General features: G+C 65.6%; 53 protein-coding genes. 34 read left to right on the top strand and 19 right to left on the bottom strand.

All coding sequences use genetic code 11. The features are described 5' to 3' along the window. Positions 1 to 139 precede the first annotated feature (139 nt). The gene (locus tag CO675_RS37640; RefSeq protein WP_198964890.1) at positions 140 to 1,207 is read right to left on the bottom strand and encodes an MBL fold metallo-hydrolase; all 1,068 of its coding nucleotides are present in this window, start codon (positions 1,205 to 1,207) and stop codon (positions 140 to 142) included. Positions 1,208 to 1,584: 377 nt separating this feature from the next. Here CO675_RS37640 and ffh point away from each other — a divergent pair, with 377 nt between their 5' ends. The 3 genes from ffh to rimM all read left to right on the top strand — a co-directional run bounded on the left by ffh (position 1,585) and on the right by rimM (position 4,089). Further along, a complete protein-coding gene (gene ffh, locus CO675_RS37645; RefSeq protein ID WP_097676929.1) occupies positions 1,585 to 3,132 on the top strand; it encodes a signal recognition particle protein in 1,548 nt (515 codons plus the stop codon). An 85-nt stretch (positions 3,133 to 3,217) separates the two neighbouring features. Next, positions 3,218 to 3,550 (top strand): 30S ribosomal protein S16, encoded by a 333-nt coding sequence (rpsP, locus tag CO675_RS37650; protein ID WP_097676930.1) that lies wholly within the window; start codon positions 3,218 to 3,220, stop codon positions 3,548 to 3,550. 17 nt (positions 3,551 to 3,567) lie between these two features. Beyond that, the gene (gene rimM / locus CO675_RS37655; protein WP_097676931.1) at positions 3,568 to 4,089 is read left to right on the top strand and encodes a ribosome maturation factor RimM; all 522 of its coding nucleotides are present in this window, start codon (positions 3,568 to 3,570) and stop codon (positions 4,087 to 4,089) included. Between the two features lie 15 nt (positions 4,090 to 4,104). Here the strand turns inward: rimM and gcvA are convergent, their stop codons facing one another. After that, positions 4,105 to 5,016, bottom strand: coding sequence for a transcriptional regulator GcvA (gcvA, locus tag CO675_RS37660; RefSeq protein ID WP_097676932.1), 912 nt, complete (start codon positions 5,014 to 5,016; stop codon positions 4,105 to 4,107). A 171-nt stretch (positions 5,017 to 5,187) separates the two neighbouring features. On the opposite strand from gcvA, the gene CO675_RS37665 reads away from it, so the two are divergent. The 4 genes from CO675_RS37665 to rplS all read left to right on the top strand — a co-directional run bounded on the left by CO675_RS37665 (position 5,188) and on the right by rplS (position 8,888). Then, positions 5,188 to 6,387, top strand: a complete 1,200-nt coding sequence (locus tag CO675_RS37665; RefSeq protein ID WP_097676971.1) for an MFS transporter — start codon at positions 5,188 to 5,190, stop codon at positions 6,385 to 6,387. A 170-nt stretch (positions 6,388 to 6,557) separates the two neighbouring features. Next, positions 6,558 to 7,640: a quinone oxidoreductase family protein gene (locus tag CO675_RS37670; protein ID WP_097676933.1), complete on the top strand. Its 1,083-nt coding sequence runs from the start codon at positions 6,558 to 6,560 to the stop codon at positions 7,638 to 7,640. 9 nt (positions 7,641 to 7,649) lie between these two features. After that, a complete protein-coding gene (gene trmD / locus CO675_RS37675; RefSeq protein ID WP_097676934.1) occupies positions 7,650 to 8,399 on the top strand; it encodes a tRNA (guanosine(37)-N1)-methyltransferase TrmD in 750 nt (249 codons plus the stop codon). A gap of 108 nt (positions 8,400 to 8,507) precedes the next feature. Then, positions 8,508 to 8,888 carry a 50S ribosomal protein L19 gene (gene rplS / locus CO675_RS37680; RefSeq protein ID WP_092126446.1) on the top strand — a complete coding sequence of 127 codons (381 nt, stop codon included), beginning with the start codon at positions 8,508 to 8,510 and terminating at the stop codon, positions 8,886 to 8,888. Positions 8,889 to 9,033: 145 nt separating this feature from the next. Here rplS and CO675_RS41235 read toward each other — a convergent pair whose 3' ends face one another. Further along, entirely contained in the window at positions 9,034 to 9,207 is a 174-nt protein-coding gene (locus CO675_RS41235; protein WP_198964891.1) for a hypothetical protein, read from the bottom strand. A gap of 25 nt (positions 9,208 to 9,232) precedes the next feature. Here CO675_RS41235 and leuC point away from each other — a divergent pair, with 25 nt between their 5' ends. After that, positions 9,233 to 10,639 (top strand): 3-isopropylmalate dehydratase large subunit, encoded by a 1,407-nt coding sequence (gene leuC / locus CO675_RS37685; protein WP_097676935.1) that lies wholly within the window; start codon positions 9,233 to 9,235, stop codon positions 10,637 to 10,639. A 203-nt stretch (positions 10,640 to 10,842) separates the two neighbouring features. Next, positions 10,843 to 11,052, top strand: coding sequence for a hypothetical protein (locus tag CO675_RS37690; RefSeq protein WP_097676936.1), 210 nt, complete (start codon positions 10,843 to 10,845; stop codon positions 11,050 to 11,052). A 141-nt stretch (positions 11,053 to 11,193) separates the two neighbouring features. Here CO675_RS37690 and CO675_RS37695 read toward each other — a convergent pair whose 3' ends face one another. Both CO675_RS37695 and CO675_RS37700 read right to left on the bottom strand, forming a co-directional pair. Beyond that, positions 11,194 to 11,532 carry a hypothetical protein gene (locus CO675_RS37695; protein ID WP_097676972.1) on the bottom strand — a complete coding sequence of 113 codons (339 nt, stop codon included), beginning with the start codon at positions 11,530 to 11,532 and terminating at the stop codon, positions 11,194 to 11,196. Between the two features lie 127 nt (positions 11,533 to 11,659). Then, the gene (locus tag CO675_RS37700) at positions 11,660 to 11,914 is read right to left on the bottom strand and encodes a hypothetical protein (RefSeq protein WP_097676937.1); all 255 of its coding nucleotides are present in this window, start codon (positions 11,912 to 11,914) and stop codon (positions 11,660 to 11,662) included. 319 nt (positions 11,915 to 12,233) lie between these two features. Between CO675_RS37700 and CO675_RS37705 the strand changes: the two genes are divergently transcribed. After that, positions 12,234 to 12,455, top strand: a complete 222-nt coding sequence (locus CO675_RS37705) for a hypothetical protein (RefSeq protein WP_097676938.1) — start codon at positions 12,234 to 12,236, stop codon at positions 12,453 to 12,455. Positions 12,456 to 12,478: 23 nt separating this feature from the next. Here CO675_RS37705 and CO675_RS37710 read toward each other — a convergent pair whose 3' ends face one another. Next, complete coding sequence (locus CO675_RS37710) at positions 12,479 to 12,805, bottom strand: hypothetical protein (RefSeq protein ID WP_097676939.1); 327 nt, start codon at positions 12,803 to 12,805, stop codon at positions 12,479 to 12,481. Positions 12,806 to 12,919: 114 nt separating this feature from the next. Here CO675_RS37710 and CO675_RS37715 point away from each other — a divergent pair, with 114 nt between their 5' ends. The 5 genes from CO675_RS37715 to CO675_RS37735 all read left to right on the top strand — a co-directional run bounded on the left by CO675_RS37715 (position 12,920) and on the right by CO675_RS37735 (position 15,764). Beyond that, the gene (locus tag CO675_RS37715) at positions 12,920 to 13,318 is read left to right on the top strand and encodes a metallopeptidase family protein (RefSeq protein ID WP_097676940.1); all 399 of its coding nucleotides are present in this window, start codon (positions 12,920 to 12,922) and stop codon (positions 13,316 to 13,318) included. Between the two features lie 86 nt (positions 13,319 to 13,404). Then, positions 13,405 to 14,007 (top strand): 3-isopropylmalate dehydratase small subunit, encoded by a 603-nt coding sequence (gene leuD, locus CO675_RS37720; protein WP_097676941.1) that lies wholly within the window; start codon positions 13,405 to 13,407, stop codon positions 14,005 to 14,007. Positions 14,008 to 14,100: 93 nt separating this feature from the next. Then, positions 14,101 to 14,892, top strand: a complete 792-nt coding sequence (locus tag CO675_RS37725; protein WP_097676942.1) for a hypothetical protein — start codon at positions 14,101 to 14,103, stop codon at positions 14,890 to 14,892. A gap of 76 nt (positions 14,893 to 14,968) precedes the next feature. Next, complete coding sequence (locus CO675_RS37730) at positions 14,969 to 15,394, top strand: hypothetical protein (RefSeq protein ID WP_097676943.1); 426 nt, start codon at positions 14,969 to 14,971, stop codon at positions 15,392 to 15,394. Positions 15,395 to 15,404: 10 nt separating this feature from the next. After that, positions 15,405 to 15,764: a c-type cytochrome gene (locus tag CO675_RS37735; RefSeq protein WP_097676944.1), complete on the top strand. Its 360-nt coding sequence runs from the start codon at positions 15,405 to 15,407 to the stop codon at positions 15,762 to 15,764. A gap of 21 nt (positions 15,765 to 15,785) precedes the next feature. Here the strand turns inward: CO675_RS37735 and CO675_RS37740 are convergent, their stop codons facing one another. Further along, positions 15,786 to 16,664, bottom strand: coding sequence for an HpcH/HpaI aldolase/citrate lyase family protein (locus CO675_RS37740; RefSeq protein WP_097676973.1), 879 nt, complete (start codon positions 16,662 to 16,664; stop codon positions 15,786 to 15,788). Between the two features lie 141 nt (positions 16,665 to 16,805). Between CO675_RS37740 and CO675_RS37745 the strand changes: the two genes are divergently transcribed. After that, positions 16,806 to 17,462, top strand: coding sequence for a carbonic anhydrase (locus CO675_RS37745; RefSeq protein ID WP_097676945.1), 657 nt, complete (start codon positions 16,806 to 16,808; stop codon positions 17,460 to 17,462). Between the two features lie 9 nt (positions 17,463 to 17,471). On the opposite strand, the gene CO675_RS37750 is transcribed toward CO675_RS37745, so the two are convergent. Beyond that, a complete protein-coding gene (locus CO675_RS37750) occupies positions 17,472 to 18,023 on the bottom strand; it encodes a TIGR00645 family protein (protein WP_097676946.1) in 552 nt (183 codons plus the stop codon). Positions 18,024 to 18,051: 28 nt separating this feature from the next. Further along, a complete protein-coding gene (locus tag CO675_RS37755) occupies positions 18,052 to 19,086 on the bottom strand; it encodes an aspartate-semialdehyde dehydrogenase (protein WP_097676947.1) in 1,035 nt (344 codons plus the stop codon). Between the two features lie 117 nt (positions 19,087 to 19,203). Here CO675_RS37755 and CO675_RS37760 point away from each other — a divergent pair, with 117 nt between their 5' ends. Next, positions 19,204 to 19,998 (top strand): hypothetical protein, encoded by a 795-nt coding sequence (locus CO675_RS37760; protein WP_097676948.1) that lies wholly within the window; start codon positions 19,204 to 19,206, stop codon positions 19,996 to 19,998. A gap of 177 nt (positions 19,999 to 20,175) precedes the next feature. Beyond that, on the top strand, positions 20,176 to 20,583 hold the full coding sequence (locus tag CO675_RS37765) for a hypothetical protein (RefSeq protein ID WP_097676949.1): 408 nt from the start codon (positions 20,176 to 20,178) through the stop codon (positions 20,581 to 20,583). 117 nt (positions 20,584 to 20,700) lie between these two features. On the opposite strand, the gene leuB is transcribed toward CO675_RS37765, so the two are convergent. After that, positions 20,701 to 21,813: a 3-isopropylmalate dehydrogenase gene (gene leuB, locus CO675_RS37770; RefSeq protein WP_097676950.1), complete on the bottom strand. Its 1,113-nt coding sequence runs from the start codon at positions 21,811 to 21,813 to the stop codon at positions 20,701 to 20,703. Positions 21,814 to 21,963: 150 nt separating this feature from the next. Between leuB and CO675_RS37775 the strand changes: the two genes are divergently transcribed. Beyond that, positions 21,964 to 22,827 carry an EamA family transporter gene (locus CO675_RS37775; protein WP_097676951.1) on the top strand — a complete coding sequence of 288 codons (864 nt, stop codon included), beginning with the start codon at positions 21,964 to 21,966 and terminating at the stop codon, positions 22,825 to 22,827. A gap of 89 nt (positions 22,828 to 22,916) precedes the next feature. Beyond that, on the top strand, positions 22,917 to 24,095 hold the full coding sequence (locus CO675_RS37780; RefSeq protein WP_097676952.1) for a YbfB/YjiJ family MFS transporter: 1,179 nt from the start codon (positions 22,917 to 22,919) through the stop codon (positions 24,093 to 24,095). A 125-nt stretch (positions 24,096 to 24,220) separates the two neighbouring features. Here CO675_RS37780 and CO675_RS37785 read toward each other — a convergent pair whose 3' ends face one another. From CO675_RS37785 to CO675_RS37795, 3 genes are all read right to left on the bottom strand, one after another. Next, positions 24,221 to 25,006, bottom strand: a complete 786-nt coding sequence (locus tag CO675_RS37785; RefSeq protein WP_097676953.1) for a molybdopterin-binding protein — start codon at positions 25,004 to 25,006, stop codon at positions 24,221 to 24,223. A gap of 11 nt (positions 25,007 to 25,017) precedes the next feature. Beyond that, positions 25,018 to 25,650: a cytochrome b/b6 domain-containing protein gene (locus tag CO675_RS37790; protein WP_097676954.1), complete on the bottom strand. Its 633-nt coding sequence runs from the start codon at positions 25,648 to 25,650 to the stop codon at positions 25,018 to 25,020. 180 nt (positions 25,651 to 25,830) lie between these two features. After that, positions 25,831 to 26,385 carry a fasciclin domain-containing protein gene (locus tag CO675_RS37795; protein WP_097676955.1) on the bottom strand — a complete coding sequence of 185 codons (555 nt, stop codon included), beginning with the start codon at positions 26,383 to 26,385 and terminating at the stop codon, positions 25,831 to 25,833. A 322-nt stretch (positions 26,386 to 26,707) separates the two neighbouring features. Here CO675_RS37795 and CO675_RS37800 point away from each other — a divergent pair, with 322 nt between their 5' ends. Further along, positions 26,708 to 28,108 (top strand): MFS transporter, encoded by a 1,401-nt coding sequence (locus CO675_RS37800; protein ID WP_097676974.1) that lies wholly within the window; start codon positions 26,708 to 26,710, stop codon positions 28,106 to 28,108. Positions 28,109 to 28,271: 163 nt separating this feature from the next. On the opposite strand, the gene CO675_RS37805 is transcribed toward CO675_RS37800, so the two are convergent. Next, positions 28,272 to 29,033, bottom strand: a complete 762-nt coding sequence (locus tag CO675_RS37805) for an SDR family oxidoreductase (protein ID WP_097676956.1) — start codon at positions 29,031 to 29,033, stop codon at positions 28,272 to 28,274. An 87-nt stretch (positions 29,034 to 29,120) separates the two neighbouring features. Here CO675_RS37805 and CO675_RS37810 point away from each other — a divergent pair, with 87 nt between their 5' ends. Continuing rightward, positions 29,121 to 30,647 (top strand): malonate--CoA ligase, encoded by a 1,527-nt coding sequence (locus tag CO675_RS37810; protein ID WP_097676957.1) that lies wholly within the window; start codon positions 29,121 to 29,123, stop codon positions 30,645 to 30,647. Positions 30,648 to 30,667: 20 nt separating this feature from the next. Here the strand turns inward: CO675_RS37810 and CO675_RS37815 are convergent, their stop codons facing one another. Continuing rightward, a complete protein-coding gene (locus tag CO675_RS37815) occupies positions 30,668 to 31,528 on the bottom strand; it encodes a sulfite exporter TauE/SafE family protein (RefSeq protein ID WP_097676958.1) in 861 nt (286 codons plus the stop codon). 138 nt (positions 31,529 to 31,666) lie between these two features. On the opposite strand from CO675_RS37815, the gene CO675_RS37820 reads away from it, so the two are divergent. The 5 genes from CO675_RS37820 to CO675_RS37840 all read left to right on the top strand — a co-directional run bounded on the left by CO675_RS37820 (position 31,667) and on the right by CO675_RS37840 (position 36,252). Next, on the top strand, positions 31,667 to 32,587 hold the full coding sequence (locus CO675_RS37820) for a LysR family transcriptional regulator (protein ID WP_097676959.1): 921 nt from the start codon (positions 31,667 to 31,669) through the stop codon (positions 32,585 to 32,587). 228 nt (positions 32,588 to 32,815) lie between these two features. Further along, a complete protein-coding gene (sdhC, locus tag CO675_RS37825; RefSeq protein ID WP_097676960.1) occupies positions 32,816 to 33,214 on the top strand; it encodes a succinate dehydrogenase, cytochrome b556 subunit in 399 nt (132 codons plus the stop codon). Positions 33,215 to 33,228: 14 nt separating this feature from the next. Then, entirely contained in the window at positions 33,229 to 33,603 is a 375-nt protein-coding gene (sdhD, locus tag CO675_RS37830) for a succinate dehydrogenase, hydrophobic membrane anchor protein (RefSeq protein ID WP_094194339.1), read from the top strand. 3 nt (positions 33,604 to 33,606) lie between these two features. Next, complete coding sequence (gene sdhA / locus CO675_RS37835; protein ID WP_097676961.1) at positions 33,607 to 35,448, top strand: succinate dehydrogenase flavoprotein subunit; 1,842 nt, start codon at positions 33,607 to 33,609, stop codon at positions 35,446 to 35,448. A gap of 18 nt (positions 35,449 to 35,466) precedes the next feature. Then, a complete protein-coding gene (locus CO675_RS37840; protein WP_050402509.1) occupies positions 35,467 to 36,252 on the top strand; it encodes a succinate dehydrogenase iron-sulfur subunit in 786 nt (261 codons plus the stop codon). 28 nt (positions 36,253 to 36,280) lie between these two features. On the opposite strand, the gene CO675_RS37845 is transcribed toward CO675_RS37840, so the two are convergent. From CO675_RS37845 to CO675_RS37855, 3 genes are all read right to left on the bottom strand, one after another. After that, the gene (locus CO675_RS37845) at positions 36,281 to 39,031 is read right to left on the bottom strand and encodes a bifunctional acetate--CoA ligase family protein/GNAT family N-acetyltransferase (protein ID WP_097676962.1); all 2,751 of its coding nucleotides are present in this window, start codon (positions 39,029 to 39,031) and stop codon (positions 36,281 to 36,283) included. Between the two features lie 112 nt (positions 39,032 to 39,143). After that, positions 39,144 to 41,018, bottom strand: a complete 1,875-nt coding sequence (feoB, locus tag CO675_RS37850; RefSeq protein ID WP_097676963.1) for a ferrous iron transporter B — start codon at positions 41,016 to 41,018, stop codon at positions 39,144 to 39,146. After that, positions 41,015 to 41,302, bottom strand: coding sequence for a FeoA family protein (locus tag CO675_RS37855; protein ID WP_097676964.1), 288 nt, complete (start codon positions 41,300 to 41,302; stop codon positions 41,015 to 41,017). The genes feoB and CO675_RS37855 overlap by 4 nt, the downstream gene beginning before the upstream one ends. A 374-nt stretch (positions 41,303 to 41,676) precedes the next feature. On the opposite strand from CO675_RS37855, the gene CO675_RS37860 reads away from it, so the two are divergent. The 6 genes from CO675_RS37860 (at position 41,677) to CO675_RS37885 (ending at position 49,875) form a co-directional block, all read left to right on the top strand. Continuing rightward, a complete protein-coding gene (locus CO675_RS37860; protein WP_097676975.1) occupies positions 41,677 to 43,779 on the top strand; it encodes a hybrid sensor histidine kinase/response regulator family protein in 2,103 nt (700 codons plus the stop codon). 123 nt (positions 43,780 to 43,902) lie between these two features. Further along, positions 43,903 to 44,172: a hypothetical protein gene (locus CO675_RS37865; RefSeq protein ID WP_097676965.1), complete on the top strand. Its 270-nt coding sequence runs from the start codon at positions 43,903 to 43,905 to the stop codon at positions 44,170 to 44,172. Positions 44,173 to 44,248: 76 nt separating this feature from the next. Then, positions 44,249 to 46,300, top strand: a complete 2,052-nt coding sequence (locus CO675_RS37870) for an ABC transporter ATP-binding protein/permease (RefSeq protein ID WP_198964892.1) — start codon at positions 44,249 to 44,251, stop codon at positions 46,298 to 46,300. Between the two features lie 315 nt (positions 46,301 to 46,615). After that, the gene (locus tag CO675_RS37875; RefSeq protein WP_097676966.1) at positions 46,616 to 47,002 is read left to right on the top strand and encodes a VOC family protein; all 387 of its coding nucleotides are present in this window, start codon (positions 46,616 to 46,618) and stop codon (positions 47,000 to 47,002) included. Between the two features lie 121 nt (positions 47,003 to 47,123). Further along, positions 47,124 to 47,357 carry a hypothetical protein gene (locus CO675_RS37880; RefSeq protein WP_097676967.1) on the top strand — a complete coding sequence of 78 codons (234 nt, stop codon included), beginning with the start codon at positions 47,124 to 47,126 and terminating at the stop codon, positions 47,355 to 47,357. Positions 47,358 to 47,592: 235 nt separating this feature from the next. Continuing rightward, positions 47,593 to 49,875: an OmpA family protein gene (locus tag CO675_RS37885; RefSeq protein WP_097676968.1), complete on the top strand. Its 2,283-nt coding sequence runs from the start codon at positions 47,593 to 47,595 to the stop codon at positions 49,873 to 49,875. A gap of 199 nt (positions 49,876 to 50,074) precedes the next feature. Here CO675_RS37885 and CO675_RS37890 read toward each other — a convergent pair whose 3' ends face one another. Further along, on the bottom strand, positions 50,075 to 50,440 hold the full coding sequence (locus tag CO675_RS37890) for a polyketide cyclase (RefSeq protein WP_097676969.1): 366 nt from the start codon (positions 50,438 to 50,440) through the stop codon (positions 50,075 to 50,077). Positions 50,441 to 50,536: 96 nt separating this feature from the next. On the opposite strand from CO675_RS37890, the gene CO675_RS37895 reads away from it, so the two are divergent. Continuing rightward, entirely contained in the window at positions 50,537 to 51,124 is a 588-nt protein-coding gene (locus CO675_RS37895) for a TetR/AcrR family transcriptional regulator (protein WP_097676977.1), read from the top strand. Positions 51,125 to 51,280 lie beyond the last annotated feature (156 nt).

A 51,280-nucleotide genomic window follows, 5' to 3' on the forward strand; every position in this document is an offset into this window, starting at 1 on the left:
CTCATTCTGGCACACTGATGCCGTAGGGGGCCGTCCACCCCATCAACCACCGAGTTTGGTGGCGAACGGGATCGTGGCTCCAGCATCGCGCATTAATCAATATTTGGAGTAATGGGTCCCGGCCTTCGCCGGGACGACGCTAAATCTCGAACACCTGTCCCGGCTTTAGCGTCAAAAACTTCTCGCGCGGCACCTTTGCCGCGTCGAGCGCTTCAGTGAGCGCGATCGCCGGTGCATCGATCGCTTCGTCGGTCAACTGGAACGTGCCGTGGTGATGCGCCAGGGCCTGGGCGGCGCCGCAATCGGCCAGTGCGTTCACGGCATCCTCCGGGTTCATGTGCTGGTCTTGCATGAACCAGCGCGGCTCGTAGGCGCCGATCGGCAGGATCGCGAGCCGGAGCGCGCCATGCGCCTCGGCCACCCGGCGGAAGTGGCGGCCGTCGCCATAGCCGGAATCGCAGACGATGTAGAGCTTGCCCGCCGGCGTCTCCAGCACGAAGCTCGCCCACAGCGCCTTGTTGCGATCGAACAGGCCGCGCGCCGACCAGTGCCGCGTCGGCACCAGCGTCACCGCAACGCCGCCGCCGAGTTCGACGCGGTGATGCCAGTCGAACGCCTCGGCCTTGATCGCGGCATCGGAGGCGCGCATCGTGACATCGTTGCCGAGCGGCGTGATCACGCGCGGCGCAAACGCTGTAGTCAGCTTCGACAGCGTCGCGACATCGAGATGATCGTAATGGCCGTGCGACACCAGCACGACGTCGATCGTGGGGAGCTTCTCGAAAGCGATGCCGGGATCGTTGTGCCGTTTCGGACCTGCGAAGCCGAACGGCGAGGCCCGCATCGACCACACCGGATCGACCAGGATGTTGAGGCCGCCGGTCTGGATCAGCCAACTGGCGTGGCCGACAAAGCAGAGCCGCACTCTGTCGCCGTCGACGCGGGGCGGCGGCGTATCGGCATAGGGGCTCGGCGCCCATTCCGGCCAGACCGCGCGCTGCCGTCTGCCCCCGAACTGCCAGCGCAACACCTCGCCGAGCGATTTCGGCGGCGCGCCATCCGGATCGAAGAAGTGCAGGCCGTCGAAATGATCGGAGACGGGGCCGTCATAGGTTTTCATCAGGGACATCCAGATCGAGGGCACGCCGAGCGCGGCGACGGCTCCGGTCAGGCCAGCAAGAAGGCGGCGGCGGGTGACGATGGGCACGCGGGTTCCCAACAGGAGGCAGGCTCCGCTTATATGGGTGACGATGCTGAATTCGGAACCAGCATGGCAAATTGCCGTAATTTCAATGCCTTAGGATCCAGGCCATACCTATTGCGGCGAAACTTTCCTTGACTTTGCCGCCCCGGCGGCGTTTAACGCCGCGACTTTCTCGGAAAGATCCGTCTTTTCGACCCGCCGACTGGTCCTGGAGGCCGGAGGCCAACGCCCGACAGCGCGATGCGCCCTCGGGCGCGAAAGTGTTTGGACCATCTTCTTGGCAGGGTGCCAAGGCGGACTATGTGGTCATCACGCGCGAGAGCGGGTCCTGACCAGAAGCGAGTGAAGCGCGCTCACGGGCGCAACGAAGGACAACGGCATTGTTCGACAATCTGTCGGAACGGCTTGGTGGCATTCTCGATCGTCTAACGGGGCGCGGCGCGCTGACCGAAAAGGACGTCGATGCCGCGATGCGCGAGGTGCGCCGCGCGCTGCTCGAGGCCGACGTCGCGCTCGAGGTCGTCCGCAGCTTCATCGACCGGGTCCGCGAGCAGGCGATCGGCGCCACCGTCGTCAAGTCGGTCACGCCGGGCCAGATGGTGGTGAAGATCGTCCATGACGAGCTGGTCGCCACGCTCGGCTCCGACGGCCAGACCATCGACATCAATTCCGTGCCGCCGGTGCCGATCATGATGGTCGGCCTGCAAGGCTCCGGCAAGACCACCACCACCGCAAAGCTCGCGCGCCGCATGGTTCAGCGCGACAAGCGCAAGGTGCTGATGGCCTCGCTCGACGTCTATCGTCCGGCGGCGATGGAGCAGCTCGCGGTGCTCGGCCGCGACCTCGACATTCCGACGTTGCCGATCGTCGCCGGCCAGATGCCGCCGCAGATCGCACGGCGCGCGTTGGAGGCCGGCAAGCTCGGTGGCTACGACGTCGTGCTGCTCGACACGGCCGGCCGCACCACGCTCGACGAAGACATGATGAAGGAGGCGGCCGAGATCAAAGCCGCCGCCAACCCGCACGAAGTGCTGCTGGTCGCCGACTCCCTCACCGGCCAGGACGCGGTCAACCTTGCGCGCTCATTCGATGAACGCGTCGGCCTCACCGGCATCGTGCTGACGCGCGTCGACGGCGACGGCCGCGGCGGCGCCGCGCTGTCGATGCGCGCGGTCACCGGCAAGCCGATCAAGCTGCTCGGCACCGGCGAAAAGACCGACGCGCTGGAAGACTTCCATCCGAACCGCATCGCCGGCCGCATCCTCGGCATGGGCGACGTCGTCTCGCTGGTCGAGAAGGCCGCGGCGAACATCGACGCCGAGAAGGCCGCGCGCACCGCCGAGCGCATGCGCAAGGGTCAGTTCGATCTCAACGACATGCGCGAACAGCTGCAGCAGATGGCGAATATGGGCGGCATCGGCGGCCTGATGGGCATGATGCCCGGCATCGCCAAGATGAAGAACCAGATCGCGGCGGCCGGCATCGACGACAAGATCATCAAGCGCCAGGTCGCGGTGATCGATTCGATGACGCGGCAGGAGCGCAAGAATCCGGACATCCTGAAGGCGAGCCGCAAGAAGCGCATCGCGGCCGGCGCCGGCCAGAGCGTCGAGCAAGTCAACAAGCTGCTGAAAATGCACCGGAACATGGCCGACATGATGAAGGCCATGGGAAGCGGCAAGCGCGGCCCGCTCGCTGGCATCGCGCAGGCGATGGGCTTTGGCGGCGGCATGAAGCCGCCCTCGGCCGAGGAGATGAAGGCGCTCGCCGAGAAGATGCAGGGCGGCGCCGGCGGCGGTCTGCCCAGCCTGCCGAAGGATTTGCCTGCCGGGCTGCGCGGCGGCCTGCCGAACGTGCCGGGCCTGACCGGCCTTTCCGGCAAGCCGATGCTGCCGGGCCTCGGCGGTTTCCCGGGCAAGAAAAAATGAGGAATTCGTCGCGATGGCTCACATGCAGCCGGCGCGACGCGGAATGCCAATCAATCGAACACATCGACTTTTGAAGGAGAACTAAATGTCCGTTGTTATCCGCCTCGCGCGCGCAGGCACCAAGAAGCGTCCGGTCTATCACGTCGTCGTCGCCGACTCGCGCTTCCCGCGCGATGGCCGCTTCATCGAGCGTCTCGGCCACTTCAACCCGCTGCTGCCGAAGGACAACGAGGCCCGCCTGAAGCTCGACATGGACAAGGTGAAGGCCTGGCTCGCCAAGGGCGCGCAGCCGTCGGATCGCGTCAGCCGCTTCCTCGACGCCGCTGGCGTCGTGAAGCGCGCCGCGCGCAACAACCCGGAAAAGGCCGTGCCGCGCAAGGAGCGCAAGGCGCAGGCCGAAGCCGCCGCCAAGGCATAGACTGAACGGCGACCACGGTGACTGCACCGGTCTGTGTCGCCCGCATCGGCGCTGCGCATGGCGTGCGCGGCGCCGTCCGGCTATGGACCTTCACCGAAGATCCGCTGGCCGTGAAGGACTACGGCCCGCTGATGACCAAGGACGGCGCGCGCCAGTTCGAGGTCACGCATGCGCGCGAGGCCAAGGACCATCTGGTGGTGACGCTGAAGGGCGTCGCCAGCCGCGATGACGCCGAACGGCTCAATGGGCTCGAGCTCTACGTTCCGCGCGACCGGCTGCCGGAAACCGACGACGGCGAGTATTACCACACCGACCTGATCGGGCTCGCCGCGGTGACGACGACAGATCAGCCGCTCGGCAAGGTGATCGCGATCCATAATTTCGGCGCCGGCGACATCATCGAGATCGCCCCGCCGCTGGGCGCGACGATGTTGCTGCCCTTCACCAACGCCGTGGTGCCGACTGTCGATATCGCTGGCGGCCGCGTCGTGATCGACCTGCCGCAGGAAGTCGACGGCGATGATCCGTCGGCAGCTTGATCAAAACATTTTTCGTCAGCCAGTCATCCGACCCTGCTGCTCGAGCCAGTCGCAGAATACCGCGCTGTGCGGATCGTTGCTGCGGCCTGCGGGGAAATACGCAAAGTAGCTTCGTGCCGGCAGGCTAACGTTCGGAAACGGCGTCACCAGTCGTCCCGCCGCGAGATCGTCCGAGATCAGCGCGGTCGGACCCATCGCAACGCCGAGACCATCGAGCGCGGCCTGGATGGTCAGATAGAAATGGTCGAAGGTAAGCGAAGCTGCCGGCTCCAGCGCGGATTGCCCGGTCTCGGTCAACCAGTCGCGCCACAGCCGCGGCATCGACGTGACATGCAGCAGCGTATGCCGGGAGAGATCCGCGATCTCACGCAGCGGCAACCGTTCGAGCAGCGACGGACTGCACACCGGCAATCGCCGCTCCGACACCAGGAAGCGCGACGAGAAGCCATGAAACGTATCCGGACCGCCGCGGATCACGACGTCGAATGATTCCGGCAGCGCATCCACCGGATCGTTCGACGTGCTCAAGCGCACCTCGATGTCCGGATGCTCGGCGCGAAACCGGCTCATCCGCGGCAAGAGCCAGCGCAGGCTGAAGGTCGCGAGCGCGTTGACGCGCAACACCGCCACCGCGGCGTCGCCGCGCCGCTCGCGATGCTGCTGCACGGCGGCGGAAATCCGGTCGAGCGCCGGAGCGAACTCGGCCAACAGCGCCGCGCCCGCCGGCGTCAGCACCACGCGCCGCACCGATCGCCGGAACAGCGCCGGCGCACCCAGCCACTCCTCGAGCAGCCGGATCTGCTGGCTGACCGCGCCATGGGTCACGCTGAGTTCGGCGGCGGCCTCCTTGAAACTGCCGAGCCGCGCGGCGGCCTCGAAGGCGCGAACGGCATTGAGCGGCGGCAGGCTGCGGCGTGGAACGAACATGATCCCTCAATATCAGATTTTCTAACGCATGACCCGATTATTACTGATTTGTGACAGCAATCATTCGGGCGCATATTGCGCAGCAAACCACTAACGCACCTATCTTTTTCGAAGGCCTTCTCCGATGCGCCGCCGTTCCGTCTTTAGTTTTTCTTGCTTTGGATGGCGACGATGAGCGCATCCACGGAAGCCGGCGCATCCCGACTCGGCCAGACCCAGGCGACGCGCACACTCACGGTGACCGGGCTCAACCACGCCCTCCATGACGGCTACACCGACCTGATCTACGTGCTGCTGCCGGTCTGGCAGGCGGAGTTCGCGCTGAGCTACGGGCTGCTGGCGCTGCTGCGCGGGCTCTATGCCGGCGCCATGGCCGGCTTGCAGATACCGGTCGGACGCATCGCAGAGCGGATCGACGGCAAGATCATCCTGATCGCGGGCACGGCGCTGTCGGCGCTCGGCTATGTGTTCGCCGGATTATCCGGCGGCGTCATCGGGCTTGGCCTGGCGCTCGCGCTCTCCGGTGCGGGTTCGAGCACGCAGCATCCGATCGCATCATCAGCGGTGTCGCGCGCCTATGGCGCGGCGGCGCGCGGCCCGCTCGGCATCTACAATTTCTCGGGCGATCTCGGCAAGGCGGCGATCCCGGCGGCGACCTCGATCCTGCTCGTGATCATGTCGTGGCGGCACACGCTGCTCGTGGTCGCGCTCGCAGGCCTGCTCGTCGCGATCAGCATCGCACTCTGGATGCCCTCGGTCGGCAAGGGTGCCGAGCACAAGGCAGCCTCAGCGTCGCGCCGCTCAAGCGCCGGCGGCGGCTTTCACTGCCTGCTCGCGATCGGAATTCTCGACACCGCGGTCAGGATGGGTTTTCTCACCTTCCTGCCGTTCCTGTTGCGCGACAAGGGCGCCTCGCTGCCGACCAACGGCCTCGCGCTGGCGCTGGTCTTCATCGGCGGTGCCGCGGGGAAATTCACCTGCGGCTGGCTCGGCGAGCGCGTCGGCACGTTGCGCACCGTGCTGATCACCGAAGGCGGCACGACGGCGTTGATCCTTGCGGTGCTGGTATTGCCGCTGGCGCCGGCCATCGTGCTGCTGCCGCTGCTCGGCGTGATGCTCAACGGCACGTCCTCGGTGCTCTATGGCACGGTGCCCGAGCTGACGCCGGCGCATCAGACCGAGCGCGCCTTCGCGCTGTTCTACACGGGGACGATCGGATCGGGCGCGATCGCGCCGGTTATCTATGGCGTGCTTGGCGACGCGCTCGGTCCGACGCTCGCCACCACGGCGACCGCACTTACGGCACTGGCGATCTGTCCGCTTGCAGTCGCCCTCGCGAGGCACCTTGGCGATCGTCCAACGGCAGCGTGACGCTTGATTAGCTTAGGTCTGTAGCCCGGATGAAGCCGACGGGTCGCGCGCATGCGCGCTCGACGACAGGCTCCGCGAAATCCGGGGCCGCTCCTCATTGCTGGCGCGATTCCCGGATTGCGCTTCGCCCCATCCGGGCTACTTAAGCAGTGGTCTCACGGAGCATCCCAATGACAAGCACGCACAAGGCCTGGCGGCTGCACGCCCACAATGATCTTCGCTTCGAGGATGTCGCAACGCCGAGGCCCGCGCCCGATGGCGTCGTGGTCCGGATCGAAGCCGGCATGGTGCTGTCCTATACCAACAAGCTCTTGTCGGGCGCGCTGCCCTACAGCCTGCCACCGATGCCGTTCGTGCCGGGCACCAACGCGATCGCGCGAATCGTCGCCACCGGCGAGAACGTCACGCATGTTCGGAGCGGCGACCGCGTATTCCTCAGCCCGCATCTGCGTGGCGACGTGCCGGATCGCGATCCGCCGCAGATCCTGATCGGCCTCACCGCCACGGTGATGACCCCAGAGGCGCTCGCATTGCAGGCGCGCTGGCGCGACGGCGTGTTTGCGGAGATCGCGCATTGGCCTGCCGCCTGCGTCACGCCCCTTGCCAATCTCGACGACAAGCCGGCGACCGAGCTGATCGGGCTGGCAAAACTGATCGTGCCGTTCGGCGGCTTGCAGCGCACCGGCCTGCGCGGCGGACAAACCATCATCGTCAACGGCGCGACCGGCTATTTCGGTTCGGGCGGCGTGATGCTCGCAGTCGCGATGGGCGCGGGCCGCGTCGTCGCCGTCGGACGCAAAGAGGCCGCGCTCGATCAATTGCGCGATGCATTCGGCCCGCGCGTCATTCCCGCGGTCGTCACCGGCGATGCCGCCGCCGACCTTCAGACTATCCGCCGCGCCGCCGGCGGCAGCGCCGATGTCGCGCTCGATTTGCTCGGCGCCGCCAAGAGCACCTCGACCACGCTGTCCGCGCTGCGCGCGCTCAGGCGTGGCGGCCGGATGGTGCTGATGGGCAGCTCCGAGGTGCCGCTCGAACTCTCGTTCCGCGAGATGCTGGCCAACGACTGGGAAGTGGTCGGGCAGTTCATGTACGATCGCACGGCGCCTGGCCAACTCGCCGGCCTCGCCGCCGAAGGCCTGCTCGACCTGCGCAAGATCAACGTAGCGACGTTCAAGCTCGCCGACTTCCGCCGTGCGGTCGATGCGGCTGCGATGATGCAGAGCCTCGACCTTACGGCCGTGGTGCCGTAACCAGAGACCATGACGACACCACAAGCGACACCCTGGCGCGCCACCGTGCTGACCCTGTTCCCGGACATGTTTCCGGGACCGCTCGGCGTGAGCCTGGCCGGCAAGGCGCTGGCCACAGGTCTCTGGGCGCTGGAGGCGCGCGACATCCGGGCGTCGGCGAGCGACAAGCACCGCAGCGTCGACGACACGCCGGCCGGCGGCGGCCCGGGCATGGTGCTGCGGGCCGACGTGCTGGCAGCGGCGATCGATGCCGCTGGCGCCGCACCTGACCGGCCGCGGCTCCTGATGAGCCCGCGGGGTCGGCCATTGACCCAGACCCACGTCGCCGAGCTGGCGGCGGGGCCCGGCCCCTTGATCGTCTGCGGCCGCTTTGAGGGCATCGACCAACGGGTGATCGAGGCTAGGGGCCTCGAGGAGGTCTCGATCGGCGATTATGTGCTGTCGGGCGGCGAAATCGCCGCGATGGCGCTGATCGACGCCTGCGTCCGCCTGTTGCCGGGCGTGATGGGGAAGCTGGCCTCGGGAACCGAGGAGAGTTTTTCCGAAGGACTACTGGAATACCCCCAATACACCCGTCCGCAGGAGTTCGAGGGCCGCCAGATCCCGGAAATCCTGATTTCCGGCGACCACGCCAAGGTCGCCGCCTGGCGGCTGGCCCAGTCCGAGGCCCTGACGGAGGCCCGGCGGCCCGATCTCTGGGCCCGGAAGGCCGGCCAAAAAGCCGCCCGACGAGGGACAAAAAACACGACAGACGGGTGACAAACCCTGCGCTTTGCCTTATAGGCACGGCCTAATCCGCACACGCGCAGGATAGATGGACGTTTGCGCAGCCCGCACAGGCTGGGCGCGCCGCCGATGGAGATTTCGATGAACCTGATTCAGCAGCTCGAAAAAGAGCAGTTCGACAAGCTCGCCGCCACCAAGACCATCCCGGAATTCGGCCCCGGCGATACCGTCATCGTCAACGTGAAGGTGGTCGAAGGCGAACGCACCCGCGTGCAGGCCTATGAAGGCGTCTGCATCGGCCGTTCCGGCCACGGCCTCAACGAGAGCTTCACCGTGCGCAAGATTTCGTACGGCGAGGGCGTCGAGCGCGTTTTCCCGGTGATGTCGCCGATGATCGACTCGATCAAGGTCGTGCGTCGCGGCAAGGTGCGTCGCGCCAAGCTCTATTACCTGCGCAGCCTGCGCGGCAAGTCGGCCCGCATCGTCGAGAAGCAGGACCGCCAGACCGCCGTCGGCGAATAACTCTTCCCTTCAGGGATCGTGGTCGAAAGCGCGGGGCTTGCCCCGCGCTTTTTCGTTGCGGCATACCTATCTGACGAGCAGGCCCGCGCATCGATCGATTGTCGCGGGCGCAAGCCCTGTGTTAGAAATTTAGAATGGTTCCGGATCAAGCAAGCCAGCCCTGCCAGCGCGTCGTGATCGACGATCGCTCGCGGCTGCCCGGCCGCTTCTTCGGACGTTTTGCGACGTCGGCAACATCAGAGCTTACGCGCGCAGCGTAACGCTGCCTGGACGCTGTCGCCTGCTCGCGCGCCGAGATGCGCTTAACGCCATTCACCACTGAATTTCTTCTGGAGCTGAAGCTCATGTCCAAACCGACCACGCTGTACGACAAGATCTGGAACGACCATCTGGTTCACGAGGCCGAGGACGGCACCTGCCTGCTCTATATCGATCGCCATCTGGTGCACGAGGTGACCTCGCCGCAGGCGTTCGAAGGCCTGCGTGCCGCCGGCCGCAAGGTGCACGCGCCCGAGAAGACGCTCGCCGTCGTCGACCACAACATCCCGACCACCGATCGCTCGAAGCCGAACCCCGATCCTGAAAGCATCGAACAGATGCGGGTGATGGCGGAGAACGCCAAGGAATTCGGCATCGAATATTACAACGAGTTCGACAAGCGTCAGGGCATCGTCCACGTCATCGGCCCGGAGCAGGGTTTCACGCTGCCCGGCACCACCATCGTTTGCGGTGACAGCCACACCTCGACGCATGGCGCGTTCGGCGCGCTCGCGCACGGCATCGGCACCTCTGAGGTCGAGCACGTGCTGGCGACGCAGACGCTGATCCAGAAGAAGGCCAAGAACATGCGCGCGATCGTCGACGGCAAATTGCCCGACGGCGTGACCGGCAAGGACATCATCCTGGCGATCATCGGCGAGATCGGCACCGCCGGCGGCACCGGCTATGTGCTGGAATATGCCGGCGAGGCGATCCGTGCGCTTTCGATGGAAGGCCGCATGACGGTCTGCAACATGTCGATCGAAGGCGGCGCGCGCGCCGGCCTGGTTGCGCCCGACCAGAAGGCGTTCGACTTCCTGCGCGACCGCCCGAAGGCGCCGAAGGGCGCCGCCTGGGACGCCGCGATGCGCTACTGGGAGACGCTGCGCTCCGACGAGGGCGCGCATTTCGATCACGAACTGCGGCTGGACGCAGCAAAACTGCCGCCGATCGTCACCTGGGGCACCAGCCCTGAAGACGTCATCTCGGTGACCGGCTTCGTGCCCGATCCCGACAAGATCGCGGATGAAGCGAAGCGGCTCTCCAAGCACCGCGCGCTGAAATATATGGGCTTGAGCGCCGGCACCAAGATCACCGACATCAAGCTCGACCGCGTCTTCATCGGCTCCTGCACCAACGGCCGCATCGAGGACCTGCGCGCCGCGGCGAAGGTCGCCGAGGGCAAGACCGTCAACGCCAACGTCAACGCGATGATCGTGCCGGGCTCGGGCATCGTGAAGGAACAGGCGGAAGCCGAAGGCCTCGACAAGATCTTCATTGCGGCCGGCTTCGAATGGCGCGAGCCGGGTTGCTCGATGTGCCTGGCGATGAACCCGGACAAGCTGAAGCCGGAAGAGCGCTGTGCCTCGACCTCGAACCGCAACTTCGAGGGCCGTCAGGGCTTCAAGGGCCGCACCCATCTGGTGTCGCCCGCGATGGCCGCGGCCGCCGCGATCGCCGGCCACTTCGTCGACGTCCGCGACTGGCGGTAAGGTAAGCGCGGGAGCTTCGGTTCTGACCAGATCAGAACCGAGGCCCGATTCTCTTCTTTGACGCGTTTTCTTCACGCGAACCGGATTCCACTTCGCTCGAAAACGCTATGGCTTGTCTCAAGCTCGAGCCGTTGTGGAAACGGCTCGTTAACGTGACGTACGCACACTGGCCCCCGCGAAGACAGGTTTCGTGGGAGCCGGACGTGGCCGACAAGAGCGAATTCGTCGACATGATCAGTGAGGCGACACGGCAGAAGCGCCGTCGCGCCACACCACGCATCATCGATCCGCTACCTGAGGTGAAGGAAACCTCGCGCCTCAGCCACTGGCCGCCGGAGCGCTGGACGCAATGGCGGATGGAAAACCTGACGCCGTGGAAGATAAAGTCCTGGAAGCTGAAGAATTGGGACTAGCGCTCTCCAGCGAGAGCGACCTGACAAACGGGCGCCGTGAGGCGCCCGCTGTCATTTCAGCTTGCCTGCAAAGGGCGGCCCGGCGACCGGAGCCGCTCCTACGCTTGCCCAGCAGAGCCGCGCACAGCGCGGCTGCGCGGCTCACCAGAACGGGCCGAACCCGAAGCCAAAGGTGAACGGCGCCGGCACAGCATATGGATACGGCCGATAGTAATAAGGCCGCCCGTAATAATAGGAGCCGTACGGCCGGTAATAGGAATAGGGCTGGTAGTACGGCCGGTAATAAGGCCGGTAGCCGCGGTGATAATGGTGACGATGGTAATGGCGATGATGGCGCTGCGCGCTGAAGTCGGTCGCCTGGCCTGCCTGCCGCTGTTGTGCCGCGGCGTGCGGCTTGGCTGATGCCGCGGCACCTGCCGATGCCGGCGCCGTCAATGCGAATGCGCAAGCGACCGCGGCAACACCGATCCATTTCATCATGATCAACTCCTGCAGATTGCGATTGATCGCATCTCGGGCGTGCGAATCTGCCGGATTGATGGCTGCGAATGACAACAGGCCCGCTACTCACGGGCCTGTGTCTCAACTGCGCTGATACGCCGCGCGATCAGCGGCGCCAGTGGCCGCGATGGCCCCAGCCGCGGTGGTGTCCGCGACCCCAACCACGGTGATGTCCGCGACCCCAGCCACCGTGATGTCCATGGCCCCAGCGTACCTGGGTGGTCGTCTGGTTCGCGTTGTCCTGAACCACTGCGGCAGTGCCCGGAGTCGCGAGCGACATCGCGCTCGCGCGCTCGGCCGGCGCCGCCAAAACCAGCACGGCACCGACGGCCGCGAGCCCCAGAACTTTCATCACCTTCATGAGTTTTCTCCTTGATCCCTTGATGTCACGCCTTGCAACGACGACTCGAGCTTCTTGCCTTGACGCGTTTTCTTCGTGCGAACCGGGATCCGCCTCGCTCGAAAACGCCCTGGCATTCGAATCGACCCCCGTTGCCGCGACGCAGATCGCAAGCAGAATGCGGGCGACGTGAATGGGATATGAATGACTGCGCCACGAGGGTGAATGCCGCTGGCGCGCGCAGGTTCCGGCACAGCCGCTGGAATTTTCATGTCTGTGCATAAAACCGGCTTAGACGATGGTCGTATGTTTGTGAGGAGCCTCTCGCAGGAGATCACCGATGACCCAACATGGCTCGCACAAATGGTTCACGCTCGGCGCGGCAGCGCTCGCTGGTTCCGTGATTTCAATTGATGTCGCGCTCGCTTCGCAAGGACCGGGCGGCGGCATGGGAACGGCAAGCCATTTCACGCAAATGCTGATGGCGCTCGCGGTCTATGGAACGGCAGGAGCGGTTGTCGCAGCTGGACTGATCGGCGCTTTGCGCCAGCGTCTACTCTAGCTGCCGCGTTGCTCGAAGACGAGCTAGCCCGGGCGCCAGAAGCAGTTCATGCGCGGCGTGATCACGGTGCCGCTCGGCCGGTGCTCCTGCACATAGGTTGCAGTGCAATCGCGCACGGCGTTCGGACCGGGATTGTAGCGCGGGATGACATCCGGCTCCCAATGATCGGGCCGCGACCGGTAGATCGGCACCCGCCTGAGCCGGCGGTGCTCGACGACCCGCTCGCGCACGACCGGCGCCGGCTCACCGATGCGCGCTTCGGCCGCCGCGCTCTGTGCCCGCGCCTCTCCCGCCGGCAGCGAAAGCCCGACTGCCACCGCCAACAGTGTTGCCGCCACGATCCGTTTCATCACGCCACCCAAGCCCCGTTCTTGAGCCTCAATCTTGGGCCGCACGGTCTCCCATTGCACCGCCAAGGTCAACTGCGCTGGCGCCGGCTGAGGCACTCGCGCTAAAGGAGTGTCATGTGGACCACAGAAAAAGCTCCCTCGCTCGCCGAGATGGAGGCCGTGGCGCACGAAATCTTCGAGCGCCTGCCTCCGACGTTCCGGGCCCTCTGCGAGGGCCTGATCATCCGTGTCGACGACTTCCCGGCCGACGAGGTGCTCGACGAGATGCAGGCCGAGAGCGAGTTCGACCTGCTCGGCCTGTTTCACGGCATCGGCCTGCCGCAGCAGAGCCATGGCGACGTGGCCCGGCTGCCCAATTTGGTCTGGCTCTACCGGCGGCCGATCCTGGACTACTGGGCGGAGCACGACGAAACCCTCGGCCACATCGTCCGCCACGTGCTGATCCATGAAATTGGGCACCATTTCGGCCTCTCCGACGCCGATATGGAGGCGATTGAGGCAGAAGCGGGCTAGCCCTGCGGAAATGGCCCTTTTACCGCTGTCACATTCGCGATAAACACCCGGACCCTATCCCCTATTTTTGCCCGGGAAGAGCACCGATGGACAAGTTCACCACGCTGGAAGGCGTCGCGGCACCGCTGAAGATCATCAATGTCGACACCGACATGATCATTCCGAAGCAGTACCTCAAGACCATCAAGCGCACCGGCCTTGGCAAGGGGCTTTTCTCCGAGCAGCGCTACAAGGATGACGGCAGCGAGAACCCCGATTTCGTCCTCAACCAGTCCGCCTATCGCAACGCGAAGGTGCTGGTCGCCGGCGACAATTTCGGCTGCGGCTCGAGCCGCGAGCACGCGCCCTGGGCGCTGCTCGACTTCGGCATCCGCTGCGTGATCTCGACCTCGTTCGGCGACATCTTTTACAACAACTGCTTCAAGAACGGCATCCTGCCGATCCGCGTGTCGCAGGAGGACCTCGACAAGCTGTTCGACGATGCCGAGCGCGGCGCCAATGCGACGCTGACCATCGATCTGCCCAACCAGGAGATCCGCGGTCCCGACGGCGGCACGGTGAAGTTCGAGATCGATCCGTTCCGCAAGCACTGCCTGATCAACGGCCTCGACGACATCGGCCTGACGATGGAGAAGAAATCGTCGATCGACACCTTCGAGGCCAAGCTCAAGGAACGCGCCTGGGCCTGAGGTGCAACCGATCATCGCGCCCCGGTGCCTTCAGGTGCCGGGGCTTTTCTTTGCGAAATTGTCTTCTCACGAACCTGCTGATGGCTGACGCGCATGCTGCCTGACATCGTCACCTTCTGGCACGGCTCGATGGACGCGCTGCGCCGGACCTGTTTGCGCTCACAGCTGGCCGCCGGGCACAAGGTCACCGTCTACAGTTTCGATCCAATCCCCGGGCTGCCCGACGGCATCGGCAACGCCGAGGCCGAGGCGGTGCTGCCGCATTCATTCTCGGAGCGGCTGCGTCCGGCCGAGCGCGACGGATCGTGGCGTGACTGGACCATCCTGCAGTTCAGCGACTTCTTCCGCATGCGGCTGATGAAGCAACGCGCCGGGCTCTGGCTCGACGCCGATGTGCTGCTCTTGAAGGGCGTCGAGATCGATCCGGCAAAACCCTATTTCGCCTGGGAGCGGCCGCGGCAGCTTGGCAACTCGGTGCTGTACCTGCCATACAACGATCCGATCGTACGCGCATTCGAAGCGCTGATGCAGCAGGACGAGCTGACGCCGGACTGGCTGGCGTTGCGCCACCGCCTGACCTTCGCGATGCGCAAGCTGCGCGGCAAATCCAATCGCCTGTCCGACATCCGCGTCGCGATCTTTGGCCCGGCTGCGCTCACCGCGCTCGCGCGCCGTGAAGGCGAGTTGCAGCACGCGCTGCCGAAGCGCTCGTTCTACGCGGTGCACGCCGAACCAAGACTATTCTTCGAGCCGTCGGATGTTTCGCGCTACCTTGATGATCCCGGGATCATCGGCCTGCACATCTCCCCGAAGGGACGCGGCAAGGATGCGCCGATCCCCGGCAGTCTCTATGCCTGGGCGTCGGAGCGCTTTGGCCAGGCCTGAGCCGATTTGATCTGCCGCAAGGCTGGATTGCGCAGAAGGCGTCATATGGGGCAGCCGCTCTATATCGGAGGCGCCCATGACCACCGAAGCCCAGTACCCCGTCGTTGAGTATCTGATCGATCTGTTTAGCAACTGGCTGAAGCATCAGCGCGAGCTTGGCGAACTGCGCGAACTGGACGACGCAAGCTTCAGCCAGATTGCGAGCGACTTGCGGATCAGCCCCGAGGACCTCATGGCGTTGGCGCGCCAGGGGCCACACAGTGCGGACGAGCTGCCCATGCTGCTCGAGGCGCTCGGGATCGATCGGGAGAAGCTGGCCCGCGCCGAGACACTGGTGCTGCGCGACATGGAGCGAGTCTGCAGCCTGTGCGGCCACAAGCGGCAGTGCGACCATGATCTCGCTGCCGGTACCTCCGGTGCGTGCTATCAGCAATACTGTCCGAACGCCCCCACGATCGAAGCGCTGGGTGAGGCTGCAGGCCACGGCAGATCATCGTCTTGAAGGTACATCGATGCTGAATCAGCACGCCGTCTGGCGTCGCGCATTGCTGATCCTGCTGGTCGGGATGGCCGCGCTCCTGCTGCTGCGCCTGCATCAGGCCAACGGCGCGGAACAGCCTTCGAATAGCATCACGGCCGGGCATCGTTTGGCGGAAGGCTGGTGCATGGAGTGCCATGTCGTCGGCGCGCTCGCGACGGGCGCGAAGAAAGTCCCGCCGGACTTCGTCACCGTCGCCAACCGGCCCTCAACCACCGTGCTCTGGCTCAAGGTATTCCTGAAAACGAGTCACCCGACGATGCCGAACATCATCATCGGGCCAAGCGAGGCCGATGATCTCGCGAACTACATCATGAGCCTGAAGCGCGAATAGAGCGCAACAGGTCGATGGTTTTCACTGTCCCATCGCAGCGATCGCGTCCGCGATCGCGATGGTGCGCTTCGCCATCTCGGCGTGCAGGCGCTCGACCATGCGGCCGTCGAGCTGGATCGCGCCGCGCGCGGCGTTCTCCGGCTGCTCGAACGCGGCGATGATCCTGCGGGCCTCGGCGACCTCGGCCTCCGGCGGCGTGAAGATCGCGTTGCAGGCGTCGATGTGGCTCGGGTGGATCAGCGTCTTGCCGTCGAAGCCGAGATCGCGGCCCTGCGCGCATTCCTCCGCGAAGCCGTCGATATTGCTGATGTCGCCATAGGGGCCATCGAGGATCTCGAGTCCGTGCGCGCGGGTCGCCAGGATGCAGTGCGTGATCATCGGGATCATCGCCGCGCGGCCCGGCTTCATCCGGATCCGGGTCTCGCGCGCAATGTCGTTCGGCCCGAACACGAAGCCGGCGAGCCGGACCTCGGAGTCCTTCGATGCCGCGGCAAGCTTGTCGGCATCGAGCACGGCGCGCGCGGTCTCGATCATCGCCCAGACCCGGATCGAAGCAGGGGCATTGATGTCGCTGAGGCGATCGGCGACAGCGTTGAGATCGTCGACGGTGGAAATCTTGGGAACCAGGATCCCGTCCGGCTGCGCCTTGCCGGCCATGCCGATGTCATCGACCCACCACGGGCTGTCGAGCGCGTTGATGCGGATCAGGACCTCGCGCTTGCCGAAGCCCCTGGCCGCGACCGCCTTGGCGATCTGCTCGCGGGCCACCGCCTTGGCGTCGGGGGCAACGGAATCCTCGAGGTCGAGGATGATGCCGTCGGCCGCCAGCGCGCGGGCCTTCTCCAGCGCCCGTGCATTCGATCCCGGCATGAACAACAGGCTGCGGCGCGGACGGGTCATCGGCATTCTCCTGGGGCTCGGGCTCCGCCACTGTCCATTGTTTGGGCATCGGGCGGAACCATCCTTCAACGCTGCCGTATCATCTCAGGATGCACGCCGAAAGTCTTGTTCCCGTCACCGGCATGTGGTTAGGCAGAGGCCATGAAATTCTTTCCGAAGCAGTTGATCGACGGCTACCGGACCTTCGCGACCCAGCGGTTGCCGACTGAACAGTCGCGATACCGGGACCTGTCCGAACGCGGCCAGTTCCCCGAGACCATGGTGATCGGCTGCTGCGATTCCCGCGTCTCGCCGGAAGTGATCTTCGATGCCGGCCCGGGCGAATTGTTCGTGGTCCGCAACATCGCCAATTTGGTTCCAGTCTATCAGCCCGACAGCAACGCCCACGGCGTCTCGGCCGCGCTGGAATATGCCGTGACCGTGCTGAAGGTGAAGAACATCGTGGTGCTGGGCCATGCCCAGTGCGGCGGCATCCGCGCCTTCGTCGACAAGATCAAGCCGCTGACGCCCGGCGACTTCATCGGCAAATGGATGCAGATGTTCATCAAGCCGGGCGAGGTGGTCGAGCAGCGCGACCATGAGAGCATGCAGGACTTCGTCACCCGCATCGAGAAGGCCGCGGTGTTCCGCTCGCTGGAAAACCTGATGACCTTCCCGTTCGTGCGCGAGCGGGTCGAGAGCGGCGAGATGCAGCTGCACGGCGCCTATTTCGGCGTCGCCGAGGGCTCGCTGTTCGTGCTGGACCGAGCCGCGAAGGAATTCATCAGCGTCACCGACGCCGTGAAGGCCGGCGCGTAGCGCTATCGGCTACTCCCCGCCGTGATCGGCGCCCCAGCGATCGGACAGCGCCAGCAACAGCGCCGAGATCACGAACACCAGGTGCACGGCAACCAGCCAGGTCATCCGCGTCGCGTCGAACGCGGCATCGATGTTCAGGAACGCTTCCAGCACGTGGATCGCGGAGATCGCGACGATCGACGCCAGCAGCTTCTGCTTCAGCCCGGCAAAATCGATCTTGGTGATCCAGATCGGCCAGTTCGGGTTGCCCGACGTGTCGATGCGCGAGACGAAGTTCTCGTAGCCCGAAAACACCACGATCAGAATGAGATTGGCGACCAGCGTGACGTCGATCAGTGCCAGCGCATCGAGGATGACTTCCGTCGATTTGTAGCCGGACGCATGCAGCACGAACTCCCACAGCATGCGCGCGAATTTCAGCAGCAGCACGGCAAGCGCCACCACCAGGCCGACATAGAACGGCGCCATCAGCCAGCGGCTGTTGAACAGCACATATTCGAAGCCGCGCATGATGCGCGGCGTCGGGGGACTCGATGGGGTGGGAGCCAACTGTTCCGACATGGTCGCGCCCCCCCGTTGGTCCCCGCCCTTAGGCCGCTTTCTTCTTCGCGGTGATCAGCTTGCGGTTGATCAGGACTTCCGCGATCTGGATCGCGTTCAGCGCCGCGCCCTTGCGCAGATTGTCCGACACGCACCAGAACGACAGGCCGTTCTCCACCGTCGCATCCTCGCGGATGCGGCTGATATAGGTCGCGTCCTCGCCGGCGGCCTCATACGGCGTGACGTAGCCGCCCGGCTCGTGCTTGTCGATTACGAGGCAGCCCGGCGCATTGCGCAGGATGTTGCGCGCCTCGTCCGCCGTGATCGGGTTGGCGAACTCGACGTTGACGGCCTCGGAGTGGCTGACGAAGACCGGCACGCGCACGCAGGTCGCGGTCAGCTTGATCTTGGGATCGAGGATCTTCTTGGTCTCCGCCATCATCTTCCACTCTTCCTTGGTGAAGCCGTCTTCCATGAAGACGTCGATCTGCGGAATGATGTTGAAGGCGATGCGCTTCGGAAACTTCTTATTGATCAGCTCGTCGTTGGTGTAGACGGCCTTGGTCTGCGAGAACAACTCATCCATGGCGTCCTTGCCGGCGCCCGACACCGATTGATAGGTCGCGACCACGACACGCGTGATCGTCGCCTTGTCGTGCAGCGGCTTCAGCGCCACGACGAGCTGCGCGGTCGAGCAGTTCGGGTTGGCGATGATGTTCTTCTTGGTGAAACCGGCGGCCGCGTCCGCGTTCACCTCCGGCACGATCAGCGGCACGTCCGGGTCCATGCGCCAGGCCGAGGAATTATCGATCACGACCGCGCCGGCGGCGCCGATCTTGGGCGACCATTCCTTCGAGACCGCGCCGCCGGCCGACATCAGGCAGATGTCGATGTCGGAGAAGTCATAGTGCTCGAGCGCCTTCACCTTCAGGGTGCGGTCGCCATAGGAGACCTCGATGCCGACGCTGCGGCGCGAGGCCAGCACGACGACCTCGTCGGCGGGGAATTTGCGCTCATCGAGAATGTTGAGCATTTCGCGCCCGACATTGCCGGTCGCTCCGACCACCGCGACTTTGTAACCCATCGTTCACTCTCCGACGAAAAATGCCCGTTCCCCCGCAACTCAAGGAAAGGGAAGAGGCAGCGCTTCTATGCGAGAAACCCCGTCAAGACAACGTTGCGTAGCCTTTTGAGCGTTTTGATGCGTTTATTTCGGGCCGATCCGGCCGCGCCCCATCATACGAGAAATCCGTCCGCACTGACGAGCTTCGTCGATGAGGTGTACGCCACGCTCTCCGGGCTGTTTGCCTATGTCGCCGCGCTGGCGCTGTTCGCCGCCCTCGGCATCCATCTATGGAAGCAACTGCCGGACGCAACGGCGACGGCGGCACCCGCCGCCGCGGGCTGGGGCGCAGGTGGCCGCATGGGACCGGCCTTCGCCATCAGCAAGCGCGATCCGCGAGATAAAACAGAGGCTTATGAAGTTTTCAGGCATCCCGAGGGCGGCCGCAAGGACGTCTTCCGCTGGACTGATGCCAATGGCGCGCCGGCAGCCGAGCTGGAAATCTACCGCCCCGGCGGCGAGGCCATGGGGTCCGCGGTCACCGATATTGCCGGGCGGCTCGACCCGGGCGGCGTCCGCGAGCTCGAGGCCGCCGGCATCGTCGACAGCAAGTTCGGCGGCGTCACCCTGCTGCGCCCGGCGCGGCAGGAGGGCAGCCGCGCCTGCCTCGGCTTCCTCAAGCAGGCCGACGCCCCCGATCTGCGCATCTCGGGCTGGACCTGCCAGGGCGCCAGCCTGCCGGCCCAGCGCGCCGCGATCGTCTGCATACTGAACCGTCTGACCCTGCTGGCCGCGGGCAACGACCCGCGGCTCGCCGGGCTGTTCGCGCATGCCGAGCTACGGCGTACCGACTGCGTTACCTCCGGCCCGCCCGCCCTGTCGACCGACTGGGTGATGGGCAGCGAGAACCCGCTTCTGCGCGGCGCGCTTTGATGGCGAGACCGTGGCAAGGCACTGGTTTTCATGAAACTTTTGCGCTTGGACACGCATTATCTCTGGTGGTGTGGCGCAATTGACCTAGTGACGCCCCACCCTCCGTGGCTACAATGTGTTCCGAGTGATTTTGGCTGATGCGCCAGCCCCCGATGGGGCCGTAATGACGAGGATGCGATGACCTTGAAATTCCCTGCCGCGAACAAGCTCGTGGTGTTGCTTGCCGCGGCTGCCGTCACCGCAACCGCGCTTGGCATGACCGCGGCCAGCGCGCAGCAGACCCCGAGCAAGCGCAAGCAGCAAGAGCAGTATGACCGTGACGGCCGCCGTTACTACGGCGCGCAGGGCCCGAACCGGGTCTATCAGCAGGGGCCGCGCACCCGCGTTTACGTCACCACGCGCTCGTGGCTCGATGCCGGCACCGAAGTGCTGCCGGGCGACCGCAAGTTCAACGACTACGCCTATCCGCCTGATGTCGGCTACCCGTCGTTCGCGCGCGAGAACAACAACCGCCCGATCGACCGCCAGCCGCTCAGCCCGCCGGCCGATCTCGGCGGCTATCCGCGGAGCTTCCCGCTGTACTGAGAATTTCGGCTGATGGCCGATACGAAAATGCCCGGCTCCGGCCGGGCATTTTTTGTTTTGGGCTTCGTCATTCCGGGGCGATGCGAAGCATCGCGCCCGGAACGACGGCGCGAGCCGTTACGCGTGCAGCTTCTGCAATTCCTTCAGGATCGCTTCGCCCATCTGCGCCGTGCTGACGGACGTGGTGCCGGCCGACTTGATATCGGCAGTGCGCAACCCGCTGGCGAGCACGGCGGCGATCGCGGCATCGACCTTGTCGGCGAGATCGCCCATGCCGAAGGAATAGCGCAGCGCCATGCCGAACGAGGCGATCATCGCGATCGGATTGGCGAGACCTCGGCCGGCGATATCGGGCGCCGAGCCGTGCACCGGCTCATACAATGCCTTGCGTTCCTTGTTCTTGGCGTCCTCCTTGCCGAGCGAAGCCGACGGCAGCAGGCCGAGCGAGCCCGTGAGCATCGCCGCGATGTCGGACAGCATGTCGCCGAACAGATTGTCGGTCACGATGACGTCGAACTGCTTCGGAGTCTTGACGAGGTTCATGCCGCCGGAATCGGCGAGCTGGTGCTCCAGCGTGACGTCCTTGTATTCGCGCGCGTGGACCTGGGTCATGACCTCGTTCCAGAGCACGCCCGACTTCATGACGTTGCGCTTCTCCATCGACGTCACCTTGTTCTTGCGCTTGCGCGCCAGCTCGAAGGCGACGCGGCCGATGCGCTCGATCTCGAAGGTGTCGTAGACCTGGGTGTCGACCGCGCGCTTCTGGCCGTTGCCGATATCGGTGATGGTCTTCGGCTCGCCGAAATAGACGCCGCCGGTGAGCTCGCGCACGATCATGATGTCGAGGCCCTCGACCACCTCGCGCTTGAGGCTCGAGGCATCGGCCAGCGCCGGATAGCACACCGCCGGACGCAAATTGGCGAACAACTCGAGATCCTTGCGCAGCCGCAGCAGGCCCGCCTCCGGGCGCACCTCATAGGGCACGCTGTCCCACTTCGGACCGCCGACCGCACCGAAGATCACGGCGTCGGCCGCGGTGGCCTTGGCCATGTCGCCTTCGGAGATCGACACCTTGTGCGCGTCATAGGCCGAGCCGCCGACCAGGCCCTGCTCGGTCTCGAATTTCGCGATGCCCTGCGCATTCAGCCAGTCGATCAGGCGCTGCACCTCGGCCATCACTTCGGGGCCGATGCCGTCGCCGGGGAGAAGCAGCAGTTTATGGGTCGCCATGGTCGTTACCTCGCTCAATCGGGCATGCCCGCCATCATTCCGCGCGAGTGCTAAAACGCCCCGCACGGATTGGCAAGGCACCCCGGACAGGGTCAAAATGACCCGCAAAGAGCCAACCGCGCCCGAAAAGAAGCCAACAAGACGGACCTCATGACCGCAGCCATTGTCTACGCCTTCGCCTCGGCCATTTTCCTCGGCGCCGGCGTCGTGCTGGCGCAGCTTGGCCTGCGCACCGTCGAGCCGCTGTCGGGCGCCGCGATCAGCGTGCCATCCTTCACCCTGCTGTTCCTCGTGCTGTCGCCGCTGATCCTGCATGGCGAGCCGGTGGTTTGGCGCGGCCTGCCGATCTTCATGGCGATCGGCCTGTTCTTCCCGGCCTCGCTGACGCTCCTGACCTTCGCCTCGAACCGGGCGCTCGGGCCTGTCATCACCTCGACATTGGGCAATCTGGCGCCGCTGTTTGCGGTGTCAGCCGCCGTGGTGCTGCTGCATGAGCCGCTCGCGCCGCAACAGCTGATCGGCCTCGTGGTCGCAGTGGCCGGTGCCGCGATCATTACCGTGACCCGGCCGCGTGACCTCGGTCATTGGCGCAGCTGGGCGCTGCTACTGCCGCTCGCGAGCGCGCTGGTGCGCGGCATCGTGCCCCCGATCGCCAAGCTCGGGCTGGCGATCTGGCCGAGCCCGCTATGGGCCTGCCTGGTCGGCTACATCATGTCCTCGCTGGTGGTGCTGACGGTGCAGCGCGTCCGCAAGGGCAGCTTCATGGTGCACGCACCGCGCGACGGCCGGTTCTGGTTTGCATTGACGGGGATCAGCAACGGGCTCAGCGCGCTCAGCCTGTTCGCGGCGGTCCGCAACGGGCCGATCACGCTGGTGGCGCCGCTCGCTGCGATCTACCCGCTGGTGACCGTGGCGTTGAGCGCTGTCATGCTCAAGCATGTCGAGATCACCGCGCGGATCGTCGCCGGAACCCTGCTGACCGTGATCGGCATCGCGCTGGTCCTGATCGCCTGATTGCCCGATCCGCAAGACAGTGTTGCGACGTGCGGCGCTGGGCAGGACCGGCGCGGCCTGCCACAATGGCGGCCTTGCCGGAGTAAATTGTGAGAGCCCCCTCCCCGTCCTACCCGCATCCCGCGCGGCTGATCCTTATTTTGTCGCTCGCACCGACGGTCGGTCTCGGCATCGGCCGTTTCGCCTATTCGCTGGTGCTGCCCGATATGCGCGACTCCTTGGCCTGGTCGTATTCGGCCGCCGGCTTCATGAACACGATCAATGCCGCCGGCTATTTGGCCGGCGCGCTGGTCGCGTCCCGCCTGATCCAGCGCTTCGGGCTCGCCGCATCGGTGCGCTGGTCGACGCTGGCCTGCGCGCTGTCGCTGGCACTGTGCGCGCTCACAAGCAATTTCGCCGTGCTGAGCTTCGCCCGCCTCCTGGTCGGCTTCGCCGCCGCAATCGGCTTCGTCGGCGGCGGCGCGCTTGCGGCGACCATCGCGCAATCACGACCGGAGCGCGCCAACTTCCTGCTCAGCCTGTTCTATGCCGGGCCGGGCGTCGGCATCCTGGCATCCGGCCTGATCGCGCCGTTCGTGTTGCAGAGTTTCGGCGCCGGCTCATGGTGGATCGTGTGGTGGGCAATGACCTTGCTCTCGGCGATCATGACCGCGCCGCTGCTGCTTGCGCCATTGCACGCCAATACTGCCGCCGGCGGCATCGTGCGGACCAAATTCGCAATCATGCCGGTCCTGATCTACCTCGCCGCCTACTTCCTGTTCGGCGCTGGCTACATCGCCTACATGACCTTCATGATCGCCTATGTCCGCGACGGCGGCGGCGGCGCGGCTGCACAGAGCGCATTCTGGAGCCTGATCGGCGTCAGCGCGTTCGTGACGCCCTGGGTCTGGCGGCGGGTTTTGGCGCTCGACCGCGGCGGGCTCGCCACGACAATCATCCTCGGCGTCAACGCACTCGGCGCGGCTCTGCCGATCTTCGGGCATTCGCCGCTGCTGCTCGCGATCTCGGCGCTGGTGTTCGGCGTCGCGTTCTTCGCCGTGGTGGGATCAACGACCGCCTTCGTGCGCCTCAACTACCCGCCGGAAGCCTGGCCGACCGCAATTGCGGCGATGACCATCGCCTTCGGCATCGGCCAGACGCTCGGCCCGATCGTGGTCGGCGCCATCACCGACGCGGTCGGCAGCCTGTCATTTGCGCTGAACGTCTCGGCCGCGATGCTGGCGCTGGGGGCGGTGCTGTCGGCGTTTCAGAGGAAGGTCCCCTCCTGACGTCGTCCCGGCGAAGGCCGGAACCCATAACCACAGGTGGGCGTTGTGGAGGGAAGTCTCTCCCCGCCTGCCCATTGCTTCGGCCGCGGAGCATGGGTCCCGGCCTTCGCCGGGACGACAGTAAGTCAGCTCCCGCTAAACGAATTATACCCCTGGTCTTCCCAGTAGCCGCCCTTGTAGTCGTTGGTGACTTCCATCGAGAGCACGTATTTCGGGTTCTTGAAGCCGAGCTTGGTCGGCACCCGGATCTTCATCGGGAAGCCGTAGGCGCGCGGCAGGATCTGGTCGGCGAATTTGAACGTCATCTGGGTCTGCGGGTGCAGCGCCGTGCGCATGTCCAAGGGTGAATTGTAGCCGTCCTTGTCGGCACACTGGAACCAGACATATTTGGCGCGGGTGTCGGCGCCGACCAGCTTGAGGAAATCGCGCAAGGGCGTACCGGTCCAGCTGCCGATCGCGCTCCAGCCTTCGACGCAGATATGGCGCGTCACCTGCTTCTCCTGCGGCAGCTTGTACAATTCGTCGAGCGTCCACGACTTCTTGTTCTCGACCAGCCCACGCACCTCGAGCTTCCAGTCCGCGCCTGCGATCTCGGGCGCATCGTCGAGGTCGTAATAGGCATTGAACGGGAACGGCTTGGTGATCATGCTCTCGGGGAAGGTCGGCGCCAGCGCATCCGGATTGAACATCCAGGCCTGCACCGCGTCGTTGAACTTCGAGACCTTCTTCAGCAGCTCCTCCGCCGACGAGGAATCGACCACGTCGCAGCCGGTCAGCAGCGTCAGCGCACCGAGGCTGGTGCCTGCCGTGATGAAGCGGCGGCGTGTCAGCTCCGGCATCGTCTTCACTGCGTCGCGCACCAGCAGCTTCTTGTCGACGCCGGGGATCAGGAGTTTTCTGAGACGACCCATGGTGACCTCCCTCAGCGCCCGATGATCATGGCGCGCAGGCTCTTCGGCACCAGCAGCGCGAGTGCGACATGGATCACCAGGAAGGCGACGATCAGCGCCATGCAGGTGAAGTGGACATAGCGCGCGATGTCGTAGCCGCCGAACAGCGAGACCAGCCAATGCAACTGCACCGGCTTCCACATCGACAGGCCGGACAGCACGATGACGACACCGACGGTAATGATGCCGGCATAGAGCAGCTTCTGCACCGAATTGTACTTGCTGAGATCGTCATGCGAGAGCTTGAAGGTCAGCGCCGCCTTGGTGTCGGCAATCACGCCGCCAGGGGTGATCGGCAGCAGCTTCTTGCGGAAGCGGCCGGTGGCGAAGCCGAGCGCCAGATAGACGAGGCCGTTGACCATCAGCAGCCACATCGCGGCGAAGTGCCAGAGCAGCGCGCCGCCGAGCCAGCCGCCGAGCGTGATGCTCCGCGAGAAGGTGAAGCCGAACAGCGGCGAGGCGTTATAGATCTGCCAGCCGGACATGATCATCAGGAGCATCGCGAATGCGTTGATCCAGTGCACCATCCGCACCCAGACCGGCTGGATCACCTTCGCGGGCGTCGCGGTCTCTGCCTGGTGGTCGCTGACGGCAAGGCTCGTCATGGAATGTCTCTGCTCGTGGTCGTTACCAGCTTATACGCCGGGAACCGGCGTTCCGTTACGGGGTCGCGCATCATCAGTTCGATATACGCCACCTCATCTGGTCACAAAAATGCGAGCCGGGGCGAGGCTCCGGCTCGCTGTTTCATAAGGCGTTCAGGGATTAAATCGGCCCACGGGGTGTCACGTCGCCGGCATCAGTACGGTGTCGACCACATGGATCACGCCGTTCGACTGGTTGACGTTGGAGATCGTCACCATCGAGGTGCCGCCCTTGGCATCGACGATCCAGACCTTGCCGTCCTGCTTCTTCACGGTCAGTTCCTCGCCCTCGGCGGTCTTCAGCTTCTTGCCGTCGGTGAGGTCGGAGGCCTCGAGCTTGCCGGGCACCACATGGTAGGTGAGGATCTTGGTCAGCGTCGCCTTGTTCTCGGGCTTGACCAGATTGTCGACGGTTCCGGCCGGCAGCTTGCCAAACGCGGCGTTGGTCGGCGCGAACACCGTGAACGGGCCCTTGCCTTCCAGCGTGCCAACCAGGCCGGCGGCCTTCACCGCGGCGACGAGGGTGGTGTGGTCCTTCGAATTGACGGCGTTCTGGATGATGTTCTTGGACGGGAACATCGCGGCACCGCCGACCATCACGGTCTTTTCCTCGGCGCGGACCGGCGCCACGACGGTGGCAGTGATCGCGAGGGCGCTGAAGGCAGCGGCGGCGAGATAGGCAATACGCTTCGACATGGTTCGTCTCCCGATGGGGTATCCGGCCGGCTTGGTCTCCGCCGGCGATGAAGGGGCAACAACGGCGCGTGTTGATTGATGTGCGCGTCGTCGTTGGCCTGAGCTACGGGAGGTGTTCCGGGCGGTTTCCGGAAATAACTCTTTGTGATTCCTGAAACCGGTTGGCGCGCGCTTCGTACACGTTGCGCAGCGCGCCCGCGCATTCCATTCAGCGGAATGGACGGGTGCGCCGCCGCGAGCAATTTGCTTGCCGCCGTTGTTCGATTGGTTCAGCCTGAGATTGCGGTGCAGCTTCGCCGCGGCGGTCGTGGGGATGCCGATCATGAGCAGCATTACGGCGGATGGGCGCGCCGCGCCTGTCGTGAACGATGCCGACAACGATGTCGGCCCGCTCGAGCAGAAGCATCTGCAATACGCCAACTACCGCGCTGTCGCCGGCAGCACCGAGCTGACGAAAACCCATTGGCACATCGCCACCGCCAATGCGCTCGGCTGGGGCTTCGACGGCATGGACGGCGTGATCTTCGCGCTGATCTCGCCGATGGTGATCAAGGAATTCCAGCTGAGCCTGCCGGAATATCGCTCCGGCATGCAGATCGCGCTGTTCGTCGGCATCGCCGGACTCTATTTCTGGCCGTGGCTCGCCGACCGCTACGGCCGCCGCACCTTGCTCGCGGTCAACATCGCGCTGTTCTCGCTTCTGATGCCGGTCGCGGCGCTGTCGCCGACCTTCACGGTGTTCGTGATCGCGCGCTCGCTGTTGTTCTTCGCGCTCAACGGCGAATGGTCGCTCGGCTCGATGCTGGTGGCCGAGACCTGGCCGGCCCGGCTGCGCGGCCGCGTCATCAGCATCACGCGCTCGGCTTGGTGCATCGGCGCCACGCTCGCCGGCGCGATCACTGGCCTGGTCGCGGCCAATTTCGGCTGGCGCATCGCCGTGATGGTGCCCGGCATGATCGCGCTGCTCGCGATCTATATCCGCTCCACCTGTCCGGAATCGCCCCATTGGGTGCGCGCGCAGGACCGCAAGCGGCGCATCTCGGACACGCTGGCGCGCGGCGGCACGGTCAGCGACGACGACCGCAACTGGTTCGGCAAGGCCAAGTCGGTCGGCATCCGCCAGGTGTTCCTGCCGGACGTGCTGCCTTCGACATTGGTCGCGCTGTTCGTCGCCTGCGCCTCGACCTGCATCTACGGCACGGTCGGCGCCTGGATGCCGCTGTACCTCTCGACCGAGAAGCATTGGTCGACCGCCGAATACAGCCTGTTCTACGTGTTCTACGGCCTGTGCGGCTTTCTTGGCCTGTGCGCGGTCGGCTGGCTGATCGACAAGATCGGCCGCCGCCGCACCTTTATCGTGACCTTGATCGAGGGCGCGATCTTCATGACGCTCTGGGTCTATTCCGAGGACCGCGTCCTCTTGTGGGCGTTCGGGCTCGCCTGGTGTCTCGGCTTCCTCGGCTTCTGGGGTCCGAGCACGACGCTGACGGCGGAAATCTTCCCGACCCGGATTCGCGGCGCCGCCAACGGCGTGGTCTGGGCGATCGCCTATTTCGTCGGCTTCGTGCTGTTCCCCTTCGTCTCGATCGCGCTCCAACAGCACACCGGCTCGTTCGCGCTGGCGTTCCTCTGCATCCCCGTGCTGATGATCGCGATGGCGATCGGGGTGTTCCTGTTCGTGCCGGAGCATTCCGGCAAGGAGCTGAACGAGATCAGTGAGTGACGTCGCTCCCTGCACCGTTCACGCCGTCGTCCCGGCGATGGCCGGGACCCATAACCACGAGTGGTCGTTTTACGAAGGCTGTGGCTCCAACCCTTGCTGACAAACAACACCGGTGGTTATGGGTCCCTGCATTCGAGGGGACGACCCGCTGAGAGAGTTATGCCTAATCCCTGTTCGCCGGGGTCTGAATGAACCCGCGGTTATGCGTCGGGCTGATCAGGATCTCGTTCATGCAGACCCGCGCCGGCATGCTGGCGACGAAGGCGATGGTACGGCCGCAATCTTCCGGCTGCAGCATCTTGGCCTGCTCGGCTTCGCTCGGCACCACCGGCCGCTGCTTCAGGATCGGCGTTGCCACCTCGCCCGGCGACAGGCAGCAGGCGCGCAGGCCGTTGACGCATTCGTCCATGTTGAAGGAATGGGTCAGCGCCAGCACCGCGTGCTTGGTCGTGGTGTAGGCCGGGCCCGGCATCTTCGAGACGTGGCGGCCCGCCCAGGACGCGACGTTGATGATGCAGCCATCCTGCTGCTTGCGCATCGTCGGCAGCACCGCGCGCATGCAGTAGAGCACGCCGTTGAGGTTGACCTCGACCAGCTTGTCCCAGCCTTCCAGTTCCATGTCGGCCCAGCTGCGCTTCGGCACGTTGATGCCGGCGCTGTTGACCAGAAGGTCGATGCGGCCGTGCTTGCCGACGATCGCCTCGGCGGCCTTGTTGACGTCGGCCTTGTTGCTGACATCGAGCGGGATCGCCTCGGCCTTGCCGCCCTTTTTCGTGATGTTGGCCACGACGCGGTCGAGCTCTTCCTTGCGGCGGCCGGAGATCACCACCGTCCAGCCCTCCGCAGCCAGGAATTCCGCCCCGGATTCACCGATTCCAGTGCCGCCGCCGGTGACCCAGGCCACGCGTTTCCCATTATTTGTCATGCAAACTGTCTCCGTTGCTTTCCGAAGGGCGTTTTTGCTAATCCAACCGGACTCTTACCGGCGCTTTCGCCCCTCAGGGGATGTTGCATGAACACGACCACCAACGCCAACCTGTTTTCCCGCCTGTTCGACGGCCTCGACGACCCGAACCGGCTCGCGATCAAGCAGCTCGACGGCAGCCGCATCTCCTACGGCGACCTGATCGCGCGCGCGGGCCGGATGGCGAATGTGCTGGTGGAGCGCGGCGTCAAGCCGGGCGACCGCGTCGCGGCGCAGACCGAGAAGTCGGTTTCGGCCCTGGTGCTCTATCTTGCCACCGTGCGCGCCGGCGGCGTCTACCTGCCGCTCAACACCGCCTATACGCTGAACGAGCTCGAATACTTCATCACCGACGCTGAGCCGTCGCTGGTGGTCTGCGATCCCTCCAAGCTCGACGGCATCAAGGCGATCGCCGCCAAGGTGGGCGCCAAGGTCGAGACGCTCGACCCCACCGGCAAGGGCTCGCTGACCGAGGCCGCCGACAAGGCGCCGAAGGAATTCGCCACCGTGCCGCGCGGCAATGACGATCTCGCCGCGATCCTCTACACGTCGGGCACCACCGGCCGCTCCAAGGGGGCGATGCTGTCGCACGACAATCTGGCCTCGAACTCGTATTCGCTGGTCGACTACTGGCGCTTCACCGACAAGGACGTGCTGATCCACGCGCTGCCGATCTATCACACCCACGGCCTGTTCGTGGCGAGCAACGTGACGCTGTTCTCGCGCGCCTCGATGATCTTCCTGCCGAAGTTCGATCCGGACGCGATCCTCAAGCTGATGGCCCGCGCCACCGTGATGATGGGTGTGCCGACCTTCTACACCCGCCTGTTGCAGAACCCCGGGCTGAACAAGGACGCGACCAAGCACATGCGGCTGTTCATCTCGGGCTCCGCGCCGCTGCTCGCCGACACCCATCGCGAATGGTCGGCGCGTACCGGCCACGCCGTGCTCGAGCGCTACGGCATGACCGAAACCAACATGAATACGAGCAACCCCTATGACGGCGACCGCGTGCCCGGCGCGGTCGGCTTCGCGCTGCCCGGCGTCTCGGTGCGGGTCACCGATCCCGAAACCGGCAAGGAGCTGGCGCGGGAGACGATCGGCATGATCGAAGTCAAGGGCCCGAACGTGTTTAGGGGTTACTGGCGGATGCCGGAGAAGACCAAGGCCGAATTCCGCGACGACGGTTTCTTCATCACCGGCGACCTCGGCAAGATCGATGACAAGGGCTACGTCCACATCCTCGGCCGCGGTAAGGATCTCGTGATCTCCGGTGGATTCAATGTCTACCCGAAGGAAATCGAGAGCGAGATCGACGCCATGCCCGGCGTGATCGAATCCGCCGTGATCGGCGTGCCGCATGCCGATTTCGGCGAAGGCGTCACCGCTGTCCTCGTCTGCAACAAGGGCGCCGATATCAGCGAGGCGTCGGTGCTGAGGGCGCTCGACGGGCGGCTCGCCAAGTTCAAGATGCCCAAGCGCGTGTTCGTCGTCGACGAATTGCCGCGCAATGCGATGGGCAAGGTGCAGAAGAATATTCTGCGGGATACGTATAAGGATATCTACGCGAAGTAGCTCGGTCCGTAGCCCTGCGGTTAGTGCCCGCCCAACAGGCTGATCACGAACCGCCCGCCGACGACGAAGAGATAGGCCCCGAACGCCACCTCCAACGCGCGCTTCGACAGTGCGTGCGCGACCTTGACGCCGAGCGGCGCGGTGACGAGCGTGGTCGGCATCACCAGCAGCGCGCCGATCAACGAGACGTAGCCGAGCGCGAACGGGAGCTGCAGTGCCGTGACATCTGGAAAGCGCGCGGCGGCGGGCCAGCCGGCATAGACATAACCCAATGCGCCAGGGATCGAGATCAGCACCGCGAGCGCGGAAGACGTCGCGACCGCCTGATGGATCGGGCGGCCATAGAAGGTCATCAACAGGTTGGCGAACAGGCCGCCGCCGATGCCCATCAGCGTCGACAACAGGCCGACGAAGAAGCCATAGACGCGCATCAAAAATCCCTTCGGCACGTCGTCGCCTAACTTCCAGGTCTCGCGCGCCAATAGCAGCCGCGCCGCCGCCGACCACGCCACCACGACGAACACGATCTTGAACAGCCGCTCCGGCGCGAAGCGCGCGGTGACGCTGCCGGCGGCGACACCGATCACGATCGGCAGCCACCAGCGCTTCAGGATCTCCATGTCGACCGCGCCGCGGCGATAATGAGCGCGAAACGAGCTCAGCGAGGTCGGGATGATGATCGCGAGCGAGGTGCCGACGCACAGCGGCATCCGAACCTCGAGCGGCACACCGGCGAGGCGAAAGCATTCGTAGAACACCGGCACCAGGATCGCGCCGCCGCCGATGCCGAACAGCCCGGCGAGAAAGCCGGACAGCGCGCCAACCGCGATCAGCAGCAGCGCAAGCTCGAGCAATTCCCTGGGATCGAGGCCGGCCATCATGTCCTTCGCGCAGTGTCAGCGTACGGCCGCACCACGTTCCCCGGGAGCCGCCGTTACGGAGACCAATAGCCCCTTTTGGGATTCGGGAGTATCTATGCTCGTGAGCAGGCTCTCTTGCGAAATGCGGAAGGATCGAGCTTGGACCAGCTGGCGGCGATGACGGCCTTTGTCCGCGCGGTCGAGACCGGCAGCCTGTCGGCGGCGGCGCGCTCGCTGCCGAGCTCGCTGACCTCGGTCAGCCGCCAGATCAGCGCGCTTGAGGAGCATTTCGGCACCCGCCTGCTGCTGCGCACCACCCGCCGGCTCGCACTGACCGATGACGGCCGAATTCTCTACGAGCGCGCGAAATCGATTCTCGGCGACATCCGGGAGATCGAGGCGGCGCTGGCGCGCGACCCGCGTCAACCGTCAGGCCGGATCCGCGTCAGCTCTCCTAGCCTGATCGGGCGGCTTGTGATCGCACCGTTGCTGGTGGAGTTTCTGCGCCGCTATCCGGCACTCTCCGTCGACCTGCTGTTGATCGATCGTGCCGTCGATATGGTCGAGGAGGATATCCATCTGGCTATTCGCATCGGTCGCCTGCGGGATTCGCAGCTCATCGCGCGCAAGCTCACCGATCTGCAGTTGATCGTGTGCGCGGCACCCGAGTATCTCGCGCGGCGCGGCGAGCCCCGGACACCGGACGAGCTTTCGTCGCACGACTGCCTGTTGTTCTCCGATTCGCCAGGGAGCGCCGAGTGGCGCTTCGCCGACGGCACGAAGACGGGTCGCAAATTCCGCATATCCGGTCGGCTCTGGATGAATAGCCTCGAGGCACTGATTAGTGCAGCGCGGGAGGGCGCGGGCATCGTCCGCGTGCCGTCGTGGCAGGTGCAGTCCGATCTCGCCGACGGCCGCCTACAACGCCTGCTGATCGATCATGAACCCGCCCCTACACCGCTGCATCTGATGTTTCAGCCGTCACGCCTCGCATCGCCTAAGATCAGGGCATTCGTCGATTATCTGGTGGAGCAATGGAGCAAAATCGACGCCTTCCGGGACCCGTCCGCGCGCCGTTAAATGTGCCGGCCGATATTCGGATTTCAAATTCATTCTTTGGTTCACTCGAGCTTGCATGCGGTATACCACACTGCGGATCAACTAGAATTCGGCAACTCTAACAATGAACTTCGGTTCGACCGAAGGCTAATTGGCCGTTGCGCGGGCGGATCCGACTCCGTAAATAGAACTCCTCTACCGCGTTCCCCGATGGGCCGGGCGCGGCCCCTCACATCATAAAGCCCGCCGATGACCGCCAGGATCGAACGACCGCTTTCACCCCATATTCAGGCCTACCGGTGGACGCTGACGATGGCGCTGTCCATCGTCCACCGTGCCACAGGTTTGGCACTCTATTTCGGCACCCTGCTGCTGGCCTGGTGGCTGATCGCCGCCGCCACCGGCCCGACCGCCTACGCCAACGTCCAGGCCTTCACCGGCAGCGCGATCGGCAAGCTGATCGTGTTCGGCTACACATGGGCGCTGATGCACCATCTGTGCAGCGGTATCCGGCATTTCGTCTGGGACCTCGGCTACGGCTTCAAGGCCAATGAGCGCGAAGCGCTGACCTGGGGCGCGCTGGTCGCCGGCATCGCGCTGACCGTGCTGGTCTGGATCATAGCCTACGCGGTTGGAGGTGGACGATGAGCGGCCCCTCTTCGATGCGTACGCCGCTGGAGCGCGTCCGCGGCCTCGGCTCCGCCCATACCGGCACGAGCGATTTCTGGCGCCAGCGCCTCACCGCGGTTGCGATGACGCTGCTGATCGTTCCCGTGATCGTCGTGGTGATCATGCTGATCGGCCGCAACCATGCCGGCGCGGCGCAGATCCTCGGCTCGATCCCGATCGCCATCATCCTGCTGCTCTTCATCGTCGCCAGCACCTGGCACATGAAGATCGGCATGCAGGTCGTGATCGAGGACTACATCCATAACGAGAAGCTGAAGATCGCCAGCGTGATGGCGAACAACTTCTTCTGCGTCGCGGTCGCATTGGCCTCGATCTACGCAATCCTCAAATTGTCGTCGGGAGTATAACCCATGGCCGCTGAAGGTAACGGCAAGGCCACCAACGGAAGTGGCCCGGCCACCAATGGCAAGGCCTATCCGATCCAGGACCACACCTACGACGTCGTCGTGGTCGGCGCCGGCGGCGCAGGCCTGCGCGCCGTGGTCGGCTGTTCGGAAGCGGGCCTGCGCACCGCCTGCATCACCAAGGTGTTCCCGACCCGCTCGCACACCGTTGCGGCGCAGGGCGGCATCTCGGCCTCGCTCGGCAACATGCATCCGGACGACTGGCGCTGGCACATGTACGACACCGTGAAGGGGTCGGACTGGCTCGGCGACCAGGACGCGATCGAATACATGGTGCGCAACGCGCCCGACGCGGTCTACGAGCTCGAGCATTGGGGCGTTCCGTTCTCGCGCACCGAGGACGGCAAGATCTATCAGCGTCCGTTCGGCGGCATGACCATGGACTACGGCAAGGGCCAGGCGCAGCGCACCTGCGCGGCGGCCGACCGCACCGGCCACGCCATGCTGCACACGATGTATGGCCAGTCGCTGCGCCACTCGGCCGAGTTCTTCATCGAATTCTTCGCCATCGACCTGATCATGGACGACCAGGGCGTCTGCCGCGGCGTGATCGCGCTCAAGCTCGATGACGGCACGCTGCATCGCTTCCGCGCCCAGACCACGATCCTGGCGACCGGCGGCTATGGCCGCGCCTATGCGTCCTGCACCTCGGCGCACACCTGCACCGGCGACGGCGGCGGCATGGTGCTGCGCGCGGGCTTGCCGCTGCAGGACATGGAGTTCGTCCAGTTCCATCCGACCGGCATCTACGGCTCGGGCTGTCTCGTCACCGAAGGCGCCCGCGGCGAAGGCGGCTATCTCGTCAACTCCGAGGGCGAGCGCTTCATGGAGCGCTACGCGCCGTCGGCCAAGGACCTCGCCTCGCGCGACGTCGTCTCGCGCGCGATGACGATCGAGATCCGCGAAGGCCGCGGCGTCGGCAAGAAGAAGGATCACATCTTCCTGCACCTCGATCACCTCGATCCGAAGGTGCTGCACGAGCGGCTGCCGGGCATCTCCGAATCGGCGAAGATCTTCGCGAATGTCGACGTCACCCGCGAGCCGATCCCGATCGTGCCGACCGTGCACTACAACATGGGCGGTATCGCCACGAACTATCACGCCGAGGTGCTGACCAAGCGCAACGGCGACGACAATTCGGTGGTGCCGGGCCTGATGGCGATCGGCGAAGCCGCCTGCGTTTCGGTGCATGGCGCCAACCGCCTCGGCTCCAACTCGCTGATCGACCTCGTGGTGTTCGGCCGCGCCGCGGCGCTACGCTTGGCCGACAAGCTGACGGCGAACGCCAAGCAGCCGGAGCTGCCGAAGGATTCGGCCGACCTCGCACTCGGCCGGCTCGATCACTTCCGCCACGCCTCCGGCGGCACGCCGACCGCGAAGCTGCGCGACAGCATGCAGCATGTGATGCAAAACAATTGCGCGGTGTTCCGCACCGGCGACGTGCTGCATGAAGGCCAGAACCTAATCCACAAGGTCTATGGCGGCGTCGGCGACATCTCGGTGTCGGACCGCTCGCTGGTCTGGAATTCCGACCTGGTCGAGACGCTGGAATTCGACAATCTGATCGTGCAGGCGATCGTGACGATGGATTCGGCGGCGAACCGCACCGAGAGCCGCGGCGCGCATGCGCGCGAGGATTTCTCGGCGCGCGACGACAAGAACTGGATGAAGCACACGCTGACCTGGATCGATCCGGCCGGCAAGACCACGATCGATTATCGTCCGGTCCACGACTACACGATGACCAATGATGTGCAGTACATCCCGCCGAAGGCGCGGGTCTACTGAGAACGAAGGCGAGCAAGCATGGTTGAATTCGCACTTCCGAAGAATTCGAAGATTTCCGGCGGCAAGACCTGGCCGAAGCCGGCCGGCGCCACCGAGACGCGCGAATTCCGGGTGTATCGCTGGAACCCGGACGACGGCAAGAATCCGAGCGTCGACACCTACTATGTCGACACCCATGATTGCGGTCCGATGGTGCTGGACGGCCTGATCTGGATCAAGAACCACATCGATCCGACGCTGACCTTCCGCCGCTCCTGCCGCGAAGGCGTCTGCGGCTCCTGCGCGATGAACATCGACGGCCAGAACACCTTGGCCTGTACCAAGTCGATGCACGACGTCGGCGCCGGCGGCGCGGTGAAGGTCAATCCGCTGCCGCACCAGCCGGTGGTGAAGGACCTCGTCCCCGACCTGACCAATTTCTACGCCCAGTATGCCTCGATCGAGCCGTGGCTGAAGACCACGACGCCGACGCCGCAGAAGGAGTGGAGGCAGAGCCACGAAGACCGCGAGAAGCTCGATGGTCTCTATGAGTGCATCCTGTGCGCCTGCTGCTCGACCTCGTGCCCGAGCTACTGGTGGAACAGCGAGCGCTTCCTCGGACCCGCCGCGCTGCTGCAGGCGACGCGCTGGGTCACCGACAGCCGCGATGAAGCGACCGGCGAGCGGCTCGACAATCTCGAGGACCCGTTCCGCCTCTATCGCTGCCACACCATCATGAACTGCGCCAAGGCGTGCCCGAAGGGTCTCAATCCCTCCGAGGCGATCGCCGAGCTCAAGTTCAAGATGGTCGAACGCCAGATCTGATCCGACGCAGCCGCGGCTGGCGCTGTTATCAGCGGCCAGCCGCCGCGGATCGGATCAGGATATCAGCGCCGACCGCATCGACCACGGATCGATCGAGGTCGAGCACGACATCGACGATGCTGTGATCCTCGGGATCCATCGTGACGGTGAAGCCGAGATCGCGGCACATCCCGATCATCGTGGTGTTCTCGGTCAGCACCTGGCCGGACAGCCGCTTCAATCCCTCCGATCGCGCATAGTGGATCAGGAGCTGCATCAGCGCCCAGCCAAGCCCTTTGCCCTTGAGATCGGACTGCAGCAGGATCGCGTATTCGGCGTTCTGGTACAGCGAGTCCGAATGCAGCCGGACCGCTCCCATCATCTCGCCGGTCGCCGGATCGAGTGCCACGAACGCCATCGCGCGCGCATAGTCGAGCTGGGTGAGTCGCGCGATGAAGGCGTGCGAAAATTCCTTCATCGCATGGAAGAAGCGCAGCCTGAGATCTTCGGCGGTGACGCGCTTGAAGAACGCGGCGACCATCGGCTCGTCCTCCGGCCGCATCGGGCGCACCGTGACGCGCGAGCCGTCGCGTAACGCCAGCTCGCCTTCCCATTGTGACGGGTAAGGCCTCACCGCCAGTCTGGTTTGACCGGCGAACAGCCGCGCCGGCTTGCGGATCGCCACCCGCGCATCGAGCGCGAGCACGCCGGCCTCGTCTGCCAGCATCGGATTGATATCGAGCTCGGCGACCTCCGGAATGTCGGCCGCCATCTGCGCCAGCTTGACCAGGGTGAGCGGCACCAGTTCGGATGGGACGGCCGGCACATCGCCATAGCCGCCGAGCAACCGCGAGACGCGCGTCCGCCCGACCAGTTCATGGGCAAGATTCATGTCGAGCGGCGGCAGCGCCACCGCCTTGTCGTTGATCACCTCGACCGCAGGGCCGCCGCGGCCGAACACGATCACCGGGCCGAAGGTCGGGTCGTCGGCGATGCCGAGGATCAGTTCGCGCGCCGCGCGCCGCACGATCATCGGCTGGATCGTCACGCCTTGCAGCGTCGCATCCGGCCGCGCGTTTCGTGCGCGTTCCAGCACCGCCCTTGCTGCTTCGACGACGCTGTCCTTGGTGCGCAGGTCGAGGATGACCCCGCCGACATCGGAGGCGTGCCTGATGTCGCGCGAGAACACCCGGACCACGATCGCGTGCCCCTCGGCGAGGAACGGCGCCGCCTTCTCGGCAGCGTCCTCCGCGCTGTCAGCGACAACCGTCGTCACGATCGGAATGCGATAGGCCTCGAACAGCGCGACGATCTCGGCTGGATCGAGCCAGGCGCGCCCTTCCGACAGCGCCTTCACGACCACATGCCGCGCCGCGGCCGTCTCCGGCGTGAACACCGATGCGACACCCGGCGGGGTCGCGGCGAGCGCTGTGGAAGCCTCGCGATAGCGCACCAGATACATGAAGGCGCGCACCGCATCGTCCTCGGTCGGGAAGTGCGGAATCCGCGCCGCCTCGAAGATCGCGCCGGTACGCTCGTCGGCGCCGACCCACGCCGCAAGCACCAGTGCCGCGACCGCGCTTCGTTCGGTCCGGCGATCACGCACGCATTGCGCCACCGCCTCGGCAATGCCCTCGGCCGGCGCCACCGCGGTCTCGACATTCGCGACCAGCACAGCGTCGTTGTTGGCGTCATCGAGCAGCGCGTTGAGCGCCACCACGTAGCGGGCGGCGTCGGCATCGCCCGCGATGTCGACGGGATTGGCGCACGACCAGCCCTGCGGCAGCAACTCGTCGAGCCGCGCGATGGTCTGCGGCATCAGCGTCGCGGGAACGCCACCGAGCTCCGCCAGCCGATCGGTCGCGAGGATGCCGAGCCCGCCGCCATTGGTCAGGATCGCGAGCCGGTTGCCGCGCGGCACGAAACCGCGGCCAAGCAGCTCGGCGCAGTCGAACAGCTGGCGAAGGTCGTAGACACGCAGCATGCCGGCGCGGCGGAACGCGGCATCATAGACTGCATCGGAGCCGGCCAGCGCGCCGGTGTGGGTCGCGGCGGCCCTTGCCCCCTCCGCCATCCGCCCCGACTTGACGATGATGACCGGCTTCATGCGCGCCGCGGCGCGCGCCGCCGACATGAACTTGCGCGCGTCCTTGACGGCTTCGAGGTAGATCAGGATCGCGCCGGTATGATCATCGAGCGCGAAATAATCCAGGAGATCGGCGACGTCGACATCGAGCTGGTCGCCGATCGAGGCAATGCCGGAGAAGCCGAGCCGCCGTTCCGCCGCCCACTCGATCATCGCCGACGCGACCGCGCCGGACTGCGAGATCAGCGCGACATGGCCATCCGACGGCTGATGCGAGGCGAAGCTCGCATTGAGCTTCGCGCGCGGCACCATGATGCCGAGGCAATTCGGCCCGACCAGGCGCATGCCGTGTCGCCGTGCCGTCTGCTCCACGATCTCCGCGAGCGAGCCTGCGCCATAGCCGAGGCCGGCTGACAGGATCGCGGCACCGGCAACCCCGGCGAGCCCTGCCTCCGCCACGATCTCCGGAATCGCCGCCGCCGGTGCGCTGATGACGACGAGGTCCGGAATGAACGGAAGCGATCTCAGATCGGCGACGGTCGTCTCGCCGTCAACATCCGCATAGTTGCGGTTGACGAGGCCCAGCCTGCCGGCGAAGCCGCTCGCCTTGAGGTTTCGCAGCACCGCCGCGCCAAGCGACGACGGCCGCGGGCTGCCACCGACCACCGCGATGCTTCGAGGCGAAAATACCCGCTCCAGGCCGAACGTCGACATTGCGTGGTCTCGCAGGGAACCCGTGGGTGCGCGCGAGGCGCCCCGAGCGAACTCTACTTCGTCGCCCGCCGCATTGCACCCAATGCCGCCGCGACACGACGCGACGGCCCGGCTAATGCAGCCCGAGCGCCTGTGCCAGATTGAAGGTCAGGAAGCTCGCGGCATAGGCCAGCGCGAGCATGTAGAGGAACGTCACCACCATCCACTTCGCGCCGCCGGTCTCGCGGCGGATTACCGCCAGCGTCGAAGCGCATTGCGGGGCGAAGATGTACCAGACCAGCATCGACAGCGCGGTCGCCAGCGTCCATTTCTGCGCCAGTACCTGGCCGATCTGCTCCGCCGCCTCCTTGCCGCCCTCGATCGAGTAAACGGTGCCGAGCGCTGCGACCGCGACCTCGCGCGCCGCCATGCCCGGGATCAGCGCCACCGCGATCTGCCAGTTGAAGCCGATCGGCCGCAGCAGCGGCTCGAGCGCATGGCCGATCATCGCTGCGAAGCTGTAGTTGATCGCAGGGCCCTCGGCGCCGGCCGGCGCGGTCGGGAACGAGGCCAGGAACCAGATCAGCACCATCATCGAGAGGATCGTGGTGCCGGCGCGATACAGGAACATCTTGGCGCGATTGAGCACGCCGATCGCGATGCTGCGCAGCCGCGGCACCTTGTAGTCGGGCAATTCCAGCATGAACGGCGCCGGCGCATGGTCGCGCCACAGGAAGAACTTTGCGATCGCCGAAACCGTCAGCGCGCTGGTGATGCCGGCGGCATAGAGGCCGAACATCACGAGCCCTTGCAGATTGACGAAGCCCCACAGCGAGGTCGCCGGAACGAAGGCCGAGATGATCAGCGTATAGACCGGAATCCGCGCCGAGCAGGTCATCAGCGGCGCGATCAGGATCGTGGTCAGGCGATCCCGCCGGTTATCGATCACCCGCGTCGCCATGATGCCGGGAATGGCGCAGGCAAAGCTCGACAGCAGCGGAATGAAGGCGCGGCCATGCAGCCCGGCGCCGCCCATGATGCGGTCCATCAGGAATGCGGCCCGCGCCATGTAGCCGAAATCTTCCAGCAGCAGGATGAACAGGAAGATGATGATGATCTGCGGCAGGAACACGATGACGCTGCCGACGCCGGAAATCAGGCCGTTCTGCAGGAAGCTCTGCAACAGGCTCCAGCTTTCCGGCAGCAAATCATGGATCAGCTGTCCGAGCGCGGAGAAACCGTCCGACAGCAATTCCATCGCCGGCTGCGCCCAGGTGAACACCGCCTGGAACATCACGAATAGGATCACGGCAAGGATCACGAGACCCCAGACCGGATGCAGCACGACCGAATCGATCCGGTTGGTCAGCGTGTCCGGCTTGGTCGGCAGCGTCACCGCTGCCGCGATGATGCGGTCGGCCTCGCGCTGCGCCGCCTTGAGATCGGCGATCGTCGGCGTCGCCCACTCGCTGGCCGTCGCCTCATGCGACCGGGCCAGGAATTCGTCGGTCCGCTGCAAGAGCTCGTCGACGCCGCCCTTGCGGACCGCAACCGCGGTCACGATCGGCAGGCCGAGTTCCTGCGACATGCGATCGAGATCGATCGTCACGCCGCGCCGCTTCGCGATGTCGATCATGTTGAGCACGAGCATCATCGGCCGGCCGACGCGCTTCAGCTCGAGCACCAGCCGCAAGGTCAGCCGCAGATTGGTGGCATCTGCGACGCAGAGCACGAGATCGGGCACCGCCTCGCCGTCGAAGCGGCCGAGCACGATGTCGCGGGTGATCTCCTCGTCCGGGCTGCGGCCGCGCAGCGAATAGGTGCCGGGCAAGTCGAGCACCGTCACGCTGCGGCCCTCCGGCGTGACGAAACCGCCGGATTTGCGCTCGACCGTGACGCCGGGGTAGTTCGCGACCTTCTGGCTGCTGCCGGTCAACCGATTGAACAGCGATGTCTTGCCGGTGTTCGGCGCGCCGACCAGCGCCAGGCGCAGGGATGCAGTTGTCATTCGACGATCACAGCCATGGCTTCGCTCCGGCGCAGCGCGATCGTGATGTTGTCGACGCGCACCGCGATCGGATCCCGCCGGATCGTACCTTCATGCAGGATTTCCACGCGCGCGCCCTCGACAAATCCCATCTCCACCAGGCGCTGCTCGAGCTCCTGCGGAGAGAGCGATGAGCCCGTCACGAGCGCATCGAGCCTGATGATTTTTCCGACAAAACCGCGATCCGCATGTCCGAGCCGGATGTCCTGTAAATTGTCCTGGGAGCAGTTTGGATCGCCTGTCATGCGGCCTGTTTTTCAGCAGGTAGTCACAGGGTCAAGCATTTGCCCGTGAGAGGTTTTAGAACTCCTAAAAACAGCGCCGGGAAGCGTCATCCCGGTCGATTTTCCGCTTGACTGGCGGCGGCGCTAACGGGGTCGTGATGACGCCCGGCAGCATCCGCCCTGCGCCGCCCCGGACGAGAGCCCTCCCAATCGATCGATCCGATTTGGCCTCCGGTAACCTTGACCGGCGGCCGGATGACGAGGCCGCCGGCGCAGCAGGCGGCGGAATCGGGATTCGCTTTCTCCGGCGCGACGGTTTGCGTTAAGGTTCGCAAGAAGCCGGAGCGCCCGTGCCGACCGCTGCACAACGCAATTCGCTGAGACTGCTGCAATGGATGATGGCCGCCTCGCTGGCCCTTCCGCTGGCGCTGTTCATGTTCGCTTCCGCGATGTCCCGGATCTCGACCAGGGAGGCCGCCGACCAGGAAATCCAGCGCACGCTCGACGTCGCCCATGAGCACGCGCTCAAGGTGTTCGAGACCATCGACCGCAGCCTGGCCGAGGTCACCGAGGTCGTCCGCGGCATGAGCGACGCCGAGATCGTCGCGCGCGAGAAGACCCTGCACGAGCGGCTGCGCCGGATCGCCGACACGCTCCCCCAGGTGAAATCTATCTGGGTGTTCAATGCCAGCGGCCATGCCCTGGTCAACAGCCTGGTGCAACCGGCCCCCGACATCGATTTCTCGGATCGGGATTACTTCCGCATCCACGCCGATCGCGACATCGGCACCTATATCGGCGAGGTGCTGACGCCGCGACCGCCCTATCAGGGGGCGCGGTTCTTCAGCGTCGGCCGCCGCCGCAACAACGAGGACGGCAGCTTTGGCGGCGTGATCCAGGCCTCCGTGCTTCCGGAGTATTTCGAGAATTTCTACGCCAAGATCGGCCGCGAGCCCGGCAGCTTCCTGGCGCTGATCCGGACCGACGGCTCGATACTGGCGCATTTCCCGGTCATCGACCACGACGCCAGGTTCGAGCCGAGCGGGCCGCTGGGGCAACAGGTCGTCGCCAATCCCGAGACCGGCGGCATGACCATCCGCTCCCCGGCCGACGGCATCGAAAGGCGCATGCGCTATCAGCGGCTGGCCGAATACCCGATCTATGTCAGCGCCGGGCTCGAGACCTCGGCGATCCACGCGCGCTGGATCTCGACCATGGCGCAGCACCTGATCTTCGGCATACCGGCGACTGCGCTGCTGTTCGGCCTGCTCATGCTCGCCTATCAGCGAACCGAACGTCTGGAGGAGGAGGCCGACCGGCGCATCGAGGCCGAGGACGCGCTGCGACATGGCCAGCGGCTGGAGGCGCTCGGGCAGCTCACCGGCGGCGTCGCGCACGACTTCAACAATCTGCTCACCGTGATCCGTGCGTCGGTCGACATGCTGCGGCGGCCGGACCTGCCGGAGCCGCGGCGGCAGCGCTACATCGATGCGATCTCCAACACCGTGAACCGTGCCGCCAAGCTGACCAACCAGCTGCTTGCGTTTGCGCGCCGGCAAACCCTGAAGCCCGAGGTATTCGACGTCTGCCAGAATGTCCGCACCCTGAGCGAGATGATCACAACCCTGATCGGCTCGCGGATCGAGATCACGGCGCAGGTGCCGGACGAGACCTGCCTCGTCAACGCCGATGCCGGCCAGTTCGAGACCGCCATCATCAATATGGCGGTGAATGCGCGCGACGCGATGGACGGCGTCGGCCGGCTCACGATCGCGGTCCGCGCCGTGAGCAATCTGCCCGCCGAGGCGATCACGCCGCCGAGCCCGCACGGCCATGTTGCGGTGTCGGTGACCGATACCGGCGTCGGCATTCCGCAGGAGCTGTTCGGCCGCATCTTCGAGCCGTTCTACACCACCAAGGAGGTCGGTCACGGTACCGGCCTTGGCCTGTCGCAGGTGTTCGGCTTCGCCAAGCAATCCGGCGGCGAGGTCACGGTGACCAGCGCGGTCGGCAAGGGGTCGACGTTCACGCTGTATCTCCCGCGTGTCGTCGGCAAACACAGCGCGCAATCGCCGCTCACGGAGGATGCGCCTTCGGTCGATCCGACCAGCGCGTCGGTCCTCATCGTCGAAGACAATGCCGAGGTCGGAAAATTCGCCGCCGACACGCTGACCCAGCTCGGTTGCACCTGCGTGCTGGTGGAGAACGCCACCCACGCGCTGGAGGAGCTGGCCATCGGCTCCGACAGGTTCGACCTGGTGTTCACCGACGTCGTGATGCCCGGCATGAGCGGCATCGAGCTTGCGGAGGAGATCCGCCGGCAGCGACTCGATCTGCCGATCGTGCTCGCCTCCGGCTACAGCCAGGTGCTGTCGCAGCAGGGCAGCGGCGGCTTCGAGCTGTTGCAGAAGCCGTATTCGGCCGAACAGCTGGCCCGCGTGCTGCACAAGGCCACGCGTTCGCGCCGGCTGAAGCGGGATCAGGCGCCGGCTTCGTAACGATGGACGTAGGTTTTCCGATTTCACCACATCACCGGTGTCATCACCTGCGCATTGTTTAGTCCGGGGACATCGAGTCCGCTCTGCCTTCAAATCGGCAGGATGTTGCCCCATCTTGCAAGAATGCAGGACTTTCGGGTTTCACCGCGCGGTGTTGTCACGTTCTGTCTGTTCATCGTGCTGTTTGGTGCAGCGATGAAGCTGGACGGCGCGGTCGGCTACGTGCGCATCGTGTGGACGATCCTGGTTTGGAGCGGATTGCTGCTTGGCTCGCTGCTGCTCGTCGCGCGGCTGTTTGCTGCGCGGCACGATCCTGAGGCGGCGCGGCGCATTCAGGCGCAAGGCGCCCACGGATTGTTGCCCGCCAGGCTGCGGGACTGGCTGTTTTCCTAGCCCCGGCCGGAATGTATCCAGGATGAGTTGCCGGAACTGGAATGGAACCGCTTGATTTGCCTGGCGTTGTCGTGACATGGCCAAAGCGGCGTCAAAATCAGATCCCTCGCACAAGCAATCTTCGGCCAAGGCCGCGTCACCTCGGCAAGCGAGCACGAAGCGCACCGGCAGCGACACCAAACAAGACGAAGCTGACGACAAATCCGAATTCGTCGAGATCATTGCGGAAGACGGCGACCATGTCGAACCGCCGCCGGAAATGATCGAGCCCGATCCCGAGTTGTCGCCCGAAGAGGCCGAACAGGCACGCAAGGACTATCTGCTGACGCGGTTTTGGATCACCGCCTGCGGCTACTGGGGCCGGAGCGGCGACCGGCTGGCGTGGCTGTTCACGATCGGTCTGCTGCTGCTGATCGTCGCCAATGTCGCCGTCCAATACGGCATCAATGTCTGGAATCGCGCGATCTTCGATGCGATCGAGAAGCGCGATTCGGCCACCGTCTTCCATCTGACCGCGATCTTCTTTCCGCTCGCGATCGGCAGCGTGCTCTTGGGTGTTGTCCAAGTGTTCGGCCGGATGGGCATTCAGCGGCGCTGGCGCGCCTGGCTGACCCATGCCGTCGTCTCGCGCTGGCTGACGAACGGCCGCTACTACCAGCTCAACCTCGTCGACGGCGATCACAAGAATCCGGAATATCGCATCGCCGAGGACCTGCGGATCGCAACCGACTCGCCGGTCGACTTCATCGCCGGCGTGACGTCGGCGCTGCTGTCCGCCGTCACGTTCATCGTCGTGCTCTGGACGATCGGCGGCGCGCTGACGGTGACGCTCGGCGGCCCCTCCGTCAGCATTCCGGGCTTCCTGGTCATTGCCGCGATCATCTATGCCGCGATCGCGTCGGGTTCGATCATGGCGATCGGCCGCCGCTTCGTGCATATCTCGGAGGAGAAGAATCAGGCTGAAGCCGAATTCCGCTATGTGCTGACCCGCGTGCGCGAGAACGGCGAAAGCATCGCGCTGCTCGGCGGCGAGACCGAGGAACGCGACGGCATCGACAAGGCGTTCTCGAAGGTGTTGCGGCAATGGGCGCGGCTCGCCGGGCAGCACATGCGCACGACGCTGGTGTCGCAAGGATCGAATCTCATTGCGCCGGTGGTGCCCTTGCTGCTGTGCGCACCAAAATTCCTCGAGGGCAGCATGACGCTTGGCCAGGTGATGCAGGCAGCCTCCGCCTTCACCATCGTGCAGACCGCGTTCGGCTGGCTGGTCGACAATTATCCGCGGCTCGCCGACTGGAACGCCTGCGCGCGGCGCATCGCATCGCTGATGATGTCGCTCGACGGGCTTGAACGCGCCGAGACCGGCGACGGCTTCGGCCGCATTGAGCGCGGCGAGACCGGGGGCGATGCCATGCTGAGCCTCAACAACCTCTCCGTCACGCTCGACGACGGCACGGCTGTGGTCGGCGAGACTGAAGTCGCGATCGAGGCCGGGGAACGGCTGCTGGTCGCGGGCGAATCTGGGACCGGCAAGAGCACGCTGGTCCGCGCCATCGCCGGCTTGTGGCCTTGGGGCGGCGGCAGCGTCAGCCTGCATGCGGACCGCCGCCTGTTCATGCTGCCGCAGAAGCCCTACGTGCCCTCGGGAACGCTGCGGCGCGCGGTAGCCTATCCCGGCGCCGCGGAGGACTGGAGCATCGATGAGATCGGCGACGCCCTGCACAAGGTCGGCCTCGACCATCTCAAGGAGAAGATCGAGGACGACGCGCCGTGGGACCAGACGCTGTCCGGCGGCGAGAAGCAACGGCTCGCCTTTGCCCGCCTGCTGCTGCACAGCCCCGACATCGTCGTGCTCGACGAGGCCACCTCCGCGCTCGACGAAAAGAGCCAGGACAAGATGATGGAGATGGTCACGACGGAATTGCCGAAGGCGACCATCGTCAGCGTCGCCCATCGCGTCGAGCTCGAAGCATTCCATAGCCGGAAGATCGTGCTGGAGCGCCGCAAGGGCGGAGCCAAGCTGGTCAGCGACGTCGACCTGATTCCGCGCAAGGGCAAGCGAAGGCTGCTCGGACGCTTCCTGCGGCAACGGCGAGCCTCGGCCAAGATGTCGGACAAGGCGGCATAACGGGCGTTACCGCTCCCGTCAGAACCAGCTATGCATGCGCCGCATTCGATGAGGCCATGCGTGATCCCCAGTAACGACATTTCGCCGAGCGATAGCCCCTTTCGAAGGGAAGGCGAAGCGAGAGCGCGGACGCAATTGCATCACAACGGGTCGTAACCCGGATGAAGCGCAGCGCAATCCGGGACCAGACCATCATCGGCGAGAGCAGCCCCGGATTGCGCTTCGCTGCATCCGGGCTACATCTGCATTTCGCCTTTCCAAGGGAAGCGAAACGAAAGCGCGGATGCCAACGCGGCACAACAAGGGAAGCTCGCAATGATCGACCATATCGGCTTTTCGGTCTCCGACTACGAACGAGCGAAGACATTCTACCAGACGGCGCTGGCGCCGCTCGGTTACGACCTGATCATGGAAGTGCCGGCGGAGGTGACCGGGCACGCGCCTGCGGCGGGTTTCGGCGCCAACGGCAAGCCGGATTTCTGGATCGGCGGCGAAGGCGCGATGAACAAGCCGGTGCATATCGCGATCACGGCCAAGGACCGCGCCACCGTCGACGCCTTCTACAGGGCCGCGATGGCGGCCGGCGGCCGCGACAATGGCGCGCCCGGCATTCGCGCGCATTATCACCCGAACTATTACGGCGCGTTCGTGCTCGATCCCGATGGCCACAACATCGAAGCGGTCTGCCACACGCCCGGATAGCGCGCGCAGGAACGGCGCGACGCGCAATTCGTTGTCGCATTCGAAATGCGATGGAGCGATCGATGCGCGCGACGCGACCTGACATCGGCGGACCCGATATCGGCAACAGGGTCTCGATCTGATGCCGATCGAGCCACCCGAGATTCCGCCGGCGACACCGGGCACGCCGAGCGAGCCTCCGCCGGGAATTCCGCCCGGCAGTCCGCAGCCGGAGGTGCCGCCGCCGGTGCGCGAACCCGGCGAGCCGCCGCGACCTGACGAATTGCCGGGCAAGACTCCCGACGAATCACCGGTGCGCGGACCGCCCGGACCATCGGGCCCGCCGCCTGCGACAGATCGCCCCGCAGCGCAGTGATTCACGCGCGCGCCTTGGTTCCCCATCGATTGCGACTGTGTCCAAGCGTTTCTTCTGAATGTCCAGTGAACAAACGCACATGCAACCCGTTATAATGTCGAAATAAACTTCGCCGATGATTCGTGGCTCGCCACAATCCGGCCTAACGGCTGGCAATTCATCGTCCTGCCGAATTGTTCGGCTCTGACTTCCTTTCCTTCCTGCCCAGACTTTTCCGCCCGGGGACTCCAAGATCATGACAAAGCTTCGTCTCGTGCTGCTTGCCACGACTGCGCTGACGGTGATGCAGTTCGCCACCTCCGCGTCGCACGCACAAACTTCGCCGCTGGTCGTCGCACAGGCGCAGCCAAAGGAAGAGCTCGGACCCGACGGAAAGCCGAAGCCACGGCCCGCGCCGGGCGCTCCCGCGCATCCGGCTCCGCCCGCCGCTGCACCGCATCCGCAGGCACCACCTCCGGCTGCCGCACCGCATCCGCAAGCGCCGCCTCCGGCAGCCGCGCCGCATCCGGCTCCGCCGCCGGCCGCAGCACCCGCGCGTCCCACACCGCCACCTCCGCCACCGGCCGCTGCTCCGCCGCATCCGACGCCGCCGGCTCCGCCCGCAGCCGCGCCTGCGCGCCCCGCTCCGCCTCCGCCGCCCGCGGCCGCACCTGCGCACCCTGCTCCGCCGGCCGCTCCCGCACGGCCCGAACCGCCCGCCGCGCGCCCGGCTCCGCCGCCGCCGGCAGCCGCGCCTGTGCGGCCCGAGCCGCCTGCCGCGAAGCCGGCAACGCCGCCGCCGGCGGCTGCACCCGCACATCCGGCTCCTCCGCCTCCGCCGGCCGCAGCCCCGCAACGTCCGACCACGCCGCCGCCCGGCGCTGGACCCGCGCACACACTGCCGACACCGGCGCCAGGTGCAGCACCAAGTGCCGCACCTGCAGCACCGGGCGCCGCTCCCGCGGCACGCCCCGGCACGCCGCCAACAGCCGCAACGCCGACGCCGGCCGCACCTGCAACGCCGGCAGCACCGTCAGCCGCACCGGGCGAACGCCCGCGCGGCGAGCGTGGTGAACGTCCTGGCGGCGCCAAGCAACCGCCGGGCACTCCGCCCACGACCCCGCCCGGCGCGACGTCACCCGCAACGCCTTCGACAACGACGCCTCCGGCCGCCGGCGGACAGCCGCCAGCACGGCCCGGCGCCCCCGGCACTCCGCCCGCCGCGACCACGCCCCCGGGCGCGACGCCGACGCCACCAGCGCCAGGTCAGCAGGGACGTCCGGCCACACCGCCCGGAACGCCTCCGGCCCCGGGCGCCGCAATGGGCGCCCCCGGCGCTGCACCGTCGCCGGCTCCAGGTCAGGCAGCACGTCCGGGCGTTGCGCCCGGCGTGTCACCAGCCCAGGGAGCCGCCATGGGCGCGCCCGCGGCACCGACCGTCGTCCCCGGCTCTGCGGCTGCAACACCTCCGCCCGGCAAGGCGCAATACGCCCCGCCGACGGTTGCGCCGGCATTCCGGGCCGCGCCAGCGGTCGCAGCGCCGCTGCCGCCGCCGCCGCGGCATGACAACATTACGCCGCTTGCGATCGGTGCCGCGGTCGGTGCGGGCGTGGTGGCTGGCGCCATCATCGGCGGCAGCATCGCCGATCTGCGCGGCCAGCGGCAGGAGGTGGTCGAAGGCGGCCGTACCATCTACACCGAGCCGGACCGGGTCATCATCCGCGACCCGAGCGGCCAGGCCTATGTGCGCGGCGACGACGTCTATCGTTTCCGCTATGGCGCGCGCGACATCCGCACCGAAACGATCGGCGGCGAAACCCGCACCATTGTGGTCCGTCCCGATGGCAGCGAGATCATCACGGTGGTTGGTGCCGACGGCCAGATGCTGCGCCGGATCCGCAGGGATCCCGGCGGGCGCGAGCTCGTCATCATCGACAACAGCTATCGCGATCCGCGGGCGGTCGGCGGCTTCTACGTCGACGTGCCGCCGCCGGTGGTCAACATTCCCTACGATCGCTACATCGTCGACGCTCAGGAAGCGTCGCCCGACGTGATCTACGAGACCATGGAGGCACCACCGGTGCAGCGGATCGATCGACGCTACTCGCTCGAAGAGATCCGCTATAGCCCCAATGTCCGCATGCAGATGCCGAGCATCGACCTCAACACGATCAACTTCGACTCCGGATCGTGGACCATCCCGCCGGATCAGGCGGCAAGGCTGCAGGTGATCGCCGACGGCCTCAACCGGGCTATCCAGCGCAATCCGCGCGAGGTGTTCCTGATCGAAGGTCACACGGATGCGACCGGCAACGACACCGACAATCTGTCGCTGTCCGACCGCCGTGCGCAATCCGCCGCCGAGCTGCTGACGCAGCAATTCGGCGTGCCGGCCGAGAACCTGACCTCGCAGGGTTACGGCTCGCAGTACCTGAAGGAGCAGACCGACGGACCGAGCCGCATCAACCGGCGCGTCACCGTCCGCCGCATCACCCCGCTGCTCAACGGCGGCACTGCCTCCGCAGCGCCGCCGCGCTGAGCCGTCGCGACACACGATACGAAATGGCCGGGAGCGATCCCGGCCATTTTTCTTTCCCCTTCCCCCCTGAAAAAGGGAAGGTCGGAATGGGAGGCAGCCGCAGGTGATGGTGTCCGCGGAGAGAGCAGATCCCCCGCTTTGCTCTTACGAGCAAAGCGACCTCCCCTTTTCAAGGGGAGGTGAGAGCGTTCGTGCGCGATCACCGCGCCATCTGCTGCGGATCGTAGAAGAAGCGTTCCTCGACCAGTTCCTCGCCGCGCCAGGTCTGCCAGGCGACCTCCTCCATGCTGCGGACCTTGCCGTCCTTGCCGGTGAATTCGAAGCGCCAGCAGATCGCCGAATGATCGCCGTCGAGCAGCAGCGGTCCGAGCCGCGTGGTCTTGACGCCGGAGACCGCGGCCAGCACCGCCGCCTCGCGCGCCGCCAAGGCCTCGCGGCCGACGCGCCATTCGCCGTCGTTCTCCTGGGTGCGGGCATCGGCGGTATAGAAGTTCCTGATGGCGCCGACATGGTCGTTGGACTCGACCGTGTCAGCGAAGGCTTGCAGCGTCTTGAGCGAGGGCATGGGCACTCTCCGTTTACCGACTGATGGTCGGTATTTATCGACTGAGAGTCGGTAAGTCAACTGGCGCGGCTGCGGAACCTGAGGTAGAGATGCATGATGGCAACCCAGGCCGAACGGCGCGAGAAGACCAGAGCCGCGATCGTCAAGGCGGCGCGGCGCATTTTTGGCGAGCGCGGCTTTGCGGCGGCCACGATGGACGACATCGCCAGTGGTGCGCGCGTCGCCAAGGGCGCGGTCTATCATCACTTCGCGACCAAGGAGGCGGTGTTCGAGGCCGTATTCGAGCAGGTCTCGATGGACCTCGTCGCCGATCTCGATCGCATCTCGCGCGCCGAGAACGATCCGCTCGCGGCAATGGCGGCGGGAACGCAGGGCTATTTCGCGGCGTGTTCAAAGGGCCCGACCGGCCAGATCATCCTGCGCGATGGTCCGGCCGTGCTCGGCTGGGAACGCTGGCGCGAAATCGACGCCAAACATTTCGGCGGCAAGTTTCCACGCGCGCTGACGGCGGCGATGGATGCCGGTGTGATCGCCAAGCAGCCGGTCGGGCCCCTGGCGCGGCTGCTGCTCGGCGCGGTGACGGAAGCCGCAGTCGCGGTCTCCGCCGGCCCCGACATCGGCAAGACCGGCACCGATTACGCGCGCGCGTTTCGCTCGCTGCTCGATGCGCTCAGGGTGAAGTGAACGAACTCTCTCCCCACGTCGTCCCGGCGCAGGCCGGGACCCATAACCACGACCGTCAATTGTGGCACAACGCTGGGGCCACAGCTCGCTTCAACAACGCGATCCTGTGGTTGATGGGGTGGACGGCCCCCTACGGCATCAGTGTGCCAGAATGAG

It is taken from the genome of Bradyrhizobium sp. C9 (genome assembly GCF_002532045.1).
In the GTDB taxonomy this organism is placed as follows: Bacteria; Pseudomonadota; Alphaproteobacteria; order Rhizobiales; family Xanthobacteraceae; genus Bradyrhizobium.

Coding starts and splice junctions, on each gene's coding strand:
- rpsP (WP_097676930.1), top strand. CDS start 3,218: ATGTCCGTTGTTATCCGCCTCGCGCGCGCAGGCACCAAGAAGCGTCCG.
- gcvA (WP_097676932.1), bottom strand. CDS start 5,016: ATGTTCGTTCCACGCCGCAGCCTGCCGCCGCTCAATGCCGTTCGCGCC.
- CO675_RS37665 (WP_097676971.1), top strand. CDS start 5,188: ATGAGCGCATCCACGGAAGCCGGCGCATCCCGACTCGGCCAGACCCAG.
- CO675_RS37670 (WP_097676933.1), top strand. CDS start 6,558: ATGACAAGCACGCACAAGGCCTGGCGGCTGCACGCCCACAATGATCTT.
- trmD (WP_097676934.1), top strand. CDS start 7,650: ATGACGACACCACAAGCGACACCCTGGCGCGCCACCGTGCTGACCCTG.
- rplS (WP_092126446.1), top strand. CDS start 8,508: ATGAACCTGATTCAGCAGCTCGAAAAAGAGCAGTTCGACAAGCTCGCC.
- leuC (WP_097676935.1), top strand. CDS start 9,233: ATGTCCAAACCGACCACGCTGTACGACAAGATCTGGAACGACCATCTG.
- CO675_RS37695 (WP_097676972.1), bottom strand. CDS start 11,532: ATGATGAAATGGATCGGTGTTGCCGCGGTCGCTTGCGCATTCGCATTG.
- CO675_RS37700 (WP_097676937.1), bottom strand. CDS start 11,914: ATGAAGGTGATGAAAGTTCTGGGGCTCGCGGCCGTCGGTGCCGTGCTG.
- CO675_RS37705 (WP_097676938.1), top strand. CDS start 12,234: ATGACCCAACATGGCTCGCACAAATGGTTCACGCTCGGCGCGGCAGCG.
- CO675_RS37710 (WP_097676939.1), bottom strand. CDS start 12,805: ATGAAACGGATCGTGGCGGCAACACTGTTGGCGGTGGCAGTCGGGCTT.
- CO675_RS37715 (WP_097676940.1), top strand. CDS start 12,920: ATGTGGACCACAGAAAAAGCTCCCTCGCTCGCCGAGATGGAGGCCGTG.
- leuD (WP_097676941.1), top strand. CDS start 13,405: ATGGACAAGTTCACCACGCTGGAAGGCGTCGCGGCACCGCTGAAGATC.
- CO675_RS37725 (WP_097676942.1), top strand. CDS start 14,101: ATGCTGCCTGACATCGTCACCTTCTGGCACGGCTCGATGGACGCGCTG.
- CO675_RS37730 (WP_097676943.1), top strand. CDS start 14,969: ATGACCACCGAAGCCCAGTACCCCGTCGTTGAGTATCTGATCGATCTG.
- CO675_RS37735 (WP_097676944.1), top strand. CDS start 15,405: ATGCTGAATCAGCACGCCGTCTGGCGTCGCGCATTGCTGATCCTGCTG.
- CO675_RS37740 (WP_097676973.1), bottom strand. CDS start 16,664: ATGACCCGTCCGCGCCGCAGCCTGTTGTTCATGCCGGGATCGAATGCA.
- CO675_RS37745 (WP_097676945.1), top strand. CDS start 16,806: ATGAAATTCTTTCCGAAGCAGTTGATCGACGGCTACCGGACCTTCGCG.
- CO675_RS37750 (WP_097676946.1), bottom strand. CDS start 18,023: ATGTCGGAACAGTTGGCTCCCACCCCATCGAGTCCCCCGACGCCGCGC.
- CO675_RS37755 (WP_097676947.1), bottom strand. CDS start 19,086: ATGGGTTACAAAGTCGCGGTGGTCGGAGCGACCGGCAATGTCGGGCGC.
- CO675_RS37760 (WP_097676948.1), top strand. CDS start 19,204: ATGCGTTTATTTCGGGCCGATCCGGCCGCGCCCCATCATACGAGAAAT.
- CO675_RS37765 (WP_097676949.1), top strand. CDS start 20,176: ATGACCTTGAAATTCCCTGCCGCGAACAAGCTCGTGGTGTTGCTTGCC.
- leuB (WP_097676950.1), bottom strand. CDS start 21,813: ATGGCGACCCATAAACTGCTGCTTCTCCCCGGCGACGGCATCGGCCCC.
- CO675_RS37775 (WP_097676951.1), top strand. CDS start 21,964: ATGACCGCAGCCATTGTCTACGCCTTCGCCTCGGCCATTTTCCTCGGC.
- CO675_RS37785 (WP_097676953.1), bottom strand. CDS start 25,006: ATGGGTCGTCTCAGAAAACTCCTGATCCCCGGCGTCGACAAGAAGCTG.
- CO675_RS37790 (WP_097676954.1), bottom strand. CDS start 25,650: ATGACGAGCCTTGCCGTCAGCGACCACCAGGCAGAGACCGCGACGCCC.
- CO675_RS37795 (WP_097676955.1), bottom strand. CDS start 26,385: ATGTCGAAGCGTATTGCCTATCTCGCCGCCGCTGCCTTCAGCGCCCTC.
- CO675_RS37800 (WP_097676974.1), top strand. CDS start 26,708: ATGAGCAGCATTACGGCGGATGGGCGCGCCGCGCCTGTCGTGAACGAT.
- CO675_RS37805 (WP_097676956.1), bottom strand. CDS start 29,033: ATGACAAATAATGGGAAACGCGTGGCCTGGGTCACCGGCGGCGGCACT.
- CO675_RS37810 (WP_097676957.1), top strand. CDS start 29,121: ATGAACACGACCACCAACGCCAACCTGTTTTCCCGCCTGTTCGACGGC.
- CO675_RS37815 (WP_097676958.1), bottom strand. CDS start 31,528: ATGATGGCCGGCCTCGATCCCAGGGAATTGCTCGAGCTTGCGCTGCTG.
- sdhC (WP_097676960.1), top strand. CDS start 32,816: ATGACCGCCAGGATCGAACGACCGCTTTCACCCCATATTCAGGCCTAC.
- sdhD (WP_094194339.1), top strand. CDS start 33,229: ATGCGTACGCCGCTGGAGCGCGTCCGCGGCCTCGGCTCCGCCCATACC.
- sdhA (WP_097676961.1), top strand. CDS start 33,607: ATGGCCGCTGAAGGTAACGGCAAGGCCACCAACGGAAGTGGCCCGGCC.
- CO675_RS37840 (WP_050402509.1), top strand. CDS start 35,467: ATGGTTGAATTCGCACTTCCGAAGAATTCGAAGATTTCCGGCGGCAAG.
- CO675_RS37845 (WP_097676962.1), bottom strand. CDS start 39,031: ATGTCGACGTTCGGCCTGGAGCGGGTATTTTCGCCTCGAAGCATCGCG.
- feoB (WP_097676963.1), bottom strand. CDS start 41,018: ATGACAACTGCATCCCTGCGCCTGGCGCTGGTCGGCGCGCCGAACACC.
- CO675_RS37855 (WP_097676964.1), bottom strand. CDS start 41,302: ATGACAGGCGATCCAAACTGCTCCCAGGACAATTTACAGGACATCCGG.
- CO675_RS37860 (WP_097676975.1), top strand. CDS start 41,677: ATGATGGCCGCCTCGCTGGCCCTTCCGCTGGCGCTGTTCATGTTCGCT.
- CO675_RS37865 (WP_097676965.1), top strand. CDS start 43,903: ATGCAGGACTTTCGGGTTTCACCGCGCGGTGTTGTCACGTTCTGTCTG.
- CO675_RS37870 (WP_198964892.1), top strand. CDS start 44,249: ATGGCCAAAGCGGCGTCAAAATCAGATCCCTCGCACAAGCAATCTTCG.
- CO675_RS37875 (WP_097676966.1), top strand. CDS start 46,616: ATGATCGACCATATCGGCTTTTCGGTCTCCGACTACGAACGAGCGAAG.
- CO675_RS37880 (WP_097676967.1), top strand. CDS start 47,124: ATGCCGATCGAGCCACCCGAGATTCCGCCGGCGACACCGGGCACGCCG.
- CO675_RS37885 (WP_097676968.1), top strand. CDS start 47,593: ATGACAAAGCTTCGTCTCGTGCTGCTTGCCACGACTGCGCTGACGGTG.
- CO675_RS37890 (WP_097676969.1), bottom strand. CDS start 50,440: ATGCCCTCGCTCAAGACGCTGCAAGCCTTCGCTGACACGGTCGAGTCC.
- CO675_RS37895 (WP_097676977.1), top strand. CDS start 50,537: ATGGCAACCCAGGCCGAACGGCGCGAGAAGACCAGAGCCGCGATCGTC.